Source organism: Pseudomonas sp. microsymbiont 2 (assembly GCF_054788395.1).
This window is the reverse complement of the sequence record NZ_CM139112.1, coordinates 2,197,177-2,253,249: the sequence shown is the minus strand read 5'-3', so window position 1 is coordinate 2,253,249 and position 56,073 is coordinate 2,197,177. Positions and strand designations below refer to the sequence as shown.

50 protein-coding genes (2 of these 50 cut by a window edge) are annotated in these 56,073 nt (G+C 65.5%); 33 read left to right on the top strand and 17 right to left on the bottom strand.

The window, feature by feature from the left end; genetic code table 11:
- Both ACYUME_RS10155 and ACYUME_RS10150 read left to right on the top strand, forming a co-directional pair.
- Positions 1 to 934, top strand: partial view of a glycosyl transferase family protein gene (locus tag ACYUME_RS10155; protein ID WP_279885535.1) — the 3' portion only. 68 nt of this gene lie to the left of the window's left edge; the window shows 934 of its 1,002 coding nt (coding positions 69-1,002); its start codon lies off the left edge, out of view; it ends in the stop codon at positions 932 to 934.
- A gap of 97 nt (positions 935 to 1,031) precedes the next feature.
- Positions 1,032 to 1,994, top strand: a complete 963-nt coding sequence (locus tag ACYUME_RS10150) for a glutathione S-transferase family protein (RefSeq protein WP_460418750.1) — start codon at positions 1,032 to 1,034, stop codon at positions 1,992 to 1,994.
- Between the two features lie 113 nt (positions 1,995 to 2,107).
- On the opposite strand, the gene cysG is transcribed toward ACYUME_RS10150, so the two are convergent.
- From cysG to ftsK, 6 genes are all read right to left on the bottom strand, one after another.
- Positions 2,108 to 3,499, bottom strand: a complete 1,392-nt coding sequence (cysG, locus tag ACYUME_RS10145; RefSeq protein ID WP_460418749.1) for a siroheme synthase CysG — start codon at positions 3,497 to 3,499, stop codon at positions 2,108 to 2,110.
- The gene (serS, locus tag ACYUME_RS10140) at positions 3,500 to 4,780 is read right to left on the bottom strand and encodes a serine--tRNA ligase (protein WP_460418748.1); all 1,281 of its coding nucleotides are present in this window, start codon (positions 4,778 to 4,780) and stop codon (positions 3,500 to 3,502) included.
- A gap of 30 nt (positions 4,781 to 4,810) precedes the next feature.
- Positions 4,811 to 5,185, bottom strand: coding sequence for a fluoride efflux transporter CrcB (gene crcB, locus ACYUME_RS10135; protein ID WP_028692383.1), 375 nt, complete (start codon positions 5,183 to 5,185; stop codon positions 4,811 to 4,813).
- Positions 5,182 to 6,507 carry a replication-associated recombination protein A gene (locus ACYUME_RS10130; protein ID WP_460418747.1) on the bottom strand — a complete coding sequence of 442 codons (1,326 nt, stop codon included), beginning with the start codon at positions 6,505 to 6,507 and terminating at the stop codon, positions 5,182 to 5,184. Before ACYUME_RS10130 ends, crcB begins: the two co-directional genes overlap by 4 nt.
- A 12-nt stretch (positions 6,508 to 6,519) precedes the next feature.
- Positions 6,520 to 7,143: an outer membrane lipoprotein chaperone LolA gene (gene lolA, locus ACYUME_RS10125; RefSeq protein ID WP_279885521.1), complete on the bottom strand. Its 624-nt coding sequence runs from the start codon at positions 7,141 to 7,143 to the stop codon at positions 6,520 to 6,522.
- Between the two features lie 62 nt (positions 7,144 to 7,205).
- Positions 7,206 to 9,623: a DNA translocase FtsK gene (ftsK, locus tag ACYUME_RS10120; protein ID WP_279885519.1), complete on the bottom strand. Its 2,418-nt coding sequence runs from the start codon at positions 9,621 to 9,623 to the stop codon at positions 7,206 to 7,208.
- Between the two features lie 470 nt (positions 9,624 to 10,093).
- Here ftsK and aat point away from each other — a divergent pair, with 470 nt between their 5' ends.
- The 3 genes from aat to infA all read left to right on the top strand — a co-directional run bounded on the left by aat (position 10,094) and on the right by infA (position 11,862).
- A complete protein-coding gene (gene aat, locus ACYUME_RS10115; RefSeq protein ID WP_460418746.1) occupies positions 10,094 to 10,774 on the top strand; it encodes a leucyl/phenylalanyl-tRNA--protein transferase in 681 nt (226 codons plus the stop codon).
- Between the two features lie 57 nt (positions 10,775 to 10,831).
- Positions 10,832 to 11,539, top strand: a complete 708-nt coding sequence (locus ACYUME_RS10110; protein WP_279885514.1) for an arginyltransferase — start codon at positions 10,832 to 10,834, stop codon at positions 11,537 to 11,539.
- Positions 11,540 to 11,643: 104 nt separating this feature from the next.
- Positions 11,644 to 11,862, top strand: a complete 219-nt coding sequence (infA, locus tag ACYUME_RS10105; RefSeq protein WP_002553999.1) for a translation initiation factor IF-1 — start codon at positions 11,644 to 11,646, stop codon at positions 11,860 to 11,862.
- Between the two features lie 113 nt (positions 11,863 to 11,975).
- Here the strand turns inward: infA and clpA are convergent, their stop codons facing one another.
- Together clpA and clpS are read right to left on the bottom strand one after the other, a co-directional pair.
- On the bottom strand, positions 11,976 to 14,246 hold the full coding sequence (gene clpA / locus ACYUME_RS10100; RefSeq protein WP_279885512.1) for an ATP-dependent Clp protease ATP-binding subunit ClpA: 2,271 nt from the start codon (positions 14,244 to 14,246) through the stop codon (positions 11,976 to 11,978).
- A gap of 30 nt (positions 14,247 to 14,276) precedes the next feature.
- Positions 14,277 to 14,651 (bottom strand): ATP-dependent Clp protease adapter ClpS, encoded by a 375-nt coding sequence (gene clpS, locus ACYUME_RS10095; RefSeq protein ID WP_023630410.1) that lies wholly within the window; start codon positions 14,649 to 14,651, stop codon positions 14,277 to 14,279.
- A gap of 231 nt (positions 14,652 to 14,882) precedes the next feature.
- Here clpS and cspD point away from each other — a divergent pair, with 231 nt between their 5' ends.
- On the top strand, positions 14,883 to 15,134 hold the full coding sequence (gene cspD, locus ACYUME_RS10090) for a cold shock domain-containing protein CspD (RefSeq protein ID WP_279911515.1): 252 nt from the start codon (positions 14,883 to 14,885) through the stop codon (positions 15,132 to 15,134).
- Between the two features lie 76 nt (positions 15,135 to 15,210).
- On the opposite strand, the gene icd is transcribed toward cspD, so the two are convergent.
- Complete coding sequence (gene icd / locus ACYUME_RS10085) at positions 15,211 to 16,467, bottom strand: NADP-dependent isocitrate dehydrogenase (protein ID WP_279885507.1); 1,257 nt, start codon at positions 16,465 to 16,467, stop codon at positions 15,211 to 15,213.
- A gap of 578 nt (positions 16,468 to 17,045) precedes the next feature.
- On the opposite strand from icd, the gene ACYUME_RS10080 reads away from it, so the two are divergent.
- The 7 genes from ACYUME_RS10080 (at position 17,046) to ACYUME_RS10050 (ending at position 24,966) form a co-directional block, all read left to right on the top strand.
- Positions 17,046 to 19,271, top strand: a complete 2,226-nt coding sequence (locus ACYUME_RS10080) for an NADP-dependent isocitrate dehydrogenase (RefSeq protein ID WP_279885505.1) — start codon at positions 17,046 to 17,048, stop codon at positions 19,269 to 19,271.
- Between the two features lie 169 nt (positions 19,272 to 19,440).
- Positions 19,441 to 19,881 (top strand): NUDIX hydrolase, encoded by a 441-nt coding sequence (locus tag ACYUME_RS10075; protein WP_460418745.1) that lies wholly within the window; start codon positions 19,441 to 19,443, stop codon positions 19,879 to 19,881.
- A gap of 59 nt (positions 19,882 to 19,940) precedes the next feature.
- Positions 19,941 to 21,065 (top strand): tRNA 2-thiouridine(34) synthase MnmA, encoded by a 1,125-nt coding sequence (gene mnmA, locus ACYUME_RS10070; RefSeq protein ID WP_279885500.1) that lies wholly within the window; start codon positions 19,941 to 19,943, stop codon positions 21,063 to 21,065.
- Positions 21,062 to 21,688 (top strand): high frequency lysogenization protein HflD, encoded by a 627-nt coding sequence (gene hflD, locus ACYUME_RS10065; protein ID WP_279885498.1) that lies wholly within the window; start codon positions 21,062 to 21,064, stop codon positions 21,686 to 21,688. Before mnmA ends, hflD begins: the two co-directional genes overlap by 4 nt.
- Before the next feature lie 241 nt (positions 21,689 to 21,929).
- Positions 21,930 to 23,300 carry an adenylosuccinate lyase gene (gene purB, locus ACYUME_RS10060; protein ID WP_279885496.1) on the top strand — a complete coding sequence of 457 codons (1,371 nt, stop codon included), beginning with the start codon at positions 21,930 to 21,932 and terminating at the stop codon, positions 23,298 to 23,300.
- 81 nt (positions 23,301 to 23,381) lie between these two features.
- Entirely contained in the window at positions 23,382 to 24,548 is a 1,167-nt protein-coding gene (locus ACYUME_RS10055) for a ribosomal protein uL16 3-hydroxylase (RefSeq protein ID WP_460418744.1), read from the top strand.
- Positions 24,541 to 24,966, top strand: coding sequence for a GNAT family N-acetyltransferase (locus ACYUME_RS10050; protein WP_460418743.1), 426 nt, complete (start codon positions 24,541 to 24,543; stop codon positions 24,964 to 24,966). The genes ACYUME_RS10055 and ACYUME_RS10050 overlap by 8 nt, the downstream gene beginning before the upstream one ends.
- Positions 24,967 to 25,125: 159 nt before the next feature.
- On the opposite strand, the gene ACYUME_RS10045 is transcribed toward ACYUME_RS10050, so the two are convergent.
- Positions 25,126 to 26,976, bottom strand: coding sequence for a polyurethane esterase (locus ACYUME_RS10045; RefSeq protein WP_460418742.1), 1,851 nt, complete (start codon positions 26,974 to 26,976; stop codon positions 25,126 to 25,128).
- Between the two features lie 236 nt (positions 26,977 to 27,212).
- Here ACYUME_RS10045 and ACYUME_RS10040 point away from each other — a divergent pair, with 236 nt between their 5' ends.
- The 5 genes from ACYUME_RS10040 to ACYUME_RS10020 all read left to right on the top strand — a co-directional run bounded on the left by ACYUME_RS10040 (position 27,213) and on the right by ACYUME_RS10020 (position 33,561).
- Positions 27,213 to 29,159 (top strand): DNA topoisomerase III, encoded by a 1,947-nt coding sequence (locus ACYUME_RS10040; protein WP_460418741.1) that lies wholly within the window; start codon positions 27,213 to 27,215, stop codon positions 29,157 to 29,159.
- Positions 29,160 to 29,315: 156 nt separating this feature from the next.
- Positions 29,316 to 30,605: an NAD(P)/FAD-dependent oxidoreductase gene (locus ACYUME_RS10035; protein ID WP_460418740.1), complete on the top strand. Its 1,290-nt coding sequence runs from the start codon at positions 29,316 to 29,318 to the stop codon at positions 30,603 to 30,605.
- Positions 30,598 to 31,158: a helix-turn-helix domain-containing protein gene (locus tag ACYUME_RS10030; protein ID WP_460418739.1), complete on the top strand. Its 561-nt coding sequence runs from the start codon at positions 30,598 to 30,600 to the stop codon at positions 31,156 to 31,158. The genes ACYUME_RS10035 and ACYUME_RS10030 overlap by 8 nt, the downstream gene beginning before the upstream one ends.
- 106 nt (positions 31,159 to 31,264) lie before the next feature.
- Positions 31,265 to 32,617 carry a glutamine synthetase family protein gene (locus ACYUME_RS10025; RefSeq protein ID WP_460418738.1) on the top strand — a complete coding sequence of 451 codons (1,353 nt, stop codon included), beginning with the start codon at positions 31,265 to 31,267 and terminating at the stop codon, positions 32,615 to 32,617.
- A gap of 170 nt (positions 32,618 to 32,787) precedes the next feature.
- A complete protein-coding gene (locus ACYUME_RS10020) occupies positions 32,788 to 33,561 on the top strand; it encodes a TSUP family transporter (RefSeq protein ID WP_279888703.1) in 774 nt (257 codons plus the stop codon).
- Between the two features lie 154 nt (positions 33,562 to 33,715).
- Here ACYUME_RS10020 and nudC read toward each other — a convergent pair whose 3' ends face one another.
- Positions 33,716 to 34,546, bottom strand: coding sequence for an NAD(+) diphosphatase (gene nudC / locus ACYUME_RS10015; protein ID WP_460418737.1), 831 nt, complete (start codon positions 34,544 to 34,546; stop codon positions 33,716 to 33,718).
- A gap of 36 nt (positions 34,547 to 34,582) precedes the next feature.
- On the bottom strand, positions 34,583 to 35,395 hold the full coding sequence (locus ACYUME_RS10010) for a crotonase/enoyl-CoA hydratase family protein (RefSeq protein ID WP_279887686.1): 813 nt from the start codon (positions 35,393 to 35,395) through the stop codon (positions 34,583 to 34,585).
- Between the two features lie 151 nt (positions 35,396 to 35,546).
- Here ACYUME_RS10010 and nhaB point away from each other — a divergent pair, with 151 nt between their 5' ends.
- The 4 genes from nhaB (at position 35,547) to ACYUME_RS09990 (ending at position 39,297) form a co-directional block, all read left to right on the top strand.
- Complete coding sequence (nhaB, locus tag ACYUME_RS10005) at positions 35,547 to 37,049, top strand: sodium/proton antiporter NhaB (protein ID WP_460418736.1); 1,503 nt, start codon at positions 35,547 to 35,549, stop codon at positions 37,047 to 37,049.
- A gap of 339 nt (positions 37,050 to 37,388) precedes the next feature.
- The gene (locus ACYUME_RS10000) at positions 37,389 to 38,003 is read left to right on the top strand and encodes a dihydrofolate reductase family protein (protein WP_279887688.1); all 615 of its coding nucleotides are present in this window, start codon (positions 37,389 to 37,391) and stop codon (positions 38,001 to 38,003) included.
- Between the two features lie 20 nt (positions 38,004 to 38,023).
- Positions 38,024 to 38,530 carry a GNAT family N-acetyltransferase gene (locus tag ACYUME_RS09995; protein ID WP_460418735.1) on the top strand — a complete coding sequence of 169 codons (507 nt, stop codon included), beginning with the start codon at positions 38,024 to 38,026 and terminating at the stop codon, positions 38,528 to 38,530.
- A gap of 65 nt (positions 38,531 to 38,595) precedes the next feature.
- Complete coding sequence (locus ACYUME_RS09990; protein ID WP_460418734.1) at positions 38,596 to 39,297, top strand: YoaK family protein; 702 nt, start codon at positions 38,596 to 38,598, stop codon at positions 39,295 to 39,297.
- Between the two features lie 6 nt (positions 39,298 to 39,303).
- Here the strand turns inward: ACYUME_RS09990 and ACYUME_RS09985 are convergent, their stop codons facing one another.
- Complete coding sequence (locus ACYUME_RS09985) at positions 39,304 to 39,759, bottom strand: hypothetical protein (RefSeq protein ID WP_460418733.1); 456 nt, start codon at positions 39,757 to 39,759, stop codon at positions 39,304 to 39,306.
- 169 nt (positions 39,760 to 39,928) lie between these two features.
- On the opposite strand from ACYUME_RS09985, the gene ACYUME_RS09980 reads away from it, so the two are divergent.
- The 3 genes from ACYUME_RS09980 to ACYUME_RS09970 all read left to right on the top strand — a co-directional run bounded on the left by ACYUME_RS09980 (position 39,929) and on the right by ACYUME_RS09970 (position 41,299).
- Complete coding sequence (locus ACYUME_RS09980; protein WP_460418732.1) at positions 39,929 to 40,180, top strand: hypothetical protein; 252 nt, start codon at positions 39,929 to 39,931, stop codon at positions 40,178 to 40,180.
- Between the two features lie 73 nt (positions 40,181 to 40,253).
- A complete protein-coding gene (locus ACYUME_RS09975; RefSeq protein WP_279887695.1) occupies positions 40,254 to 40,874 on the top strand; it encodes a TetR/AcrR family transcriptional regulator in 621 nt (206 codons plus the stop codon).
- 20 nt (positions 40,875 to 40,894) lie between these two features.
- Positions 40,895 to 41,299, top strand: coding sequence for a DUF4440 domain-containing protein (locus tag ACYUME_RS09970; protein ID WP_460418731.1), 405 nt, complete (start codon positions 40,895 to 40,897; stop codon positions 41,297 to 41,299).
- A gap of 82 nt (positions 41,300 to 41,381) precedes the next feature.
- Here ACYUME_RS09970 and preA read toward each other — a convergent pair whose 3' ends face one another.
- The 3 genes from preA to hydA all read right to left on the bottom strand — a co-directional run bounded on the left by preA (position 41,382) and on the right by hydA (position 45,669).
- Entirely contained in the window at positions 41,382 to 42,656 is a 1,275-nt protein-coding gene (gene preA / locus ACYUME_RS09965) for an NAD-dependent dihydropyrimidine dehydrogenase subunit PreA (RefSeq protein ID WP_279887697.1), read from the bottom strand.
- Positions 42,657 to 44,024, bottom strand: coding sequence for an NAD(P)-dependent oxidoreductase (locus ACYUME_RS09960; RefSeq protein ID WP_460418730.1), 1,368 nt, complete (start codon positions 44,022 to 44,024; stop codon positions 42,657 to 42,659).
- A 205-nt stretch (positions 44,025 to 44,229) separates the two neighbouring features.
- Complete coding sequence (hydA, locus tag ACYUME_RS09955) at positions 44,230 to 45,669, bottom strand: dihydropyrimidinase (RefSeq protein ID WP_460418729.1); 1,440 nt, start codon at positions 45,667 to 45,669, stop codon at positions 44,230 to 44,232.
- A gap of 616 nt (positions 45,670 to 46,285) precedes the next feature.
- Here hydA and ACYUME_RS09950 point away from each other — a divergent pair.
- The 3 genes from ACYUME_RS09950 to ACYUME_RS09940 all read left to right on the top strand — a co-directional run bounded on the left by ACYUME_RS09950 (position 46,286) and on the right by ACYUME_RS09940 (position 49,889).
- The gene (locus ACYUME_RS09950; protein ID WP_279887702.1) at positions 46,286 to 47,776 is read left to right on the top strand and encodes an NCS1 family nucleobase:cation symporter-1; all 1,491 of its coding nucleotides are present in this window, start codon (positions 46,286 to 46,288) and stop codon (positions 47,774 to 47,776) included.
- Positions 47,777 to 47,856: 80 nt separating this feature from the next.
- Positions 47,857 to 49,143: a Zn-dependent hydrolase gene (locus ACYUME_RS09945; protein ID WP_460418728.1), complete on the top strand. Its 1,287-nt coding sequence runs from the start codon at positions 47,857 to 47,859 to the stop codon at positions 49,141 to 49,143.
- A gap of 248 nt (positions 49,144 to 49,391) precedes the next feature.
- On the top strand, positions 49,392 to 49,889 hold the full coding sequence (locus ACYUME_RS09940) for a cysteine hydrolase family protein (RefSeq protein ID WP_279887705.1): 498 nt from the start codon (positions 49,392 to 49,394) through the stop codon (positions 49,887 to 49,889).
- On the opposite strand, the gene ACYUME_RS09935 is transcribed toward ACYUME_RS09940, so the two are convergent.
- Entirely contained in the window at positions 49,861 to 50,769 is a 909-nt protein-coding gene (locus tag ACYUME_RS09935; RefSeq protein ID WP_460418727.1) for a LysR family transcriptional regulator, read from the bottom strand. The genes ACYUME_RS09940 and ACYUME_RS09935 overlap by 29 nt on opposite strands.
- A gap of 110 nt (positions 50,770 to 50,879) precedes the next feature.
- Between ACYUME_RS09935 and ACYUME_RS09930 the strand changes: the two genes are divergently transcribed.
- The 5 genes from ACYUME_RS09930 to ACYUME_RS09910 form a co-directional block, all read left to right on the top strand.
- Complete coding sequence (locus ACYUME_RS09930) at positions 50,880 to 52,397, top strand: MFS transporter (protein WP_460418726.1); 1,518 nt, start codon at positions 50,880 to 50,882, stop codon at positions 52,395 to 52,397.
- 56 nt (positions 52,398 to 52,453) lie between these two features.
- Positions 52,454 to 53,143, top strand: a complete 690-nt coding sequence (locus ACYUME_RS09925) for a response regulator transcription factor (protein WP_279887713.1) — start codon at positions 52,454 to 52,456, stop codon at positions 53,141 to 53,143.
- Between the two features lie 5 nt (positions 53,144 to 53,148).
- Positions 53,149 to 54,321 carry an ATP-binding protein gene (locus tag ACYUME_RS09920; RefSeq protein WP_460418725.1) on the top strand — a complete coding sequence of 391 codons (1,173 nt, stop codon included), beginning with the start codon at positions 53,149 to 53,151 and terminating at the stop codon, positions 54,319 to 54,321.
- A gap of 367 nt (positions 54,322 to 54,688) precedes the next feature.
- Positions 54,689 to 55,204: a sigma-70 family RNA polymerase sigma factor gene (locus tag ACYUME_RS09915; RefSeq protein WP_279911668.1), complete on the top strand. Its 516-nt coding sequence runs from the start codon at positions 54,689 to 54,691 to the stop codon at positions 55,202 to 55,204.
- On the top strand, positions 55,204 to 56,073 hold the 5' portion of the coding sequence (locus ACYUME_RS09910; protein WP_460418724.1) for a FecR domain-containing protein. Its footprint extends 102 nt past the window's final position; the window shows 870 of its 972 coding nt (coding positions 1-870); the start codon lies at positions 55,204 to 55,206; its stop codon lies beyond the right edge, outside the window. The genes ACYUME_RS09915 and ACYUME_RS09910 overlap by 1 nt, the downstream gene beginning before the upstream one ends.

Below are 56,073 nucleotides of genomic sequence, written 5' to 3'. Positions count from 1 at the left end.
CCTCGGCAAAGGCAAGCGCGGCGCCCGTGGCCTGACCCGCGACGAAGCCCGCGCCGCCATGACCCTGCTGCTCGAAGGCAAGGTCGAGGATACCCAGCTGGGCGCCTTCCTGATGCTGCTGCGGCACAAGGAAGAAAGCGCCGAGGAACTGGCAGGCTTCACCGAAGCCCTTCGCGCCCATCTGCACGCGCCGAGCATTGCCGTCGATCTCGATTGGCCCAGCTACGCCGGCAAGAAGCGCCACCTGCCCTGGTACCTGCTGGCAGCCAAGTGCCTGGCCGGCAACGGGGTGCGCATCCTGATGCATGGCGGCGGAGCGCACACCGCCGGGCGCCTGTATACCGAGCAGTTGCTCGACTTGCTGGACATCCCGCTATGCCGCGACTGGGCCGCCGTGGAGCGGGCCCTGGACAGCCAGCACCTGGCGTTCATTCCGCTGCAGGACTGGGCGCCGCAGCTGCAGCGCATGATCGACCTGCGCAACACCCTGGGCCTGCGCTCGCCCATCCACTCCCTGGCCCGGGTCCTCAACCCGCTCGGCGCCCGCTGCGGGCTGCAGAGCATCTTCCACCCCGGTTACCAGGCGGTGCACCGCGAAGCCAGTCGCCTGCTCGGCGACCACGCCGTGGTCATCAAGGGCGACGGTGGCGAAATCGAGGTCAACCCGGATGTCATCAGTCACCTGTATGGCACAGCGTCAGGTGAAGCCTGGGACGAAGAATGGCCGGCACTCAGCACCCAGCGCCATGTGAAGCCGGCAACCCTGCAACCTCGGCATCTGCTCGCGGTATGGCACGGCGAAGCCGATGACAGCTACGGCGAAATGGCGGTGATCGCTACCATGGCCCTTGCCCTGCGCGGGCTGGGCAAGCCTCGCGAGGAAGCGTTCAGCACTGCTCGCGGCTACTGGGCAGCTCGGAAAAACATCAAGTAAGTAGATGAGAAAGGCGCATTCTTTGCGCTATTCATTCGAACGCCTTGCTCTAGACTGAGCTCCAACGACAAACGACTTTGTTCCGAGGAGCTCCGACATGGGCCTTTTGATCGATGGACGCTGGCATGACCAGTGGTACCAGACCAGCAAGGACGGCACCTTCCAACGCGAGAGTGCCCAGCGCCGCAATCAGTTGCCCGCCGCCGAGGCCGGTCGCTATCACCTGTATGTTTCGCTGGCTTGCCCCTGGGCTCACCGCACCCTGATCCTGCGCGCCATCAAAGGCCTGGAGCCGTTGATCGATGTCTCGGTGGTCAGCTGGCTGATGGGCGAGCACGGTTGGACCTTCGATCGCCAGGAGGGCTCCACCGGCGATCACCTGGACGCCTTGCAGTACCTGCACCAGCGCTATACCCAGGACGACCCTCACTACACCGGCCGCGTGACCGTACCGGTGCTGTGGGACAAGCACGAGAAGCGCATCGTCAACAACGAATCGGCCGAGATCATCCGCATCTTCAACAGCGCGTTCGACGATTTGACCGGCAATACACTGGACCTCTACCCCGAGCCACTGCGGGCGACCATCGATGCGCTCAACGAACGTATCTACCCGGCGGTGAACAACGGTGTGTACCGCGCCGGTTTCGCTACCACGCAGGACGCTTACGAGGCCGCCTTCGACGAAGTTTTCAACGAGCTGGACCATCTGGAGGCGCTACTGGGCCGCCAACGCTACCTGGCCGGCGAATACCTGACCGAGGCCGATGTGCGCCTGTTCACCACGCTGGTGCGCTTCGATGCGGTGTATCACGGCCACTTCAAGTGCAACCTGCGCCGCCTGAGCGACTACCCGAACCTGTCCAACTGGCTGCGCGAGCTGTACCAGTGGCCGGGGGTGGCGGGCACGGTGAACATGGAGCATATCCAGAAGCACTATTACATGAGCCACAAGACCATCAACCCGAACGGGATCGTGCCCAAGGGGCCGCTGCAGGACTTTGGCTTGCCGCATGATCGGGAGCGGTTGTCGGGCAGAGGGATCTGGCAGAGAGGATAAAGACCCCACGTGGGAGCGGGCTTGCCCCGCGATGGCGTCAGAGGCGGCAACATTGTTGCCTGATCTGGCGCCATCGCGGGGCAAGCCCGCTCCCACGTGGATCTACAACGTGCTCAGGCGTCCTGCGCCCCTTCAAACCAAGCCAGCTTCTCGCGCAGCTGCACCACTTCCCCAACGATCACCAGGGTCGGTGCATGCACTTCATGACGCGCCACCAGCTCCGGCAGGTCAGCCAGGGTACCGGTGAACACCCGCTGGTTGCGGGTGGTCCCCTGCTGCACCAGGGCTGCCGGCGTGCTCGCCGCGCGGCCATGGCGGATCAGCTCGGCACAGATGGTCGGCAACCCGACCAGCCCCATGTAGAACACCAGGGTCTGGGCCGGCGCCACCAGGTCATCCCAGGGCAGGTTGCTGGTGCCATCCTTCAGGTGACCGGTGACGAAACGCACCGACTGGGCATAGTCGCGGTGGGTCAGTGGAATCCCGCCATAGGCGGAACAGCCACTGGCCGCGGTGATGCCCGGCACCACCTGGAACGCAATACCCTCGTCGGCCAGCTCCTCGATCTCCTCGCCGCCACGGCCGAAGATGAACGGATCGCCGCCCTTGAGCCGCAGCACGCGCTTGCCCTGGCGGGCCAGGTCGACCAGCAGGCGGTTGATCTTGTCCTGCGGCACGGCGTGGTCGGCGCGGCGCTTGCCGACATAGATGCGCTCGGCATCGCGCCGGCACATCTCGATGATGGCCGGGGCCACCAGGCGGTCGTACAGCACCACGTCGGCCTGCTGCATCAGACGCAGGGCGCGGAAGGTCAGCAGGTCCGGATCGCCCGGCCCCGCGCCCACCAGATACACCTCGCCGCCCTGCTGCACCGGCGCGCCATCGACCATTGCCTGCAACAGGCGTTCGGCCTCCGCGCCCTGCCCGGCCAGCTGGCGCTCGGCGATCGGCCCCTGGAATACGTTTTCCCAGAATCCGCGACGCTGATTGACGTCCGGATACAAGGCTTTGACCTTGTCGCGAAAGCGTGCCGCCAACCCGGCCAGTTCGCCATAGGCGGACGGGATCCAGGCCTCCAGCTTGGCGCGGATCAGCCGCGCCAGCACCGGGGCGTCGCCACCGCTGGAAACCGCCACAACCAGGGGTGAGCGGTCGACGATGGCGGGGAAGATCACCGTGCACAGCGCCGGCGCGTCCACCACATTGACCGGCAGGCTGAACACCTGGGCGTCGGCCGAAACCTGGGCGTTGAGCCCGGGATCATCGGTCGCCGCGATCACCAGGCGGCAGCCGTCCAGGTCGGATGCCTGGTATCCGCGCACCAGGACCTCGCCGCCACCCTCGCGGGCCAGCGCGGCGAGCTGACCGTCGACCTCCGGCGCCACCACCCGCAGCGCGGCGCCGGCATCGGCCAGCAGGCGCGCCTTGCGCAAGGCGATCTCGCCACCGCCGACGACCAGCACCCGGCCGCCCTGCAGCTTATGGAAAAGCGGCAGGTAGTCCATTCAGCGAATGACCTCGACGCCACCCATGTACGGCTTGAGCACGTCCGGCACGCGGATCGAACCGTCGGCCTGCTGGTAGTTCTCCAGCACCGCCACCAGGGTCCGGCCAACGGCCAGGCCCGAACCGTTGAGGGTGTGCACCAGCTCTGGCTTGCCGGTTTCCGGGTTGCGCCAGCGGGCCTGCATGCGACGCGCCTGGAAATCACCGCAGTTGGAGCAGGAGCTGATCTCGCGGTACTTGTCCTGGCTCGGCACCCACACTTCCAGGTCGTAGGTCTTCACGGCGCCGAAGCCCATGTCGCCGGTGCACAGGGCCAGCACACGGTACGGCAGCTCCAGCAGCTGCAGCACGCGTTCGGCGTTGGCGGTCAGGCCTTCCAGGGCTTCCATGGATTTCGCCGGCTCGACAATCTGCACCATCTCGACCTTGTCGAACTGGTGCTGGCGGATCATGCCGCGGGTGTCGCGGCCCGAGGCGCCGGCTTCGCTGCGGAAGCACGGGGTGTGGGCGACCAGCTTCAACGGCAGTTGCTTGGCGTCGAGGATCTCGCCGGCCACCAGGTTGGTCAGCGACACTTCGGCAGTCGGGATCAGGTAGAAGTCAGCCTCGCCTTCGCGGCTGATCTTGAACAGGTCTTCCTCGAACTTCGGCAGCTGGCCGGTGCCCTGCAGGGCCGGAGCCTGCACCAGGTAGGGGGTGTAGTGTTCCTCGTAGCCGTGCTCGCCGGTGTGCAGGTTGATCATGAACTGTGCCAGGGCGCGGTGCAGGCGGGCGATCGGGCCGCGCAGCACGGCGAAGCGGGCGCCGGACAGCTTGGCCGCGGCTTCGAAGTCCAGGCCACCGCTGACTTCGCCCAGGGCGACATGATCCTTGATCTCGAAATCGAAGGTGGTCGGGGTGCCCCAGCGGCGCACTTCGACGTTGTCGTCTTCGCTGGCGCCGACCGGCACGCTGGCGTCCGGCAGGTTGGGAATGGTCAGCAGGATCGCGTCCAGCTCGGCCTGGATGCCGTCCAGCTCGGTCTTGCCAGCGGCCAGTTCATTGGCCATGCGCTCGACGTCGGCCATCAGCGGCGCGATGTCCTCGCCCTTGGCCTTGGCCTGGCCGATCGATTTGGAACGGGCGTTACGCTCGGCCTGCAGTTGCTCGGTGCGGGTCTGTACCGATTTGCGGCGCTCTTCCAGCGATTCGATGCGCGCGACATCCAGGCTGAAGCCACGGGTGGCCAGGCGGTCCGCCACTGCCTGAAGTTCAGTGCGTAACTGTTTGGAATCGAGCATGTCGTTCTCTCGTTATGTGTAAATGTTGGTTCAGAATCGGGTCAGGGACAGGCCGGCCCAGGTCGCGAGCAGGCCGCCTACCACGCTGATAATGGTATAGCCCAAGGCCAGCGGGACCTGCCCGCTTTCCATCAGGCGCACGGTATCGAGCGAGAAGGAGGAAAAAGTGGTCAGGCCGCCGAGAAAGCCGACGATCAGCCCGGCGCGCAGCTCGACCGGCGCCAGCGGCTTGTGCAGGAACAACCCGTAGAGCAGGCCGATCAACAGGCAGCCAACCAGGTTGACCGCCAGCGTACCGGCATAGAAGTGCCGTGGCCAGTGGGCCGCGACCCAGTTGGCGGTGGCGAAGCGCAGCAAGGTGCCGGCGATGCCTCCGGCACTGACCGCGGCGATGAGTGCGATCACGGTTTTCTCCGCTGCCGGGGGCTGGCCTGGTCGAGTTCGGCCAGGTGCTTGAGCTTCTCGCCGATCTTCAACTCCAGGCCTCGGGGAACGGGCTGATAGTAGTGGCGTGGATCGAGCTGCTCGGGGAAGTAGTCCTCGCCGGCGGCATAGGCATCCGGCTCGTCGTGAGCGTAGCGGTACTCCTCGCCATAACCCAGTTGCTTCATCAGCTTGGTCGGCGCGTTGCGCAGGTGCAGCGGCACTTCCAGCGAACCGTGTTCGGCGGCTTCGCGCATGGCGGCCTTGAAACCCATGTACACCGCGTTGCTCTTCGGTGCGCAGGCGATGTAGGTGATGGCCTGGGCCACCGCCAGCTCGCCTTCAGGGCTGCCCAGGCGCTCCTGCACGTCCCAGGCCGAGAGGCACAGGCTCAGGGCGCGGGGATCGGCGTTGCCGATATCCTCGCTGGCCATGCGCACCACGCGCCGGGCGATGTACAGTGGATCGCAACCGCCGTCGAGCATGCGTGCGTACCAGTACAGCGCGGCATCGGGGTTGGATCCGCGCACCGACTTGTGCAGCGCCGAGATCTGGTCGTAGAAGGCCTCGCCGCCCTTGTCGAAACGGCGACGGCTGTCGCCGAGCAGGCTCTGCAGCAGTTCGACGCCAATCTCGCCGCCATCGTCGGCCAGGTCAGAGGCATTTTCGAGGAAGTTGAGCATGCGCCGGCCATCGCCATCGGCGGCGGCCATGAGCATCTTGAACGCCTCGTCACCCACCCGCAGGTTGCGCTTGCCCAGGCCGCGTTCCTCGCTCAGGGCGCGATTGACCAGCTTGCGCAGCGCAGCCTCGTCCAGGCTCTTGAGCACATAGACCCGGGCTCGCGACAGCAGCGCGTTGTTCAGCTCGAAGGACGGGTTCTCCGTGGTGGCGCCGATGAAGATCAGCGTGCCGTCCTCGACAAAGGGCAGGAAAGCGTCCTGTTGCGACTTGTTGAAGCGGTGCACCTCGTCGACGAACAAGATCGTGCGCCGGCCATACTGGCCGGCCTGCTGCTTGGCCACCTCCACCGCCTGGCGGATCTCCTTGACCCCGGCCAGTACCGCCGACACGGTTTCGAAATGCGCGTCGCAGAACTGCGCCAGCAGCCGCGCAAGCGTGGTCTTGCCCACGCCCGGCGGCCCCCAGAAGATCATCGAATGCAGCGCGCCCTGCTCCAGGGCCTCGCGCAGCGGCTTGCCGCGCGCCAGCAGGTGCTCCTGGCCGACGTACTCGTCCAGGTTCGACGGCCGCAGGCGGGCGGCCAGGGGCTGGGCGACGGGTTCGCTTCGAAACAGGTCCATCACAGGCTCTGCTTACTCCTTGATGACATCAGCGCCCTTGGGGATGACGAACTGGAACTTGCTGTCCGGCACCGCCTGGTTGGCCTTGACACCATTGAACAGGATGTTGGTGCGCTGGCCGACGCTGTCGATCAGCTGCATGTCATTGATCAGGCCCCTGCGGAACGACACGCGCAGCGAGTCGAACAGGGTGTCCTTGGTCTTGGGCTTCAAGGTGAAATCCATGACCTCGCCTTGCTCCTTGGAGGTGATATCGAAGCTCTGGCTGATCTTCGACACGTCGCCGGACAGCAGCAGCGCCGGGGTCTGGTTCAGGCGCACGTCGAGCTTCTTGATGGTCGCCTGCTCGAGGTCCGGGTCCCACAGGGTGACGTTCTTGCCATCGGACACCACCACTTGTTCCTGGGGCGCGTCGGTGTGCCAGTAGAACAGGCCTGGGCGCTTGACGGTCATCTTGCCATTGGTTTCCTGCAGGCTGGTGCCGCTGGCATCCAGGGTCAGCTGGGAAAAATTGGCTTCGATGGTCTGCGACTTTTCCAGCAATTGCGTCAGGCGCTGGACGTCCTGTTCGCCGGCCTGGGCCGACAGGCTGGCCGCAGCCAGGGCAGAAACCAACAGCATGCGAATCGCGCGCATGGAAATCCTCATTGCACAGTGAAAGGGCCGGGCGTCATCAATGGCACCCGGCAGGTTGTTCGTCAGTCGCGCGGGCCGCCCGGGGCAATCACTTCCCGCGAGCCGTTGCTGTTCATCGGCGTGACCACGCCGGCCATCTCCATCGACTCGATCATCCGCGCGGCGCGGTTGTAGCCGATCTTGAGCTTGCGCTGCACCGCCGAGATCGACGCCCGCCGGCTTTCCAGCACGAATTGCACGGCTTCGTCGTAGAGCGCGTCGGCTTCCGGGTCGTCGCCATCGCCACCGCCACCGCCGCCTTCGAAGCCGCTGCCGGCCTCCTCGACGCCGTTGAGGATGTCATCGTTGTAGTCCGGCGCGCCGCGCAGTTTCCAGGCCTCGACCGTGCGATGCACCTCGTCGTCGGAAACGAACGCGCCATGCACGCGGATCGGCAGGCTGGTGCCCGGCGGCATGTAGAGCATGTCACCGTGACCGAGCAGCTGTTCGGCACCGCCCTGGTCGATGATGGTCCGCGAGTCGATCTTGCTCGACACCTGGAACGCCATGCGGGTCGGGATGTTGGCCTTGATCAGGCCGGTGATCACATCCACCGACGGGCGCTGGGTGGCCAGGATCAGGTGGATACCAGCGGCACGGGCCTTCTGGGCGATACGGGCGATCAGCTCTTCGACCTTCTTGCCGACGATCATCATCATGTCGGCGAATTCGTCGACCACCACCACGATGGTCGGCAGGGTCTTCAGGGTCGGCGGCTCATCATCCATGCTCTCGCGACGGTACAGCGGATCGTGGATGACTTCGCCGGCTTCCTGCGCATCCTTGATCTTGCGGTTGAAGCCCGCCAGGTTGCGCACGCCCATGGCCGCCATCAGCTTGTAGCGGCGCTCCATCTCGGCGACGCTCCAGCGCAGGGCGTTGGCGGCGTCCTTCATGTCGGTGACCACCGGGCAGAGCAGGTGCGGGATGCCTTCGTAGATCGACAGCTCGAGCATCTTCGGGTCGATCATGATCAGCCGCGCGTCTTCCGGGCCCGACTTGAACAGGATCGACAGGATCATCGCGTTCACACCCACCGACTTACCGGAACCGGTGGTACCGGCCACCAGCAGGTGCGGCATCTTCGCAAGGTCAGTGATCACCGGCTTGCCGCCGATGTCGTGGCCCAGGGCCAAGGTGACCGGCGACTTCTGCTCGTCGTATTGCGGCGAAGAGAGCACCTCGGAGAAACGCACCATCTGGCGGTTCTCGTTGGGGATCTCGATACCCACGGTGGTCTTGCCGGGAATGACCTCGACCACGCGCACGCTGGTCACCGCCAGCGAACGCGCCAGGTCCTTGGCCAGGTTGGCGATGCGGCTGACCTTCACGCCAGCGGCAGGCTGGATCTCGTAGCGGGTGATCACCGGGCCCGGGTGAATGGAGTCGACGGAAACCTCGACGCCGAACTCCTTCAGCTTGATTTCCAGCAGATGGCCGACACCCGCCAGCGACTCCGGCGAGTACTCGATCTTCTTCTGCTCGGCCGGGTCGAGGATGGAGATCGACGGCAGCGTGCCTTCCACGGCGCTGTCGACGAACAGCGGCGCCTGCTTTTCCTTCATGACCCGCTTGCTCGGCTCGGGCGCCTTGGCCACCGGAGCCGGCAGGTTGATCACCGGAGCCGGCTGCTGCTCGCGCTGGGCGACATGCTTGGTCAGCGCCTCGTCGCGCTCGATGATGCGCTCGCGGGCCTTGACCTGCTCGCGCTTGTCCACCACCACGGGGGCGACCACTTCATCGACCCGTTCATCCACTTCGCGCAATTGCGCCACCAGGCGCTTGCGCTCGTTGCGCGCCTCCCACCAGCGGTTGGCGGCATTCTGCACCAGTTCGAACAGGTCGAGGGTGATCTTGCCCGTGACGTCCATCACCTTGAACCAGGACAGGTCGGTGAACACGGTCAGGCCGAACAGGAACAGCGCGATGAACATCAGCGTGCTGCCCTGCACGTTCAGCAGATTGCGGGCCAGGTCGCCCAGGCTCTCGCCCAGCGCGCCGCCGGCGGAAAACGGCAGGCTCGCCGAGGGATGGAAATGGATATGCGCCAGGGCAGCGCCCGACAGCACCAGGAACACCAGGCCGATCAGCCGCCAGGAAAACAACCAACCGCTCCACTGCCAGGGCTGGTGGCGCTCCCGGAAGATCTGCCAGGTCTTGATCGCCAGCAGCAACGGGAAGATGTAGGCGAAATAGCCGAGCACCATGAACAGGATGTCGGCGAAGTAGGCGCCCGCGCGGCCAGCGGCGTTCTGCACCTGGTCGGCGTTGCTGGTATGGCTGAAGCCAGGATCGGACGTGTCGTAGGTGAGCAGTGCCATCCACAGGTACAGGCACAGGGCGCCAACGGCGATCAGCGCACCTTCCTTGAGGCGGTAGTGCAGCTGCTGCCGCCACAGAGGCACTGGCAAGGGGGCTGGAGTTGCGGTGGATTTCTTCAAAACGCGTCTATTCCTGCGCGTACTGCGCGTCCAATAGTGATTGGCCGTCCGCCGGCCAATGAGCCACTACTTTTAACATTACTGCCCGCCAGCCGCCATGGCGGCACGCTGTATGGCGCGTGAACGGGGGCTACTTTCATTTAGTTGCAATTTGAGCATGCATTTTCTTTTGTGACAAAGGCTTATGCTGTGTTTTTGCACAGGTGTGACAGCAAAAGTGGCAGATGGTGCCTGGAGCCACCGAAGCCGGGTGCAATTTGTGGACCCGCATAGAGAGCCTGTAGGAGCGGCCTTGTGTCGCGATGGGCTGCTCAGCAGCCCCAGGATTGCGGCATCATGCTGAGTAGTTGGGGCTGCTGCGCAGCCCATCGCGACACAAGGCCGCTCCTACAGGGATCGCGCAAGGCGTTGACCTCATTTCCAACGCACGCCATGCTGCCCTCTCCCCTCCCCCGCCGCTCAAGAACACCATGCTCACCTGGCTGACCCGCGACTCGCTGACCTTCCCGCCCCTGGAAAAGGCCCTGCACGACCCCAACGGCCTGCTCGCCGCCGGCGGCGACCTGACGCCTGATCGCCTGGTCGCGGCCTATCGCCATGGCTGCTTCCCCTGGTATCAGGATGGCCAGCCGATCCTCTGGTGGTCGCCCGATCCGCGCACGGTGCTGTTCCCGGACGAGCTGCATGTCTCGCGCTCGCTGGCCAAGCTGATCCGCCAGGGCCGCTACCAGGTGAGCTTCGACAGCGACTTCCCGGCGGTGATCGCCGCCTGCGCCGCGCCACGCGACTATGCCGACGGCACCTGGATCACCGACAACATGCGCGCCGCCTACTGCGAGCTGCACCGCCGCGGCATCGCCCATTCGGTGGAGGTGCGCCAGGACGGCGAGCTGGTCGGCGGCCTCTACGGCCTGGCCATCGGCCGACTGTTCTTCGGCGAATCGATGTTCAGCCGCGCCGACAACGCCTCCAAGGTAGGCTTCGTGACCTTGGTCGAGCACCTCCGGCAGGCCGGCTTCGTGCTGATCGACTGCCAGATGCCGACCAACCACCTGCACAGCCTGGGCGCCCGCGCCATCAGCCGAGCCGACTTCGCCAACCACCTGGCGCGACACCTGGATCAACCCAGCGGCGCCAGCTGGGTTGCCTAGTCGAGTTCCCGGAGCTGGCTTACACTTAGAGACAAAGTCTCACCTAAGGGGTTGATCATGACAGAGCTGGCGCGCTTGAAGTTCTATGCCACTCAACCCCACTCCTGCAGCTATCTGCCGGATGAGCAGGCAACCACGCTGTTTCTCGACCCAAGCCAGCCGATGGACGTGCATGTCTATGCCGACCTGTCGGAAATGGGCTTTCGCCGCAGCGGCGACCACCTCTATCGCCCGCATTGCCAACATTGCAACGCCTGCGTTCCAGCGCGCATCCCCGCAGCGCGCTTCATCCCCAACCGCCAGCAACGGCGTATCCTCAAGCGCAATGCCGACCTGACCGTCAGTGCCGCTCGCCCGTCCTTCAAGGAAGAATACTTCGACCTGTACCGACGCTATATCGAGCAGCGCCATGCCGACGGCGACATGTACCCACCGAGTCGCGACCAGTTTTCCACCTTCCTGGTCCGCGACCTGCCCTTCTGCTGGTTCTACGAGTTCCGCCTCGAAGGCCGGCTCCTGGCCGTGGCGGTGTGCGACCTGCTGCCCAATGGCCTGTCGGCGGTCTACACCTTCTATGAACCCGAAGAGGAACGCCGCAGCCTCGGACGCTACGCCATCTTGTGGCAGATCACCGAAGCGCTGCGCCAGGACCTCGAGGCGGTGTACCTCGGTTACTGGATCAAGAACTGCAAGAAGATGAACTACAAGACCCAGTACCGCCCCATCGAATTGCTGATCAACCAGCGCTGGGTCACCCTCAACTGAAAGGCATTGGCTTGAAACACAATTTTCGGGCATAATCCACGCCACTTTTTTTGCCCGGTGCAGTCGTGCGTCGGGCCATCACTGGATACCGAGGGCTTTACTGCATGTCGAAAGAAGACAGCTTCGAAATGGAAGGCACTGTCGTCGACACCCTGCCCAACACCATGTTCCGCGTGGAGTTGGAAAACGGGCACGTCGTTACCGCGCATATCTCCGGCAAGATGCGCAAGAACTACATCCGTATTCTCACTGGCGACAAGGTCCGCGTCGAACTGACGCCGTACGACCTGAGCAAGGGCCGCATCACCTACCGTGCGCGCTAAGCTCAAGCCATGAAAAAGCCCGGCCAGTGTGCCGGGCTTTTTTATGGGCGCTGAAAAGCATCGCGGGGCAAGTCGCATCGGCGCACCGATGCGACTTGCCCCGCGAATGGCCGTTACGCGACTTCAGCCGTGGTCTCGTAATCGAACACCAGCTCGCCATCGCGCAAGTCGATGTGCACCACGCCACCGTGCTCGGCCAGCTCGCCGAACAGGATCTCCTCGGCCAATGGCCGCTTGATCTTGTCCTGGATCAGCCGCGCCATCGGTCGCGCGCCCATCTGCACGTCGTAGCCCGACGCCGCCAGCCAGCCACGAGCGGCATCGCTGACCTCCAGCAACACACGCTTGTCTTCCAGCTGCGCCTGCAGTTCGATGAGGAACTTGTCGACGATGCTCTTGATCGTCTCGTGGGACAGGCGGCCGAACTGGATGATGGTATCCAGGCGGTTGCGGAACTCCGGCGTGAAGCTCTTGCGAATGACTTCCATGGCATCGGACGAGTGATCCTGATGGGTGAAGCCGATCGAGGCCCGCGCGGCGGTTTCGGCGCCGGCGTTGGTGGTCATGATCAGGATCACGTTGCGGAAGTCCGCCTTGCGCCCGTTGTTGTCAGTCAGGGTACCGTGGTCCATCACCTGCAGCAGCAGGTTGAAGACTTCCGGGTGGGCCTTCTCGATTTCGTCGAGCAGCAGCACGCAGTGCGGTTGCTTGGTGATGGCCTCGGTCAGCAGGCCACCCTGGTCGAACCCGACATAGCCGGGCGGCGCACCGATCAGGCGCGATACGGTATGCCGCTCCATATACTCGGACATGTCGAAGCGCACCAACTCGACCCCCAGCGCCTTGGCCAACTGGCGAGCGGCCTCGGTCTTGCCCACCCCGGTGGGGCCGGCGAACAGGAACGAACCGACCGGTTTGTCCGGGGCCTTCAATCCGGCACGGGACAGCTTGATGGCGGTGGCCAGCGAGTCGATCGCCGCATCCTGGCCGAACACGGTCAGCTTGAGGTCACGCTCGAGGTTGCGCAGCAGCTCTTTGTCCGAGCTGGTGACATGCTTCGGCGGAATCCGCGCGATCTTGGCGACGATGTCCTCGACCTGAGGCACGTCGATGCGCTTGACCCGGTTGGCCTCTGGCTGCAGGCGCTGGTAGGCGCCCGCCTCGTCGATCACATCGATGGCCTTGTCCGGCATGTGCCGGTCATTGATGTAGCGCGAGGCGAGTTCGGCGGCGGCGCGCAGGGCTTCGTCGCTGTACTCGATGTTGTGGTGGCTTTCGAAGCGCCCCTTGAGGCCACGCAGGATGCCCACGGTGTCTTCCACCGACGGCTCGGTGACATCGACCTTCTGGAAGCGCCGCGCCAGCGCCCGGTCCTTCTCGAAGATGCCGCGGAACTCCTGGAAGGTGGTCGAACCGATGCAGCGGATCTCACCGGAGGACAGCAGCGGCTTGAGCAGGTTGGACGCATCCATCACGCCACCGGATGCCGCGCCGGCGCCGATGATGGTGTGGATCTCGTCGATGAACAGGATCGCCTGCGGCCGCTTGCGCAGCTCGCCGAGCAGCGCCTTGAAGCGCTTCTCGAAGTCGCCGCGGTACTTGGTGCCGGCCAGCAGCGCGCCCAGGTCGAGCGAGTAGACCACGCTCTGGGCCAGCAGGTCGGGCACCTGGCCGTCGACGATGCGCTTGGCCAGGCCCTCGGCGATGGCGGTCTTGCCGACACCGGCCTCGCCCACCAGCAGTGGGTTGTTCTTGCGCCGACGGGCAAGGATCTGCGCGACGCGCTCGACCTCCTGCTCGCGCCCGACCAAAGGGTCGATGCGCCCGGCACGCGCCAGTTCGTTCAGGTTGCTGGCATAGGCATCCAGCGGGTTGCTGGAAGACGACGTTTCGCCACCCTCCTCGTCCTGCATGTCCTGATCGCTTTCGCTGTGCGAACCATGTCCTGGCACCTTGCTGATGCCATGGGCGATGTAGTTGACGACGTCGATGCGGGCCACGCTCTGCTGCTTGAGCAGGAACACCGCCTGGCTTTCCTGTTCGCTGAAGATCGCCACCAGCACGTTGGCGCCGGTGACTTCACGCTTGCCGGAGCTCTGCACGTGGAACACGGCACGCTGCAGCACGCGCTGGAAGCCCAGGGTCGGTTGCGTTTCGCGATCCTCGTCATGCACGGGAATCAGCGGCGTGGTCGAATCGATGAACTCTTGCAGGTCGTGCTTGAGCTTGTCGAGATTGGCGCCACAGGCGCGCAGAACGGTCGCGGCGGCTTCATTGTCAAGGAGTGCCAGCAACAGGTGTTCGACGGTCATGAACTCATGACGCTTCGAACGGGCCTCCTTGAAGGCCAGATTGAGGGTGACTTCGAGCTCGCGGTTTAACATAGCTTCACCTCATACCCAAGTGGTCGGCGATTAACCGTCCTTCTCGATTTCACAGAGTAGCGGATGCTGGCTTTCCCTGGCGTATTGGTTGACCTGCATGGCCTTCGTTTCGGCGATGTCACGGGTAAACAATCCGCATACTGCCCGCCCTTCGGTATGGACGGTCAGCATGATCTTCGTTGCCAGCTCGCGGTTCAGATTGAAGAACGTCTCGAGCACTTCGACGACGAAATCCATCGGCGTGTAGTCATCGTTGAACAAAACCACCTTGTACATCGGTGGCGCCTGCAGGATCGGCTTGGCCTCCTGAACCGCGAGGCCCGCGCCATCGTCCTCATGCCCGTCCTCATGCGACTGGGGGCGATCCTGATTGAATGTTAGTCGAATCTCACTGAGTACATGCATGGAAAGAATTTCATCATGATCGACAGGTTAAGGTTGTGGGTTGACCGCGCAGGCCGCGCTCGGCGCGGGCGCCGGCTGACCTTGACTATCGGCAAAACGGTGTTACAACCAATAGGAACCCACCGTGGTCGATAAAGATCCGCGCAGTCAACCAGATTTTCTCGCAAGGTTCGTATGCGGATGAAGTGGATGATACTCCAGTGATGGAGTCCTTTGCAGAGGGACATAGGGATGGCAAGCGGTAAAGTCAAGTGGTTCAACAATGCCAAGGGCTACGGATTCATCAACGAGGACGGTAAGACCGACGACCTGTTCGCCCACTACTCGGCGATCAAGATGGACGGCTACAAGACCCTCAAGGCCGGCCAATCAGTGACTTTCGAGATCGTCCAGGGCCCCAAGGGGCTGCATGCGACCGAGATCGCCAGTGCCAATGCCAGCGTCTCGACGGGAGCACCGCACTCGACGACCGCCGAAGTCTGACCTCCATCCCCTGTCCATATACGAAAAAACCGGCCGCTTCTTCAATCAATGAGGCGGCCGGTTTTTTTCGCATCGATTACATGTGCTTGATCAGCGCATCGCCAAAGCCCGAACTGCTCACCAAAGTCGCGCCCTCCATCAGACGCTCGAAGTCATAGGTGACGGTCTTGGCGGCGATCGCCCCGTTGGTCCCCTTGATGATCAGGTCGGCCGCCTCGGTCCAGCCCATGTGGCGCAGCATCATCTCGGCCGAGAGGATCACCGAGCCTGGGTTGACCTGGTCTTTCCCGGCGTACTTGGGCGCGGTGCCATGGGTCGCCTCGAACATGGCCACGGTGTCCGACAGGTTGGCCCCGGGCGCGATGCCGATCCCGCCCACTTCCGCCGCCAGGGCGTCGGACAGATAGTCACCGTTGAGGTTCAGGGTGGCGATCACGTCATATTCGGCAGGGCGCAGCAGGATCTGCTGGAGCATGGCATCGGCGATGGCGTCCTTGACGATCACCTCGCGGCCGGTCTTCGGATTCTTGAACTTCATCCAAGGGCCGCCGTCGAGCAGTTCGGCGCCAAATTCATCGCGCGCCACCTCGTAGCCCCAATCCTTGAAGGCCCCTTCGGTGAACTTCATGATGTTGCCCTTGTGCACCAGGGTCAGCGACTTGCGGTCGTTGTCCACCACATACTGCAGGGCCTTGCGCACCAGACGCTTGGTGCCCTCCTTGGAGACCGGCTTGACGCCGATGCCACAGTCCTGGTCGAAGCGGATCTTGGTGACGCCCATTTCCTCCTTGAGGAACTTGATCACCTTGTTCGCCTCGGGCGAGCCGGCCTTCCACTCGATGCCGGCATAGATGTCCTCGGAGTTCTCGCGGAAGATCACCATGTCGACGTCACCGGGCTTTTTCACCGGGCTCGGCACGCCCTGGAACCAGACCACCGGACGCAGGCACACATACAGGTCGAGCTGCTGGCGCAAGGCCACGTTGAGCGAACGGATGCCGCCGCCGACCGGGGTGGTCAGCGGCCCCTTGATCGACACCACATAATCCTTCACCGCATCCAGGGTCTCCTGGGGCAGCCAGGTGTCCTGGTCGTACACCTGGGTGGCCTTCTCGCCGGCGTACACCTCCATCCAGGCGATCTTGCGCTTGCCGCCATAAGCCTTCTGCACGGCGGCATCCACTACCTTGATCATCACCGGCGAAACATCCACGCCGATACCGTCGCCCTCGATGTAGGGAATGATGGGGTTGTCGGGAACATTGAGCGAATGGTCTGCATTGACGGTGATCTTGGCACCATCGGCCGGAACCTTGATTTTCTGGTATCCCATGCTGCACTACTCCGCTTTTCCTGGTGTGATTGGAAATCGTGCGATCCACTGAGCCTAAACCACATCTGCCGACCTGCAAGGTACGCTGCCCCACCTGGATCACCATCCCTGCAAGCACTGCGTGGGAGCGGGCTTGCCCCGCGAACACCGGCATAGCCGGTGCCACGCACCGCGGCGCACGCATCGCGGGTCAAGCCCGCTCCCACGTCGACCACCAAAGAACTGGGTGTGTTTCACCGCCCAAGCCTGCGGCAACACGCCACATTGCCCCTACGTCTTTGGTCTTATAAATGGCGCGATCGCACTTGACCTTGCTGATTAGCCCAAAGGGTTTGATATACTGCGCCGCGACCATAGGGTCATCGGGGCGAACCCTTGGAAAATGCGGCTCGCCCTTGGTCAAGAATGACCACGAAGCCTGGGTTGTTACCGCGGCCCAGCACTTGACGCTCGACTGATGCATCCACCATCACCGCTCGCAGCCTCTCGACTTTCCGCTCATGGCGTCGCCAGGGCGAAGCGCCTACCCTGCGCACCTCGAGACTCGAGTACGCTCAGCACATAGAGAGTTAACCCGCATGCCCACCCGTTCCAAGATCATCTACACCTTCACCGACGAAGCCCCCGCCCTCGCCACCTACTCGCTGCTGCCGATCGTCGAGGCCTTCACCGCTTCGGCCGATATCGCCGTCGAAACCCGCGACATCTCCCTGGCCGGCCGTATCCTTGCGGCTTTCCCGGAGCGCCTGGGCGCCGAGAAGCAGGTAGGCGATCACCTGGCGGAACTGGGCCAACTGGCTACCACCCCGGAAGCCAACATCATCAAGCTGCCGAACATCTCCGCCTCGGTTCCACAGCTGAAGGCCGCGATCAAGGAGCTGCAAGCCAAGGGCTTCGACATCCCTGACTACGCCGACGAGCCAGCCAGCGCCGAGGAAAAAGAATCCCGCGCCCGCTACGACCGCATCAAGGGCAGCGCCGTGAACCCGGTCCTGCGCGAAGGCAACTCCGATCGCCGCGCCCCGCTGTCGGTCAAGAACTACGCACGCAAGCACCCGCACAAGATGGGCGCCTGGGCCGCCGACTCCAAGTCGCACGTTGCCCACATGACCCAGGGCGACTTCTACGGCAGCGAAAAAGCCGCGCTGATCGAGGCTGACGACAGCCTGCGCATCGAGTTGGTCGGCAAGGATGGCAACACCACCGTCCTGAAAGAAAAGACCGCCGTCAAGGCCGCCGAAGTCATCGACTGCGCCACCATGAGCCGCAAGGCCCTGAAAGCCTTCATCGCCGAGCAGATCGCCGATGCCAAGGCCTCCGGCGTGCTGCTGTCGGTACACCTGAAAGCCACCATGATGAAGGTCTCCGACCCGATCATGTTCGGCGTGATCGTCGAAGCGTTCTACAACGACGTGCTGGCCAAGCACGCCGCAGCCCTGGCCGAAGTAGGCTTCAACGCCAACAACGGCATCGGCGACCTGTACGCCCGCATCAAGGATCTGCCTGCCGACAAGCAGGCCGAGATCGAAGCCGACATCCAGGCCCTGTACGCCGTTCGCCCGGCCCTGGCCATGGTCAACTCGGACAAGGGCATCACCAACCTGCACGTGCCGAGCGACGTCATCGTCGATGCCTCGATGCCTGCGATGATCCGCGACTCGGGCAAGATGTGGAACACCGCCGGTGAACTGCAGGATGCCAAGGCGATCATCCCGGATCGCTGCTACGCCGGCATCTACCAGGCCACCATCGAAGACTGCAAGGCCAACGGCGCCTTCGACCCGACCACCATGGGCAGCGTGCCGAACGTTGGCCTGATGGCGCAAAAAGCCGAAGAGTACGGCTCCCACGACAAGACCTTCCAGATCAAGGCCGACGGCGTCGTGCGCGTGGTCGATGGCAAGGGCAAGGTCGTTCTGGAGCAGAACGTCGAAGCCGGTGACATCTTCCGCATGTGCCAGACCAAGGACGCGCCGATCCAGGACTGGGTCAAGCTGGCCGTCAACCGCGCCCGCCTGAGCAACACCCCGGCGGTGTTCTGGCTGGACCCGGCCCGCGCCCACGACGGCGTGATGATCGAGAAGGTACAGACCTACCTGAAGGATCACGACACTTCCGGCCTGGACATCCGCATCCTGGCCCCGGTCGATGCCATCAAGTTCTCCCTGGCCCGCATCCGCGAAGGCAAGGACACCATCTCGGTGACCGGCAACGTGCTGCGCGACTACCTGACCGACCTGTTCCCGATCATGGAGCTGGGCACCAGCGCCAAGATGCTGTCGATCGTGCCACTGATGAACGGCGGTGGCCTGTTCGAAACCGGCGCCGGCGGTTCGGCTCCGAAGCACGTGCAGCAGCTGGTGGAAGAGAACTTCCTGCGTTGGGACTCGCTGGGTGAGTTCCTGGCCCTGGCCGCTTCCCTGGAGCACCTGGGCAACACCTACGACAACCCGCGCGCCAAGGTCCTGGCCAACACCCTGGACCAGGCCACCGGCAAGTTCCTCGACACCAACAAGTCGCCTTCGCGCAAGGTCGGCGGTATCGATAACCGTGGCAGCCACTTCTACCTGACCCTGTACTGGGCAGAAGCCCTGGCCGCCCAGACCGACGACGCTGCCCTGCAGGCGCGCTTCGCCCCGCTGGCCAAGACCCTGAGCGAGAACGAAGCGACCATCGTCGCCGAGCTCAACGCCGTCCAGGGCAAGCCGGCCGACATCGGTGGCTACTACGCACCGGATGCCGAGCTGACCGCCAAGGTAATGCGCCCAAGCCAGACCCTGAACAGCGCCATCGCCGCACTGTAAGGCTCGCTTGAAGTAACCGCACAGACCCCGGCCACGCACCGGGGTTTGTGCTTTTTGAAGTTTGTGAAATCTCCCGTGGGAGCGGGCTTGCCCCGCGATTGCGCTGAACCTGTATGGGCGCAATCGCGGGGCAAGCCCGCTCCCACGCCCCCGCCATGGAGCCCACTGCATGACCTGGCAACCCCACATCACCGTCGCCACCGTCGTCGAACACGACGGCAAGTTCCTTTTCGTCGAGGAGTTCAAGGCCGGCCGGCACGTGTTCAACCAGCCCGCCGGCCACCTCGAAGCCAACGAAACCATCACCCAGGCCGCCCTGCGCGAAACCCTCGAGGAAACCGCCTGGGAAGTCGAACTCACCGGCGTGGTCGGCATCTACCTCTATACCGCCCCGAGCAACGGCGTCACCTACCAGCGCATCTGCTTCGCCGCCCGGCCGCTGCGCCACCACGCCGAGCTGGCCCTGGACAGCGACATCGTCCGCGCGGTGTGGCTGAGCCGCGACGAGTTGCTGGCCGAGCCGTCACGCTGGCGCAGCGAACTGGTGCCGCGCTGCCTCGACGACTACCTGAAAGGCCCGCTGCACAGCCTCGATCTGCTGCGCGACTGACGCCAGGGCGCGGGTTTGATAGAATCGGCGTTTTTCCCCTCTGATACACACCGGTAGCCATGACCAGCCCAGCACTCAAAGACCCCGCCAAGACCCGCGTCATCGTCGGCATGTCCGGCGGCGTGGACTCTTCCGTCTCCGCCCTTCTGCTCATGGAGCAGGGCTACCAGGTGGAAGGTCTGTTCATGAAGAACTGGGAAGAGGACGACGGTACCGAATACTGCACCGCCCGCGAAGACCTGGCCGACGCCCAGGCCGTGTGCGACCGCATCGGCATCAAGCTGCACACCGCCAACTTCGCCGCCGAGTACTGGGACAATGTATTCGAGCACTTCCTCGAGGAATACAAGGCCGGGCGCACGCCCAACCCGGACATCCTCTGCAACCGCGAAATCAAGTTCAAGGCGTTCCTCGACTACGCCCTGTCGCTTGGCGCCGACCTGATCGCCACCGGCCACTACGTGCGCCGCCGCGATACTGGCGAGCTGACCGAGCTGCTCAAGGGCCTGGACCCGAACAAGGACCAGAGCTACTTCCTGCACGCCGTGGGCGGCGCGGAGATCGCCCGCACCCTGTTCCCGGTCGGCGAACTGGAAAAGCCCGAGGTGCGCGCCATCGCCGAGAAACACGGCCTGGCCACCGCCAAGAAGAAGGACTCCACCGGTATCTGCTTCATTGGCGAGCGCCGCTTCAGCGACTTCCTCAAGCAGTACCTGCCGGCCCAGCCGGGCGACATCGAGACCACCGACGGCGAGGTGATCGGCCGCCACCACGGCCTGATGTACCACACCATCGGCCAGCGCCAGGGCCTGGGCATCGGCGGCCTGAAGGACGCCGGCGACGAGCCGTGGTACGTGCTGCACAAGGACCTGACCCGCAACGTGCTGGTGGTCGGCCAGGGTAACGAACACCCGTGGCTGTTCTCCCGCGCCCTGTTGGCTTCGGAAATCTTCTGGGTCAACCCGATCGACCTCTCCAGCCCGCGCCGCCTGACCGCCAAGGTGCGCTACCGCCAGGGCGACCAGCAGTGCACCCTGGAACGCACCGAGAGCGGCTATCGCGCCGTGTTCGACGAGCCGCAGCGCGCCGTGACCCCTGGCCAGTCCGTGGTGTTCTATGACGGTGAAGTGTGCCTGGGCGGCGGCGTGATCGAAATCGCCGAGCCGTGGAGCCCGCGCGCATGAGCAACCTGCAGGAGCAACTGATCGCCCTGGGCGGCGTGTTCCAGGCCGCGGTGCTGGTGGACCGCATCGCCCGCACCGGCCAAGCCAGCGAAGCCAATATCGGCTGCATGCTCGGCAGCCTGCTGGTACGCGACCCGAAGGACACCCTGGAGGTGTTCGGTGGCGACGACCTCAACCTGCGCGACGGCTACCGCGCGCTGGTCGGCGCCCTGGAACGCGACCCCAGCAGCCTGCAGCGCGAGCCGCTGCGCTATGCCCTGTCGATGCTGGGCCTGGAGCGCCAGCTGAACAAGCGCGGCGACCTGCTCGACACCATCGGCAACCGTCTGCCGCAGATCCAGTCCCAAGCTGAACATTTCGGCCTGGTTCACGAAAACGTCATCGCTTCCAGCGGAGCCTTGTACCAGGACACCCTGAGCACCCTGCGCCAGCGCATCCAGGTACACGGCGACATGCGCTTCCTGCAACAGGCCAGCAACGCCTCGAAGATCCGTGCCCTGCTGCTGGCCGGCATTCGCGCCGCGCGCCTGTGGCGCCAGCTGGGCGGGCACCGCTGGCAACTGGTGTTCAGCCGGCGCAAGCTGCTCAACGAGCTGTACGGGATGATGCGTACTGCCGACTGACACAGAAACCTGTGTAGGAGCGGCCTTGTGTCGCGATAGGGCCGCAGCGCGGCCCCAGGATCTCGAGCCCGGCTCAAGATTGCCGGGGCTGCTGCGCAGCCCTTTCGCGACACAAGGCCGCTCCTACACAGGGATTGCGACATGATTTACAGGCCCGACCTTTGGTCAGCCACCCGACTCGGGCGCGTTTTTCATGTATGATATGCGCCCTTCCAAAAGCCTGACTGTCCGAGAACACCCCATGCAGCTCTCTTCGCTCACTGCGGTTTCCCCTGTAGACGGCCGTTACGCCGGCAAAACCCAGGCCTTGCGCCCCATCTTCAGCGAATTCGGCCTGATCCGATTCCGCGCCCTGGTCGAAGTGCGCTGGCTGCAGCGCCTGGCCGCCCACCCGCAGATCGGCGAAGTGCCGGCGTTCTCCGCCGAAGCCAACGCCCTGCTGGACAGCCTGGCCACCGATTTCAAGCTCGAGCACGCCGAACGCGTCAAGGAAATCGAGCGCACCACCAACCACGACGTCAAGGCCATCGAGTACCTGCTCAAGGAACAGGCCGCCCAGTTGCCTGAACTGGCCAAGGTCAGCGAGTTCATCCACTTCGCCTGCACCAGCGAGGACATCAACAACCTGTCCCACGCCCTGATGCTGCGCGCTGGCCGTGACGACGTGCTGCTGCCGCTGATGCGCCAGATCGCCGAGGCCATCCGCGCCCTGGCCCACGCCCACGCCGACGTGCCGATGCTGTCGCGCACCCACGGCCAGCCGGCTTCGCCGACCACCCTGGGCAAGGAACTGGCCAACGTCGTCTACCGCCTGGAGCGCCAGATCGCGCAAGTGGCCGCCGTGCCGCTGCTGGGCAAGATCAACGGCGCCGTGGGCAACTACAACGCCCACCTGTCGGCTTACTCGCAGATCGACTGGGAAGCCAACGCCCGCGCCTTCATCGAGGACGAGCTGGGCCTGGTGTTCAACCCCTACACCACCCAGATCGAGCCGCACGACTACATCGCCGAGCTGTTCGACGCCATCGCCCGCTTCAACACCATCCTCATCGACTTCGACCGCGACGTCTGGGGCTACATCTCGCTGGGCTACTTCAAGCAGAAGACCGTCGCCGGCGAAATCGGCTCCTCGACCATGCCGCACAAGGTCAACCCGATCGACTTCGAGAACTCCGAAGGCAATCTGGGCATCGCCAACGCGCTGTTCCAGCACCTGGCCAGCAAGCTGCCGATCTCGCGCTGGCAGCGCGACCTGACCGACTCCACCGTGCTGCGCAACCTGGGCGTGGGCTTCGCCCACAGCGTCATCGCCTATGAAGCCAGCCTCAAGGGCATCGGCAAGCTCGAAGTCAACGCCGCCCGCATCGCCGCCGACCTGGACGCTTGCTGGGAAGTCCTCGCCGAGCCGATCCAGACCGTGATGCGCCGCTTCAACATCGAGAACCCCTACGAGAAGCTCAAGGAGCTGACCCGTGGCAAGGGTATCACCCCTGAAGCGCTGCTGACCTTCATCGACGGCCTGGACATGCCGGCCGAAGCCAAGGCCGAACTCAAGCAGCTGACCCCGGCGTCCTACATCGGCAACGCGGTGGCTCAGGCAAAACGCATCTAAGCTGACCGCCGCGTTCAACGCCCGGCCTGGCCGGGCGTTTTTATTCCCGTACGAAAACTAAGTTTTTTCAATAGGTTGAACATGAATTCTGATACTCCACTGCAACTGTTGGGCGGCCTCACGGCCCGTGAATTCCTGCGCGACTACTGGCAGAAGAAGCCACTGCTGGTGCGTCAGGCCTTCCCCGACTTCGTCAGCCCCATCGATGGCGACGAGCTGGCCGGCCTGGCATTGGAAGAAGAAGTCGAGTCGCGCCTGGTGCTGGAACACGGCGAGCGTCCGTGGGAGCTGCGCCGCGGCCCGTTCGCCGAGGACGCCTTCGCCGACCTGCCCGAGCGCGACTGGACCCTGCTGGTGCAGGCCGTCGACCAGTTCGTGCCAGAGGTCGCCGAGCTGCTGGAAGAGTTCCGCTTCCTGCCCAGCTGGCGTATCGACGACGTGATGATCAGCTACGCCGCGCCCGGTGGCAGCGTCGGCCCGCATTTCGACAACTACGACGTGTTCCTGCTGCAGGGCGAGGGCAAGCGCAACTGGAAAGTCGGCCAGATGTGCAACAGCGACAGCCCGCTGATCGACCACACCGACCTGCGCATCCTCGCCGATTTCGAGCAGAGCGACGAGTGGACCCTGGAGCCGGGCGACATGCTCTACCTGCCTCCGCGCCTGGCCCACTACGGCGTTGCCGAGAACGAGTGCCTGACCTACTCGGTCGGCTTCCGCGCCCCGAGCGCGGCCGAAGTGCTGACCCACTTCACCGACTTCCTCGGCCAGTTCCTGCCGGAAGAAGAGCGCTACAGCGACGCCGACGCCCAGCCGGTCAGCGATCCGCACCAGATCCAGCATGACGCCCTCGACCGCCTCAAGGCGCTGATCGACAAGCACATGGCCGACAAGGACCTGCTGCTGACCTGGTTCGGCCAGTTCATGACCGAGCCGCGTTATCCCGAGCAGGTGGTCGGCGAAGAGCTGAGCGAGCAGGAGCTGCTCGACTATCTCGGCCAGGGCGCCATCCTGATCCGCAACCCGAGCGCACGCTTGGCCTGGTCGGAGTTCGGCGACGATCTGCTGCTGTTCGCCAGCGGTCGCAGCTGCCCGCTGCCTGGGAAACTGCGCGAACTGCTGAAGCTGATCTGTTCCGCCGACGCCCTGCACAGCGAGAACCTCGGACAGTGGCTGCAGGACGAAGACGGCCTGATGCTGGTACAACAGCTGGTCATGCAAGGCAGCCTGGGATTCGCCGATGAATAAGATCAGTGTTCGACTGGCCGACTGGCACAAGGACAACGCCGACATCCACCGCATTCGCAGCGCCGTGTTCGTCGCCGAGCAGCACGTGCCGCCGGAGCTGGAGTTCGATGCCGAGGACCCGACCGCGGTGCATTTCCTGGCGCTGGAAGGCGACTACCCGATCGGTACCGCGCGTCTGCTGCCCGATGGCACCATCGGCCGGGTCTCGGTGCTCAAGGACTGGCGCGGCCTGAACGTGGGCGATGCGCTGATGCGCGCGGTGATCCTCGAAGCGCAGAATCGCGACCTCAGCCAGCAGATGCTCAGCGCCCAGGTGCATGCCACCCCGTTCTACGAGCGCCTGGGTTTTCGCGTGGTCAGCGAGGAGTTCCTCGAGGCCGGCATCCCGCACGTGGACATGGTCCGCGACTCGCGCTGAGCCATCAGATTGGCGGCCTGCTCCTTGTAGGAGCGGCCTTGTGTCGCGAAAGGGCTGCGTAGCAGCCCCAGGATTTCAGCGTTGGCGCAAAGATCGCCGGGGCCGCTATGCGGCCCTTTCGCGACACAAGGCCGCTCCTACAGGGTTACGCCCGCCCCCTCAGGCAATCACGACCTGACCATCCCCCAGTGACTGCGCCGCGATCCCCACCAGCGTCACGCTGTCCCCGCCGAACTTCAGCACCAGGTCATCGCCTACCTGGCTGGCATGTTCGCGCCAGTCCGGCGCCGTCGTGCCGCCGTCCACGCCAATGAACACCAGCCGGTCCTGCCCGGTGAAGTCCAGCACCCGATCCTGGCCGAAATGCTCGCTGAACAGGAAGGTGTCGCGCCCGCCGCCGCCAATGAGCACATCGTTGCCCGCGCCGCCAACCAGCACATCATTGCCGGCGCCGCCCTGCAGTCGGTCGTCACCGCCCAGACCGAACAGCCACTGGCCCTGGTTGCCCGCCACCAGCTGGTCGCCGGTCTGGGTGCCGTTGAGCGAGGACGCATAGGGCGTGATCTTGCCGCTCTCGAACAGCCCCTGCGCCGCCACCCCGTGGCTGACTTCCTTGCTGAAGATCAGCAGGCTCGATTCCTTGCTCACCAGGCTCTCGACATTGCGTACCAGGCTGATGCCGCCCTGGGTGTCGCGCACGTACAGCGTGCCCTCGCCGTCCCGGGCGATGCTCAGGTTGGCCAGGGCGTCCTGCAGCTTCAGGGTGTCATGGCCGGCGCCGCCGTCGATCAGGTTGAAGCCGCCGTCGTCGCGGAAGGTGTCGTTGCCGGCCCGGCCTTCGAGATAGTCGTTGCCACGCCCGCCATGGATCAGGTCATCCTTGTCCGAGCCGATGATGAAGGTGCTGCCCTTGTGCGGTTCAGCGTTGCGGTTGAGATCCTCGACCCAGGTCGAGCCACGGGTCACGTCGGACAGGTTGCTGACCACGATGGTCGAGTCACGACCGGTCCACTGATAGAAGGACGAGTCCAGCACCCTGCCCAGGCCATCGGCATAGGCCGAGGGCAAGTGCGACAGCCAGGTGGCGATGTTGCCGATGGAGAACGGCAGCAGGTTCCAGGCATCGGAGGCGTAATGATCGTTGAAGTTGACGATGTTGTCGGTGGCGGATGCCTTGGCGCCGTCATGCACGCCGAGGGTGCCCCAGGTCGCCGAGGTGCCGTCGAGCACGCGGAACACCGGGTCGTTCTCGTAGCCGATGTTCAGCACCTTGTCGGCGTCGGCGGCCTGGGTCGGCGAGGCGAAGGCGACGTAGCGCGCGTCCTGGTAGAAGCCACCCCAGCGCGAGGCGCTCAGGTCGGCCAGGCTGTTGACCGCAAGGCCGCCCAGGCTGTGGCCGCTGACCGTCACGTCGGCGCCGCTCAGGCCATTGGCCTTGGCGAAGGCCGCGACATCGGCCAGCAACTGGCCAAAGGCGTTGCCGGCATAGTCGCGGGCATAGCCGGCCGGGCCGAGCGCCGCCAGCAGGTCGTTGATGGCGTCGCCGATGGTGTCGCCCAGCAGGTTTTCACGCGGGCCGCTGGTGCCGCGGAAGGCGATGCCGATACCACTGAGCTGGCCGGCGGCGTCATAGCGTCCGAGGATTTCCACCTGCGCCGAGGTATAGCCCGGCGCTTCGCCGTGAAAGGTGCCGCGAGCGTCGGTCTTGCCCTGATAGCCCAGTTGCGCCGCGCTGATCGGCGTCCAGCCGGCGGCCTTGACCTGGGCCAGGGCCTTGGCCTCGGAATCGGGGTTCCACGGAATCCCAGGGATCACGCCCTGGCTGTCGGTGCCGCCGATCAAGGCCTTGACCAGGGTGGCCGGCAGGCCGAGGCCGAAGCCGTGCTTCTGGTAACCGGCACTGAAGCCGTCATCGATGCCATGGTAGGCGTAGGTCGCCAAGGCCATGGCGTCCTTGTAGAGCGCGGAAGAGGCAGTACTGTCGAGCTGTCGATAATCGAATACGGGCATGGATCACGTCCCTGTTCTAGGTAGGAAAAGCGCCCGCAGCGACATCGTCCTTGCTGACACGACTGACGGGCGAAAGGCAAAGCTGGCACGGAAGTACCACTTCGTCCACTGCCAAACGGGGGCTACCCTGCCAAAGATGCGCACATAAAAGCTGTACATGCATACAGATAAAACTTGCCTGCGCGGCCTGCCTTGCGCATCCTAGTGCGCAACTTTCACGATGAAGCGTTTCGGCCATGCGCCTCTTTCTCTGCGAAAAACCCTCCCAGGCAAAAGACATCGCCAAGGTACTGGGCGCCCAGCGCCGTGGCGACGGCTGCTGGCAAGGCAGCGACGTCTGCGTGACCTGGTGCATCGGCCACCTGCTGGAAACCGCCCCGCCCGACAGCTACGACGAACGCTACAAGCGCTGGACCCTCGAGGACCTGCCGATCATCCCGGAAAAATGGAAGATGACGGTCAAGCCCAAGACCGCCAGCCAGTTCAAGGCAGTCAAGCGCCTGCTTGGCGAGGCCCGCGAGCTGGTGATCGCCACCGACGCCGACCGTGAAGGCGAGATGATCGCCCGCGAACTGGTCGAGCATTGCCGCTACCGGGGGCCGATCCAGCGCCTGTGGCTGTCGGCGCTGGACGATGCCTCGATCCGCAAGGCGCTTGCTCGCCTGCTGCCGGGCCAGGAAACCTTCAGCCTCTACCATTCGGCCCTGGGCCGCTCGCGGGCCGACTGGCTGATCGGCATGAACATGAGTCGCCTGTTCACCCTGCTCGGCCGCCAGTCCGGCTACCAGGGCGTGCTGCCGGTGGGCCGGGTGCAGACGCCCACGCTGCGCCTGGTGGTGGACCGCGACCGCAGCATCGCCGACTTCGTGCCGGTACCCTACTGGGCCATCGAGGTGCAGTTGCAAAGCGCCGGCAGCGTGTTCAACGCCCAGTGGCGCGCCCCGGAGGATGCCTGCGACGACCAGGGCCGTTGCCTCAAGCAGGAGCTGGCGCGACAGGCCGCCGCCGACATGCAGGCCGCCGGCAGCGCGCGGGTACTGAAGATCGCCACCGAACGCGTGCGTGAAGCCGCGCCCCTGCCCTTCGACCTCGGCACCCTGCAGGAGCTGTGCTCGAAAAAGCTCGGCCTCGGCGCCCAGGAGACCCTGGACATCGCCCAGGCCCTGTACGAGACCCACAAGCTCATCACCTACCCGCGCAGCGACAGCGGCTACCTGCCCCTCAGCCAGCACGCCGAGGCAGCCGGTATCCTCGCCGCCCTGCAGCGCGCCGACGCCAGCCTCGCCCCACTGCAGGCCTACCTCGATCCACAGCGCCGCTCGCGCGCCTGGAACGACCAGAAGGTCAGCGCCCACCATGGCATCATCCCCACCGCCGCCGCGAGCGACCCGGCGCGCCTGCCGCCCAAGCACAAGGCGGTGTACACCCTGATTCGCGCCCGCTACCTGGCGCAGTTCCTGCCCAACCACGAATACGACCGCACCCAGGCCGAATTCGACTGCGCCGGCCAGGCATTGCGGGCGGTGGGCAAGCAGATCGTCGAACCGGGCTGGCGCCGGGCGCTGCCCGAAGCACTGACCCCGGCCAAAGGTCGCGAGGCGTCACCGGCCCAAGTGCTGCCGGCGCTGCGCGAAGGCCAGGATTGCCAGGTGCAGGGCCTGCAACTCAAAGACCTGTGGACCCAGCCACCCAAGCCCTTCACCGAAGGCGACCTGATCAAGGCGATGAAGAACGTCGCCAAGCTGGTGGACGACCCGCGACTCAAACAGAAGCTCAAGGAAACCACCGGCATCGGCACCGAAGCGACCCGTGCCAGCATCATCCAGGGCCTGCTCGACCGCGGCTACCTGGTCAAGAACGGCAAGGCACTGTCCGCCACGCCCGCGGCCTTCAGCCTGATCGACGCCGTGCCCCGCGCCATCGCCGACCCCGGCACCACCGCCATCTGGGAGCAGGCGCTGGACATGGTGCAGAGCGGCGAAATGAGCCTGGACGAGTTCGTCACCCGCCAGTCGGCCTGGATGGGCAAGCTGGTGCAGCGTTGCAGCGGCATGCGCCTGACCATCAGCGGACCGGCGGCGGGCAAGGCGGCGGCGCCGTGGAAGAAGAAGCGCAAGGGTGCCGCCAAGGGCAAGACAGCAGCCGGCAAGCCCCGGCAGCCGCGACGCAAGGCAGCGACCTAGCGCGTTCCGATCGCGGGGCAAGCCCGCTCCCACGCCTGTTCGTATTCGACGCGTGGGAGCGGGCTTGCCCCGCGATGGTGCCATCTACTGGCGCAATGAAAATCCTCTGCTATTTTTTCATGAAAATAATCAGAAAAAATTTCACGAGGCCTCGACATGTTCAAGCAATCCGCCCAGCACGTCGCCAGCTACTACGCCCAGACCTACCCGGCCGCGCTCCCCCTGCGCCCGACACTGCAAGGTAGCCATGAGACCGATGTCCTGATCGTCGGCGCCGGGTTCAGCGGCCTGCACACCGCCTTGCGCCTGGCCCTGGCCGGTAAGCGTGTCATCCTGCTGGAGGCCAGCCGGGTGGCTTGGGCCGCTTCCGGACGCAATGGCGGCCAGGCGTTGCTGGGCTGGTCCTGCGACATGCCACCGCTGGAGAAAGCCCTGGGCCTGGAGCGCACCCGTCGCCTGTGGGACAGCATGTGCTGGGCGGCCGAGGAAATGCGCGACCTGCCCCAGCGCCACGGCTTCGAGGTGGACTACCGCCTCGGCAGCCTGTGGACTGCCGTGCTACCACGCCGGGTGAAGCTGCTGGAGCAAGCCCGGGACGAAGCCGCCAACAAGTTCGGCTACGACTGCCTGCGCCTGATCGGGCGCGACGAGCTGCCCGCGTGGATCGACAGCCCGCGCTACCAGGCCGCGCTCTACGACCCCAATGGCGCCCACCTCAACCCGCTGAAGCTCGCCCAGGGCCTGGCCGGCGTCATCGAACAGGCCGGGGGCCGAATCTTCGAGCAGAGCCAGGTGCTCGACTACCGCGAGCAGGACGACGGTTTCGTGATTCGCACCGCCCAGGGCGAAGTACGTAGCGATGTTCTGGTACTGGCGTGCAATGCCTATATCGACGGCCTCGACCGCACACTGTCGCGCCGCCTGCTGCCGGTGGGCTCCTACCAGGTGGCCACGGCACCGCTGGGCGCCGAGCTCGCAGCGTCCCTGCTGCCGCACAACAGCTGCGTGATCGACAATCAGTTCGTCCCCGACTATTTCCGCCTCACCCCAGACCATCGCCTGCTGTTCGGTGGTGGCTGCACTTACCTGGGCGGTATCCCGAAAGATATCGCCGGTGCCACCAGGCCCTACCTGGAACGGGTCTTCCCGCAGCTGCGCGGGGTAGCCATCGAACACGCCTGGGGAGGTCATATCGATTGCAGCATCCTGCGCACCCCGGACATCGGCCGCCAGGGCCAACGCTACTGGCTGCAGGGCTTTTCCGGCCATGGCGTGCTGCCGACCCTGGCCGGGGCGCGGGCGGTCAGTGACGCGATCCTCGGCGACGACGACCTGCTGGCGTTGTACCAAGGCATCGACAATGGCCGCTTCCCCGGCGGCGACCTGCTGGCCGCGCCGCTGGAAGCGGCGGCCAAGGCCTGGTACAGGATGCGCGACCATGTCTGAGCCGCTCGACGACAGCCAGGTCCTGGCACGACTGGTACGCGACCTGCGCAAGCACCGCGGGCTGACCCTGGACGAGCTGGCCGGACGGGTCAAGCGTTCGCTGGGCTTTCTCTCCCAGGTCGAACGCGGCCTGTCGCGCCCGACCGTGGCCGACCTCACGGCCATCAGCGAAGCATTGCAGGTGCCCACCACCTACTTCTACCAGGCTGTGCCGCCACGGCAGATCGACTGGATCACCCGCCCTGATGAGCGCCGCACGCTGTACTACGCCGCCGGAGTCACCGACGTGCTGGTCTCGCCCACTCTCACCGGCCGCTTCGCCATGCTCGAAAGTCACCTGGCGCCCGGCGCCAGCAGTGGCGAGGGGCATCTGGACGACAGCTCGGAGCAAGGTGGTTTCGTGCTAGAGGGCGAGCTGACCCTGTGGCTGGAAGGTGAAGGCACCGCCATCACCCTGTACCCCAACGACAGTTTCCAGCTGCCACCGCATAGCAAATTCCGCTACGCCAACCTGACCGACCGAACGACCCGGGTGCTCTGGGTCTTCCGATGAACGCACGGCTATGAGCCCCTGCAAGCAGCCGCCTCTGTGGGAGCAGGTTCACCCGCTCCCACAGGAGGATCGACAATCTCATGTGTTGTTCCAATGGAGCAGAGCAATGACCAGCGACATCCGCTTTCCCGACCTGCCAAGCGAAGTACGCGCCTTTCGTGCCGCACACCCGGACGTGCGCTACGTCGACCTGATCAGCCTGGACATCCCCGGCCACTTCTACGGCAAGCGCTACCCCATCGACATGCTGGAAAAGGTGGCCGCCGGCAGCCCGCTGAAACTGCCGCAGAACTGCGTGCTGCTCGGCACCCAGGGCGGCTTGTTCCCGATTGGCGACTACTGCTTCAACGACGGCGACCCGGATGCCCCACGCCGCCTGGTACCCGGCACGCTCAAGCCGGTGACCTGGGAGGGTGAGCCACTTGGGCAGATGCTGATCAGCTCCGACGGCACAGCGGCGCCCATCGAGTTCGAACCTCGCGAAGTGCTCAGCCGCGTCCTGCGACGCTTCGAACGCCGCGGCATCCGCCCGGTGGTGGCGTTCGAGCTGGAGTTCTACCTGTTCGACCAGACACTCAAAGGTGGCCTGCCGCAATTTCCCCGCGACCCGCTCAGCGGCGATGCCGACGATCAGCCGAACATGCACATCGATCGCCTGTCGCGTTTCTCCGGTGTGCTGCACGAGATGGTCGAGACGGCCAATGCCCAGGGTGTGGACGCCAATGTCATCACCGCCGAACTGGGGCCGGGGCAGTTCGAGATCAATTTCGGCCATTGCGACGACGGCCTGCGTGCCGCCGACTGGGCGGCGCTGTTCTGCCGCAGCACCCGTGGCGTGGCGCTCAAGCATGGGCTGCGCGCCTCGTTCATGAGCAAGCCCTACCTGCACGCGCCCGGCAACGGCATGCATGTGCATGTCAGCCTCTACGACCAGGACGGCAACAACCTGCTGGCCGCCGACGCCCAGCGCCCGCTGCGCCACGCCGTCGCCGGCTGCCTGGCCTTGCTGCCGCACTGCATGCCGATCTTCGCCGCCAACCACAACGCGTTTCGCCGCCATGGCGCCATGGTCAACACCGCCAGCCGCGCCAGCTGGGGCTTCGAGGACCGCGACGCCTGCCTTCGCATTCCCGAGTCGGATGCGCGCAACCTGCGTATCGAGCACCGGCTGGCCGGGGCGGACGCCAATCCGTACCTGGTGCTGGCGGCGATCCTCTGCGGCATGGAGCATGGGCTCGATGCCAGGCAGGAGCCGATCGCGCCGTTGAACGAGGATCGCGGCAGCGGGATCGACTTTCCCAAGGACATGCTCGGCGCAGTGGCGGCGATGCGCGGGCATCCGGCGGTCAATGAGGGACTGGGTCAGGAGTTCGTGATGGTCTATTGCGAGAACAAGCGCCAGGACCATCTGGCGTTCATGCAGGAAGTCAGTGCGCGGGAGTATCGCTGGTTCCTTTGACATCCATCGCGGGGCAAGCCCGCTCCCACGCAACGATCCCGAACTGGCGTGGGAGCGGGCTTGCCCCGCGATGAGACCGGCACTGGCACCCGCTATCTCCTGGTATTACCATGCACCATCTCTAGCGCGGCCTTTTGCCGCACCTCGCCTTCCAGCCTGCGCACGCCCTCATGCCCTTCGAACTCACCGTAGAACCGCTCACCCTGCTGATCCTCGCCCTGGTCGCCTTCGTCGCCGGATTCATCGATGCCATCGCCGGCGGCGGCGGGCTGCTGACCACCCCGGCGCTGCTCACCGCCGGCATGCCGCCGCACCTGGTACTGGGCACCAACAAGCTCAGTTCCACCTTCGGCTCGGCCACCGCCAGCTTCACCTACTACCGACGCAAGCTGTTCCACCCGGCGCAGTGGCGCCTGGCGATCGTCGGCACCCTGGTGGGCGCGTTGATCGGCGCGGTGATCGCCCACTACATGCCGGCCGAGTGGCTGAACAAGATGCTCCCGGTGATCGTCTTCGCCTGTGGCGTGTACCTGCTGTTCGGCGGCACGCCCCCGGCGCCACTGGATGCCGATGCGCCGATCAAGAAGAAATGGCAGTTCCCGCAGGGCTTCACCCTCGGCTTCTACGACGGCGTCGCCGGGCCTGGCACCGGCGCATTCTGGACCGTGAGCACGCTGCTGCTCTACCCCATCGACCTCGTTCGCGCCAGCGGTGTGGCGCGCAGCATGAACTTCGTCAGCAACATCGCGGCGCTGACGGTATTCATTATTTCCGGGCAGGTGGATTACATCGTTGGGCTGTGCATGGGGGTGTCGGTGATGGTCGGGGCGTTCTTCGGCGCACGCACGGCGATCAGCGGGGGCAGCAAGTTTATTCGCCCGGTGTTCATCACCGTGGTGTTGGCGTTGACCGTGAGGTTGGCTTGGCAGCATTGGTTTGGGTAGGGGGCTGGGGCTGGGGCTGGGGCTGGGATGATTGTTTTGATCTTGCGTGCGCATTCGTAGGCGATGGTGACTATGCGTCAACATCGCAAATGAATGCGCATACAACTATCAAAACCAACAACCAACCAACTAACCAACCAGAACCAAATAAAAATCAGCCAGGTAGAACGGGCTCGGGCATCCCCAACCGCCGCGCCACATACAAGTCAATGAGATACCGCGCAATCGACCGCCCCGCCGGCAAAGGCGGCAACTCATGCACATTGAACCATCGCGCATCCTCGATCTCGTCCGGTTGCATGACGATCTCCCCGCCCGCGTATTCGGCATGAAACCCCAGCATCATCGAATGCGGAAACGGCCAGCACTGGCTGCCAACGTACTGGATGTTCTTCACCTCCACCGCCACCTCCTCACGCACCTCGCGCACCAGGCAGTCCTCAGCCGACTCGCCCGGCTCGGCAAAACCGGCCAGGGTGCTGTAGACGCCGGTGACGAAGCGCGGCGAGCGGGCCAGCAACACCTCGTCGCCGCGGGTGACCAGCACGATCATGCTCGGCGAGATCCGCGGGTAGCTGCGCAGGTCGCAAGGCTGGCAATACATCGCCCGCTCCCAGCGAATCTGCGTCATCGGTTGGCCGCAGCTGCCGCAGAAGCGGTGCTCGCGGGCCCAGGTGCCGATCTGCGCGGCATAGCCGAGCACCTTGTAGGTGTCGAAGTCACCTTCGAGCATGAAACGGCGCAGACCCTGCCAGTGACAGCCCGGCACGTCGCCAGCGGCGCGCAGCTCCAGCAGAAACACCGGTTGGCCATCGAAGTGGCCGATGCCGTGCTCGCACAGCACGTCGAGGTCCTGGCGCTTGAGCCAGTCGCGGGGGAACAGCGCGCCGTTGGCGTCCACCAGGAACCCCTCCGGGCTGCGGGCGACAGCCAGCCCCCCGGAGATCTGCGGGTCGAGTACTGCGGTTGTCCAGCGTGCTGACATGGTTCGGGTCCCTAGAATAGGCGCCCGCCAACCCGGTCAGTCGGCGAACGTCGGTGGCTGTTTGCTCATGTGCGCGGCCACGGCCACGCGCAGGTCTTCGGACTGCAGCATGGCGGCGTTCCAGGTGGCGATGTACTCCAGGCCATCGTCGATGCGATGGTCGCGCATGTAGCTGATCATCTCCTTGGTGCCGGCCACGGCAACCGGCGATTTTGCGGCAATCTCGCGGGCGATGGCAAAGACCCCGTCGAGCAGCGCCGCCTGGTCATCATAGACACGGTTGACCAGGCCGATGCGCAGCGCCTCCTGGGCATCGACCTGGCGCCCGGTATAGGCCAGCTCGCGCATGATGCCGTCACCGATGATACGCGGCAAACGTTGCAACGTGCCGACATCGGCGGCCATGCCCATGTCGATCTCCTTGATCGAGAATTGCGCGTCACTGGCGCAGTAGCGCATGTCGCAGGCCGAGACCAGGTCGATGGCGCCGCCGATGCAGTAGCCCTGGATCGCCGCCAGCACCGGCTTGCGGCAGCTGTCGACGACGGTGAACGAACGTTGCAGGCGTTGGATGGTGCGCCGCAGCAGGCGCGCGTTGCGACCGACGTCCTTGCCCATCTGCTGGGCCAGCGAGGCCAGCATCATCAGGTCGATGCCCGAGGAGAAATGCTTGCCGGCACCGCTGATCACCACCGCGCGCACCGCGTCGGTGTCGTCGATCCACTGGAAGATGTCGACGATTTCCTCCCAGAAGGCGGCGTTCATCGCGTTGATCTTTTCCGGGCGGTTGATCTGCACGTGGGCGATGTTATCGGTCAGTTCGACCTTGAACGCGGTGTAGTCGGTCACGGACGGCACTCCATTGGGGAAAGGGTTCACAACGCAGGATCTTAGCGCACCCGCAAGGCCGCACATGTGCCAAAAGCGGGACTGGATAACTTGCACCGCGCGCGACGATGGGGCACCGTGCGCCACTGCTGAATCAAAAGGATACAAATTCATGTCCCGTTCCCTGACCGGCGCCCTCGCCCACGGCTTCCTGGGCCAGTCGCCGCGTTGGTACAAGGCCGTCATCTGCCTGTTCCTGCTCCTCAACCCGTTGCTGCTGGCGACCCTTGGCCCAGTGGTCACCGGCTGGGTGCTGGTGATCCAGTTCATCTTCACCCTGGGCATGGCGCTCAAGTGCTACCCACTGATGCCTGGTGGCCTGCTGCTGGTCGAGGCGTTGCTGCTGCGCATGACCACCCCTGAAGCGCTGTATGAAGAGCTGCTGCACAATTTCCCGGTGATCCTGCTGCTGATGTTCATGGTCGCGGGCATCCACTTCATGAAAGAGCTGCTGCTGTTCCTGTTCTCACGGATCCTGCTGGGCGTGCGCTCCAAGGCCGTGCTGAGCCTGCTGTTCTGTGTGCTCTCGGCCTTCCTCTCGGCGTTCCTCGACGCCCTGACCGTGACGGCAGTGATCATCAGCGCGGCCGTGGGCTTCTATGCCGTCTACCACCGAGTCGCCTCGGGCGCCAACCCCCGCGAAGAGTCGGCACTGGACAGCGACCATCAGCTCGAACAACTGCACCGCGATGACCTCGACCAGTTCCGCGCCTTCCTGCGCAGCCTGCTGATGCATGGCGCGGTCGGCACCGCCCTAGGCGGTGTATGCACCCTGGTGGGCGAGCCGCAGAACCTGCTGATCGGCCATGAAATGGACTGGCATTTCGTCGATTTCTTCGCCAAGGTCGCGCCCGTGTCGCTGCCGGTTCTCGCAGCCGGCCTGGTGACCTGCGTGCTGCTGGAAAAGCTGCGGCTGTTCGGTTACGGCACGCTGATGCCCGAACGCGTGCGCCAGGTGCTGGCCACCTATGCCGCCGAGGACGATGCCGCGCGCACCTCGGCGCAGCGTGTCGCCCTGCTGGTACAAGGCCTGGCCGCGCTGATCCTGATCGTCTGCCTGGGCCTGCACCTCGCCGAGGTGGGCCTGATCGGCCTGCTGGTGATCGTGCTGATCACCGCCTTCACCGGCATCACCGACGAGCACCGCCTGGGCCGCGCATTCCAGGACGCCATGCCGTTCACCGCCTTGCTGGTGGTGTTCTTCGCCGTGGTCGCGGTGATCCACGAGCAGCAGCTGTTCAGCCCGCTGATCGCCTGGGTGCTGGCCCTGCCGAGCGAGCAGCAGCCGGGCATGCTCTACCTGGCCAACGGCCTGTTGTCGGCGATCAGCGACAACGTGTTCGTCGCCACCATCTATATCACCGAGGTCAAGCAGGCCTTCCTCGACGGGGCGATGAGCCGCGAGCACTTCGAGACCCTGGCGGTGGCGATCAACACTGGCACCAACCTGCCCAGCGTGGCCACGCCCAACGGCCAGGCGGCGTTCCTGTTCCTGCTGACCTCGGCGATCGCGCCGCTGATCCGCCTTTCCTACGGGCGCATGGTGTGGATGGCGCTGCCCTATACCGTGGTCATGGGGGGCCTGGGCTGGTGGGCGGTGACCTACTGGCTGTAGCAGGGGCAGTTGCGCAAGGCTCGGGATCAGTGCGGTCCCTGTGGGAGCGGCTTTAGCCGCGAACACCGGCGTAGCCGGTGCCAGGCACCGCGTCGCTTGCTTCGCGGGTGAACCCGCTCCCACAGGAGTCGCGCAAGGCTGAGGTCAGTGCGGTCCTTGTGGGAGCGGGCTTGTCGGGGCGCCGAACCGCCGCGAACACCGGCAAAGCCGGTGCCATCCACCGCGGCTGTCTCTCCTCAGGTGCGCACACCCGTCGAACCCTGACTATCGTTCAGCACTGCTGTCGATTTTCCCCGGCCTCAGTCGACTATCCAGCACACCCACCCGAGGAGGTTCCCCATGCGCAAGCTCATCGTCGCCGCCTTCATCACCCTCGACGGCGTCATGCAGGCCCCCGGCGGCCCCGAGGAAGACACCAGCGGCGGCTTCACCCATGGCGGCTGGATTCCGCCGTTGGCCGACGAGGCCTTCGGCCAGGCCATGCAGACATTGTTCAGCCAGCCGTTCGAATTGCTGCTGGGACGGCGTACCTACGACATTTTCGCTGGGTTCTGGCCAAACGTCGGTCCCGAGGCAGCGGATCGCCCACTGGCCGACCTGTTCAACGGTGTGGCCAAGCATGTCGCCACCCACCGCCCCGAATCCATCGACTGGCAAAACAGCCACCCCTTGAGTGCCGATGTGACAGGTGCGGTGCGCGCCCTCAAGCAACAGGACGGCCCGGCGCTGCTGACCCAGGGCAGCGGTGAACTGGTACGCCAGTTGCTGGCCGCCGGGCTGGTGGACGAGCTGCGCCTGCTGATCCACCCCTTGCTGCTGGGGCGCGGCAAGCGCCTGTTCGGTGACGATGCGCAGGCGGCGACGTTCGAGCTGGTGGAGTCGGCCGCCACCCCCAAAGGCGTGTTGCTGGCGCACTATGTGCGCAGTGGCCAGGTGCTGACAGGGTCATTTTGAACGACGTCAGGAACTCAGACATGATTCAGCCACACCCGATCAGGGCCCAGGACTGGCCCCTTTACCGCGACTTGCGTCTGCAGGCATTGCTGGACACCCCCGACGCGTTCGGCAGTACCCATGCGGCGGAAGCGACCCGCTCCGACCAAGCCTGGCAGACACGCGTCGAGGCGGTACTGGCGTCAGCCAACGACCAACTGTGGCTGGCACGCGAAGGGCGGACACCCTGCGGCCTGATATGGTGCCGACTGTCCGCCGTCGAACCTGGCGTGGCCGAGCTCTACCAAATGTGGGTCTCCCCGCAGGCGCGCGGTCGTGGCGCGGGCCGTGCGCTGCTGCGGGCGGCGCTGGCATGGGCCGGTGAGCGCCGGGCGCGCGAGGTGAGCCTGGGCGTCACGCTGGCCGACAGCCCGGCAATGGGCTTGTACCGATCGGTGGGGTTCCGCGCCTTCGGACCACCTGGGCCCCTGCGTGAAGGGAGCACGTTGCAGGTTCAAGAGATGCGCCTGCTGCTGGCTCGGGAATAGACCTGGCGAGCGCAGGGCCATGGTCCGGGTATAAGATCGAGGCCCCTGTGCCAGAGATCCCCGCCATGCTGCCAACCGCCGCCTCCCAACACAGTGCTCGACGCGCCAAGCTGCAAGCCCGGCGTGGCCGCGTCGGCCTCGGGCTGGTGGCCGGGCTGTCGGTGCTGGCCGGCATGACCGACGCCATCGGCCTGCTGGCCCTGGGCGATTTCGTCTCGTTCATGAGCGGCAACACCACGCGCCTTGCAGTGGCGATCAGCCAGGTCGACCTGGCGCTGATCCTGCGCCTGGCCGTGGCGATTTTCAGCTTCGTCCTCGGCAATGCCCTGGGCGTGCTGCTGGCCCGACTGTCGCGCCGCCGCGCCGCGCCATTGCTGCTGATCGTCGCCGCCCTGCTCGCCTTCGCCGCTGGCGGGCCCACGGGCGCCACGTTCCCCGCGCTGATCGCGGCGACGCTCGCCATGGGCATGCTCAACGCCGTGGTCGAGCAGGTGAACGGCCTGCCCATCGGCTTGACCTACGTCACCGGCGCGCTATCGCGCTTCGGTCGTGGTCTGGGACGCTGGCTGCTGGGGGAGCGACGGCATGGCTGGCGGGTCCAGCTGGTGCCTTGGACGGGCATGCTGCTGGGCGCGGCGCTGGGGGCCTGGCTGCAGCAACGGTTCGGTCTGCTGGCGCTGTCGGCCAGTTGTGCCCTGGCTTGTGCCTTGGCGCTGCTGACGCGGTTCATCCCGCGGGCCTGGCAACTGGGCTACATGCCGCGCTGAGCCCGTTCAGCGCGGCAGCGGCCCGCAATGCATCACACTGTTGCACACCAGCAGCTGGGCAAGCGCAAACCCCACCAGGCTACCGCAAAAGCCCAGCACGGCGACCTTCCATGGCCGGCTGCCCCTGACCCGCCGACGTATCAGCCAGGCTGTCGCCGCCAAGCCTGCCAGCAGCCCAGGGGCGGAAAAAACATGCCCCAGCCCCAGCAACCCATCGGGATGCAAGCGCCCGGCTTGCAGGCGCAGGTAGGCCAGCAGCGTCGCCGCCAGCGCCGCCGTGGCGCCGGTGATGAACAAGGCTGGAGCACGCAGCGCCAGGCTGGCCATCAGCACCATCGCGTACAAGCCCATCACATACCAAGCGCCGAGGTACAGCGGATAGCCCAGCGTGGCACCCGACAGCCAAAGCGCCACCATGATCAAAGCGGAGAACACCAGGTCTTCCCTGAGCCCCATCGACATGTCCACTCCCTGCCTCCAGACCTGACGCTGATCAGTCTAGCCAGTGACACGCCAACGGCCGCCTCGATAGTCACTATCGAGAACGACAATTTCTAATGCCCGGCCACGCCCAATAACCTTGGTCCATCGATTCGATGCCGACGAATCCCCGAATCATGGACCGCCCACGATGAACACCACCAGCCGCCTGCTGTTCGCTGCCCTGACCGCCTTGGCCATTGCCGTGCTGAGCGGTTGTGCCAATCATCCCGAACTGCGTCCTTACAGCGCCGCAGAAACCCGCCAGCTGCAACTCGAAGCACTGCAACGCCAAGGACTGAGCCAGGCGGAGTATGAACGGCGCAAACTGGCCGTGCTGCGCGCCGGCCAGGAGCAAGTGGTGACGGACGCCGCCGCCAGCACCGGCAGCACCCGCGGCTGATCGCGGCAAAGGCTTTACCCCGCCCGTTGCAAAGCTGTTAGCCTTGCCCTGTTCAGGTCACCACGGACAGCCCATGGCCAACCACAAGATCGAGATCCGCCGGCGCAACGTCGAGAAGATCCTCCACGCCGCCGAGCAGGTGTTCGCCGAGAAAGGCTACGGCGCCACCTCCATGGGCGATATCGCCGAACTGGCGCAACTGCCGCGCTCCAACCTGCATTACTACTTCAGCACCAAGGACGACCTGTATCGCGCGGTGCTGCAGGACCTGCTGGACGTGTGGAAACAGGACGCCCTGTGCTTCGAGCGCTTCGACGACCCGCGGGTAGTGCTGACCAGCTACATCCGCGCCAAGATGGGCCACTCGCGCTCACGCCCCCTGGGCTCGAAGATCTGGGCCGAAGAGATGCTGCACGGCGCGCCGCTGCTCGGCGCGAGCCTGGATGACAGCCTGGTGCCCTGGGCACAGCTCAAGCAAGCGAAGATCCGCAGCTGGGTCGAGGACCAGCGCATCCTGCCGGTGGAGCCTTCGGCGCTGCTGTACATGATCTGGGCGGCGACCCAGCACTACGCCGACTTCGGCTACCAGGTGACGCTGCTCAACGACGGCCAACCACTGTCGGACCTGGCCTTCGAAAGTGCCGTGCAGACGGTGACCAGTGTCATCCTGCGCGGGATCGGCCTCGAACCCTGACCTCCCTTCAAGGACTTGCCATGCCCCACACCCCTGCCGAGCGCGCCGAGCGTAGCGTTCATCATGTCCATGAACTGATTCACGCCGTGTTCACCCGGCCTGCGAGCGATACGGTGCGACAACTGGATGAACTGCTCGCCGCGTTCGCCGACGACTTCAGCATGGTCGGCACGGCGGGCAAGGTCGTCGATCGTGCGCAAGTGGAGCAGTTGTTCAGAGCGGTCGCGGGAACGCGTTCCGGACTTGAGATCGTCGTCGACCAGATACGCGTGATATGGCAGGTCGGGCCGCATGTGGCGGTGCGCTACCAGGAGACTCACCGCCTGGCGGGCCAGCAGACCCGGCGCTGGTCGCTGGCGATCGTCGAATGCACAGGCACCGGGGTGATCTGGCGCTGCCTGCAGGAGACGCCGATCGGCGACTGAGCCTCGCGTGGCAAGCCCGCTCCCACGTGCATTCCTGCTGCTGGACTGCACGTGGGAGCGGGCTTGCCCCGCGATGATTGCCTCAGCCGGCCTCGCGATAGGGATTGCGTGGATCCTGCGTCCAGTTCAGGTACGGCTTGCCGGTGTCCTGGGCGACCATGTCGATGCAGCCCTCCACCGGGCAGGTGATCTGGCACAGGTTGCAGCCCACGCACTCGGCCTCGATCACGTTGTAGCCGTGGGTGCCATCGGCCTTCGACGTGCTGGCGATGGCCTGGTGCGAAGTGTCCTCGCAGGCGATGTGGCAGCGCCCGCAACCGATGCAGGCATCCTGGTCGATATGCGCCACCGACTTGTAGTTGATGTCCAGGTACTTCCAGTCGGTGGTGTGCGCCACGGCCTGGCCACGGAACGCTTCGAGGCTGCGATGGCCATGCTGGTCCATCCAGCGTGCCAGGCCATCCTGCATGTCCTCGACGATGCGAAAACCGTGCAGCATCGCCGCCGTGCATACCTGCACCGCGCCACTGCCCAGGGCGATGAACTCGGCGGCGTCGCGCCAGGTGCCGATGCCACCAATGCCGCAGATCGGCAGGCCACGGGTCTCAGGGTCGCGAGCAATCTCCGCGACCATGTTCAGGGCGATGGGCTTGACCGCCGAGCCGCAGTAGCCGCCATGGGTGCTCTGGTCGCCGACGATGGGGTGGGCGACCATGCGGTCCAGGTCGACGCTGGTGATCGAGTTGATGGTGTTGATCAGCGAAACCGCATCGGCGCCGCCGCGATGGGCCGCCCGCGCCGACTGGCGGATATCGGTGATGTTGGGGGTGAGCTTGACGATCACCGGCAGCGAACAGTGGGTCTTGCACCAGCGGGTGACCATCTCCACGTACTCCGGCACCTGGCCGACCGCCGCGCCCATGCCGCGCTCGGGCATGCCGTGGGGGCAGCCGAAGTTGAGCTCGATACCGTCGGCGCCGGTGGCCTCCACCAGCGGCAGGATGAACTTCCAGGACTCTTCGATGCACGGCACCATCAGCGACACGACCAACGCCCGGTCGGGCCAGTCCTTCTTCACCTGGGTGATCTCGCGCAGGTTGATTTCCAGCGAGCGGTCGGTGATCAGCTCGATGTTGTTGATGCCCTGCACCTGGCGGTTGGCGCCGTAGTGCGCCGAGTAACGCGACGATACGTTGACCGCCGCCGGGTCCTCGCCCAAGGTCTTCCACACCACCCCTCCCCAGCCGGCCTCGAAGGCGCGGACCACGTTGTAGGCCTTGTCGGTGGGCGGCGCGGAGGCCAGCCAGAACGGATTGGGGGCCTTGATGCCGGCGAATTCGATGGACAAGTCGGCCATTTACGCAGCCTCCACGTTGAGCATGAGTTGGGCATGGATGGCTTCGGCGGCCAGCTTGCCGTGTTGCACCGCCTGGACGGTCAGGTCCTGGCCCAGGGCGGTGCAGTCGCCGCCGGCGTAGATGCCGGGGATGGAGGTCTGCATATGTGCGTCCACCTGGATGCGCTCGCCGTCGCGGGCCAGTTGCGCCGCCAGCGGGTCGACCAGGCTTGCGTCGTCGAAGCGCTGGCCGATGGCCTTGAAGATGGCGTCGGCGGCCAGTTCGAAGGTCTCGCCGGTATCGCCCAGGCGTCCTTCGACCAGTTGCGTGCGTGCGAACCGCATGCCGCGCACGCGCCCGGCATCATCCAGCAGCACGGCATCGGGCCGGGCCCAAGTGTGCAGGCGTACCTGGTTGTGCTTGGCGATCTCCTGTTCGTGACCGGTGGCGCCCATGTCGGACACGCCGCGGCGGTACACGAGGTTGACGTCGCGGGCGCCCAGGCAACTCATCTGCACGGCCATGTCGATGGCGGTGTTGCCGGCGCCGAGCACCAGGCAGCGCTCGGCCAGCGGCAGCTGGGTGAGGTCTTCGGCCTGGCGCAGCTCACGGATGTACTCGGTGGCGGCCAGCAGGCCCGGCGCGTCTTCGTCCGCCAGCCCCAGTTGGCGCACGGCATCCAAACCCAGGCCGAGGAACACCGCGTCGTACTGGGCATGCAGCTCGCCCAGCGACAGGTTGCCGCCCAGGCGCTGGCCATGGCGGATCTCGATACCGCCGATGCCCAGCAGGAACTCCACTTCGCGCTGGGCATAGTCGTCCACCAGCTTGTAGCGGGCGATGCCGTACTCGTTGAGGCCACCGGCTTTGTCCCGTGCCTCGAAGATCACCACGTCATGGCCGTGCATGGCCAGACGGTGCGCGCAGGACAGCCCGGCGGGGCCGGCGCCGACCACGGCGATGCGCTTGCCGCTGGCCGGCGAGCGCTGGAACGGATGCTCGGTGAAGCCGGCGTGGTCCAGGGCATAGCGCTGCAACTGGCCGATCAGCACCGGCGCGCATTCCTGGGCGTTGTTGCGCACGCAGGCCTGCTGGCAGAGGATCTCGGTCGGGCACACCCGGGCGCAGCTGCCGCCGAGGATGTTGGCCGAGAGAATGCGTTCGGCGGCGCCTTGCAGGTTCTCGTCGCTGATGCGGTGAATGAACGAAGGGATGTCGATTTCGCTGGGGCAGGCATTGACGCAGGGCGCGTCGTAGCAGTACAGGCAGCGCGCGCTTTCGACGGCGGCCTGGCGGGCGGTGAGCGGGGGCGCGAGGTCGCTGAAGGCCTCGGCCAGCTGGTCGGCGCCGGCCCGGGGGCGCGGCAAGTGGTTCAGGGCGTCGATCACGGTTGTAGCCTCTCTTTTTTTATTGAACACGATGCTGGTCAGGCATCGGTCCGTTCTGGGGATGGCAGTCAACAGGTGCATGTGTGTTGTTATCAGGGGGCGCGTTGCGCCCCTTTCGCGACACAAGGCCGCTCCTACAGCCACAGCGCCGATCCCTGTGGGAGCGGCCTTGCGTCGCGATGGGCTGCAAAGCAGCCCCAAGGCCTCAGCGCGGAACCGGTGTCGGCCTCGATTGCTCGGCCCGACGCTCCAGCACCTCGTACACCGACGGATACGCCGGCCGCTCCACATAACGACCCGCCCCAGGCTCCGCGCGCAGGTCGCCATCGGCCCAGAGCACCTTGCCCTGGCTGATGGTGTGGCTGGGAATGCCGCGCACGGTGCGGCCTTCGAAGATGTTGAAATCCACCCGCTGGTGATGGGTCTGGGCGCTGATCGTGCGCGTGCCCTGCGGGTCCCACAGCACCAGGTCGGCGTCGGCACCGACACGGATGGCCCCCTTGCGCGGGAACAGGTTGAAGATCTTCGCGGTGTTGGTGGAAGTCAGCGCAACGAACTCGTGCATCGACAGGCGCCCGCTGTTCACCCCGGCGTCCCACAGCACCGCCATGCGGTCCTCGATACCGGCGGTGCCGTTGGGGATGCGGCTGAAGTCGTTGCGGCCCATGGCCTTCTGTTCGGCGCAGAAGCAGCAGTGGTCGGTGGCCGTGGTGTGCAGGTTGCCCGACTGCAGGCCGCGCCACAGCGCCTCCTGGTGCTCGCGCGGGCGGAACGGCGGGCTCATCACGTAGCCGGCGGCGGTGGCCCAGTCCGGGTCGCGGTAGACGCTGTCGTCGAGCAGCAGGTGGCCCGGCAGCACCTCGCCGTATACCGGCTGGCCCTTGGCCCGGGCATAGGTGATCTCGTCCAGCGCTTCGCGGCTGGAAATGTGTACCAGGTACAGCGGCGTGCCCAGCGTCTCGGCGATGCGAATGGCGCGGCTGGCGGCCTCGCCCTCGACCTGCGACGGGCGCGACAGCGGATGCGCCTCGGGCCCGGTCAGGCCCTGGGCCAACAGCTTCTTCTGCAGGTGATAGACGAGCTCGCCGTTCTCGGCGTGCACCGTCGGCACCGCGCCCAGTTGCAGGCAGCGTTCGAAGCTGGCCACCAGGGTGTCGTCGGCGGCCATGATCGCGTTCTTGTACGCCATGAAGTGCTTGAAGCTATTGACCCCATGCTTGGCTACCAGCTCGCCCATCTCCTCGGCGACCTGCTCGCTCCACCAGGTGATGGCGACATGGAAGCCGTAGTCAGACGCGCTCTTCTGTGCCCAGCCACGCCAGGTGTGAAAGGCCTCGAGCAGCGACTGCTGCGGATTGGGAATGACGAAGTCGATGATCGAGGTGGTGCCCCCGGCCAGGCCCGCCGCGGTACCGCTGAAAAAGTCCTCGCTGGCCACGGTGCCCATGAACGGCAACTGCATGTGCGTGTGCGGGTCGATGCCGCCCGGCATCAGGTACTGGCCGCTGCCATCGAGGATTTCACAATCGCTGGGGGTTTCGAGGTTGCTGCCGATGGCGCGGATCAGGCCATCGACACACAGGACATCTGCACGGTAGCTCTCTTCATGGGTAACCACGGTGGCGCCACGGATCAACAGGGACATGCCGTTTTCCTCGCAGGCTGACCGGTCTTCAGGCCGGTTCTTGGAATTGTGCTTGGCCGGGCCTGGAGGGATATTTTCCAATCCTGTCAGACCTGACAAGAATCGAGGCTAGTATCTGTTCGGATATTGATCAAGAAAAAATATAAGCAAATATCTGAATTTATAACTTATTGATTAAAAACAATTTTTAAGTGAAATCACCAAAATGTGACACCCCTTCACCATTTTGACGCACTTGACAGGAAGCCAAATTGGTCAAGATTTTCTACGCAAAATCAGCTGTTTGAATCCAGGCAGGATGGCGCAGGCCGCGCCGGTGACTTTCCGGGCTGCACCCGTTTGAACCACAAGGGGTGCCGGACCTGCCGGACAAGCGGTACGCCACAGGGTTGACCGTGCCCTGTCGTGAACATGACGAATGCGTTTGCAAGTCAGTGAGTTACCTCCGGTCGGCGGCGGCCCGCCGGGACGGCCCAGGCCCTCCCGGCACGTTTGTTGAAAACGCAGGCCACAACCGCCTGGCCGGACCGGAGGTGCAGTACTGGTGGTGTGTGTACTCCGGCCATCGCGTCAGCCCGATGAGCGACAACGACAAGAAAAAGACCTGGAGAACCCCATGCAACAGAGCAGATCGCAAGTGGTCGAGCAGCATGGCCTGTTCGAGCTCGACGCTGGCAGCGACGTCCTCGACAGCCCCCGCTACAACCACGACATCGCCCCGACCAAGGTGCACCAGCGCACCTGGAACAAGTGGCACATCACCGCGCTGTGGGTGGGCATGTCCATCTGCGTGCCCACCTACACCCTCGGCGGCGTGCTCACTGCCTACTTCGGCCTGAGCGTGGGCGAGGCGCTGCTGGCGATCCTGCTGGCCAACCTCATCGTGCTGATTCCGCTGACGCTCAACGCCTTCCCCGGCACCAAGTACGGCATTCCCTTCCCGGTGTTGCTGCGCGCCTCGTTCGGCATCTTCGGCTCCAACGTGCCGTGCCTGATCCGCGCCGTGGTGGCCTGCGGCTGGTTCGGTATCCAGACGATGTTCGGCGGACTGGCCATCCACCTGTTCCTCGGCTCGCTGTTCCCCGAGTGGAAGGCACTGGGCGGCACCGGCGAGGTGATCGGCTTCCTGCTGTTCTGGTCGCTGAACCTGTGGGTGGTGCTGCGCGGCGCCGAATCGATCAAGTGGCTGGAGACGCTGTCGGCGCCGCTGCTGGTGGCGGTGGGTGTCGGCCTGCTGTTCTGGGCGCTGCCGCACATGTCGATGAGCGAGCTGCTGGCGCAGCCGCCCAAGCGTCCGGAGGGCGCCAGCGTGGTCGGTTACTTCTGCGCCGGGCTCACCGCCATGGTCGGTTTCTGGGCCACGTTGTCGTTGAACATTCCCGATTTCAGCCGCTATGCAAAAAGCCAGAAGGACCAGATCCTCGGGCAGATCTTCGGCCTGCCGCTGACCATGTTCCTGTTCGCCTCGCTGGGCGTGATCATGACCGCCGCATCCGCCTCGCTGGTGGGCCAGACGGTGTCCGACCCGGTGAGCCTGATCGGCCATATCCAGAGCCCCGGCTGGGTGGCCCTGGCCATGGCGCTGATCATCATCGCCACGCTGTCGACCAACACCGCGGCCAACATCGTCTCGCCCACCAACGACTTCCAGAACATCGCTCCGCGCCTGATCGGCCGCAGCCGCGCGGTGTGGCTGACCGGCTTCATCGGCCTGGCGCTGATGAGCCACGAACTGCTCAAGAAACTTGGCTGGATCGTCTCCGACCTGAGCCTGGAGAGCGTCTACTCCAACTGGTTGCTCGGTTACTCCAGCCTACTCGGGCCGATCGCCGGGATCATGGTGGTGGACTACTTCCTGGTCCGCCGCCAGCACCTGGACCTGGCCGGGCTGTACCGCGACGACGTGTACCCGGCCTGGAACTGGGCCGGGTTCGTCGCCTTCGGCGTGCCGGTGGCGCTGACCGTGATGGCCATTGGCAACAGCAGTTTCAGCTGGTTCTACGACTATGGCTGGTTCACCGGCTCGCTGCTCGGCGGCGGGCTCTACTACGCCCTCGGCGGCCTCGCGGTGCGCGGGCCGGCGCGGCTGGCGAAACCTTTGCCGTGATGTAGCGCATCGCGGGGCAAGCCCGCTCCCACGTGATGCTCCGACATGCCATGGAAAAACAACAGCCTGAGGAGACACCCATGACCACCCTCGCCAAGGAAGTCCTGCAATCGAGCAAGCACCACATCGACAGCGCCCGCCTGTGGCAATCACTGATGGACCTCGCCCGCCTCGGCGCCACGCCCAAGGGCGGCGTCTGCCGCCTGGCGCTGACCGACCTCGATCGCCAGGCCCGCGACCTGTTCGTGCAGTGGTGCCAGGCGGCCGGTTGCACGGTGAGCATCGACGCGGTCGGCAACATCTTCGCCCGCCGCCCCGGGCGCAACGCCAAGCTGCCGCCGGTGATGACCGGCAGCCATATCGACACCCAGCCCACCGGCGGCAAGTTCGACGGCTGCTTCGGCGTGATGGCCGGCCTCGAGGTGATCCGCACCCTCAACGACCTGGGCGTGGAAACCGAGGCCCCGCTGGAGGTGGTGGTGTGGACCAACGAGGAAGGCTCGCGCTTCGCCCCGTGCATGATGGGTTCGGGGGTGTTCGCCAACAAGTTCACCCTCGAAGAGACCTTGGCCAAGCGCGACGCCCAGGGCGTGAGCGTCGGCGAGGCACTGAACGCCATCGGCTACGCCGGCAGCCGCGTCGTGACCGGCCACCCGGTGGGCGCCTATTTCGAGGCGCACATCGAACAGGGCCCGATCCTCGAGGACCAGCGCAAGACCATCGGCGTGGTGCTCGGTGCCCTCGGCCAGAAATGGTTCGACCTGATCCTGCGCGGCGTCGAGGCCCACGCCGGTCCCACGCCGATGCACCTGCGCAAGGACGCCCTGGTCGGCGCCGCCGCCGTGGTCGAGGCGGTCAACCGCACCGCCCTCGCCCACCAGCCCCATGCCTGCGGCACGGTCGGCTGCCTGCAGGCCTATCCCGGCTCACGCAACGTGATCCCCGGCGAGGTGCGCATGACCCTGGATTTCCGTCACCTCGAAGGCGAGCAGTTGGATGCGATGATCGCCGAAGTCCGCCAGGTGATCGAGGCCACCGTGGCCAAGCACGGGCTGAGCTACGAGCTGATCCCCACCGCCGACTTCCCAGCCCTGTACTTCGACAAGGGCTGTGTCGAGGCGGTGCGCGACTCGGCGCGCAACCTGGGCCTGGCGCACATGGATATCGTCAGCGGCGCCGGACACGACGCGATCTTCCTCGCCGAGCTGGGCCCTGCCGGGATGATCTTCGTACCCTGCGAAGGCGGCATCAGCCACAACGAAATCGAGAACGCCGCCCCCGAGGACCTCGCGGCCGGCTGCGCGGTGCTGTTGCGGGCGATGCTGGCGGCCTCGGAGGCGATCGCCAGCGGGCGGCTGGCGGCCTGACAGCTTGTGGGAGCCCTTGCGATGGAAGGGCTGCGTGGGAGCGGGCTTGCCCCGCGATGCAGGCGACCCGACGCATGGCACCGGCGCAGCCGGTGTTCCGGGCGGTGCGGCGTTCCGACAAGCCCGCTCCCACGTTGCACATGCTCCCTCCGTGAACCGTGGCAGGGCCCGGTGCAGGCCCCTTGGCGCAAAATTCCCGCGCGCGGCGGTATACTCGCCAGCCTTCGAACCTCGCCTGGGAAACCGCCATGCAGCAAGTCCTGCTCATCGTCGATGTGCAATCCACCTTCAGCCCCTCCGAGAAACTGGTGGATGGCATCCGCGTGCTGTCGGCGCATCTGCCCACCGTCGCCTCGATCGAGCTGCACGATGAGCAGGTCACCCCATTCCAGCGTCAGCTCGGCTGGCACCCCGCCAGCGAAGACATGGCCCTGGTCGAGGCCGACAAGGTGTTCGTCAAGCATGGCTATGGCCAGACCGCCGAAACCCTCGACTACCTCAAGAGCCTCGGTGCCGAGCGGGTGCTGGTCTGCGGGCTGCAGACCGAAACCTGTGTGCTGGCCGCAGGCTTCGCCCTGTTCGACGCCGGGCTCACGCCGACGCTGGTCAGCGACCTGACCATGGGTTCCTCGCTGGACCGCTCCGGACAACTGGGCATCGACCTGTGGAAACATCACTTCGGCCACGTCACCACCGCCGCCGAGGTACTCGCCGGGCTCAAGGGCCAAGGTCACCCTGCCCCTTGAACATCCGCTCGGCGATGAAGTCGACGAATACCCGGATCTTCGGCGACAGGTGCCGGCTCGACGGCCACAGCGCCCAGAACTGCCCCTGGTCCTGCATGTGTTCGTCGAGCAATGTTTCCAGCGCTCCCGAAGCCAGGCCGTCACGGGCGAGAAAGTCCGGCATGTAGCCGATGCCATGGCCATCGAGGGTGGCCATGAGCAGGGCCTCCATGTTGTTCAGGACCAGCGCCGCCGGTAGCCGCAGCCGGGTAATGGCAGAATCGGCGCTCAAGCTCCAGTCCATGATCTTGCCGGTGGTCACCCAGCGGTAGCGTAGGCAATCGTGGGTTTCCAGCGCCTCCAGGGTACGTGGCCGACCCTTGCGCTGCAGGTAGTCCGGCGCGGCGCACAGCACGAAGCGGAAGGGACCGAGGCGACGCGACATCAACCGTGAATCCGCCAAGCCACCGCTGCGGATCACCACATCGAAGCCTTCCTCGATCAGGTCGACCAACTGGTCGTTGAAGTCCAGTTCCAGTTCGATCTCCGGATAGGCCTGGCGAAACGCCGGCAGCAACGGCAGCAGGAAGCGGTAGCCGATGGTCGGCAGGCTGACCCGCAGGCGGCCACGGGGCGCCTGTCGAGCGTGAGAAAGCATGGCCTCGGCGTCCTGCAGGTCGTCGAGGACGCGCCGGCAGCGCTCGTAGAACAGTTCACCCTCGGCCGTCAGGCTGACCTTGCGCGTGCTGCGCTGAAACAGTCGCACGTCCAGCGACGCCTCCAGCCGCGCCACGGCCTTGCCCACCGCCGAGGCGGAGAGGCCCAGGACGCGACCGGCGCCGACGAAGCTCAGGCAGTCGGCGGTCCTGACGAAGGCGAGCAAACCGTTGAGGTTGTCCATCGCATTAGATCCTTTTTGTCCGTTGTGATCGGAATTCTGGCCTGTTTATCCAGAATTAAGGCCGATCTAGATTCAGCGCTTCACAGTGCAACAAGCGGAAGGACCGCGCAATGGAGCAAATCACCCCCTCTGCACCCCGCCATCGCCCTGCGCTCGCGGCCATCTGCCTGGCCGCCCTGGTGCTGCCCCTGAGCTTCACCGGCGGCGCCGTGGCCACCCCGGCCATCGGCCAGGCCTTCGCCGCCAGCCCCACGGCACTGGCCTGGATCACCAACGCCTTCATGCTCGGCTTCGGCGGCCTGCTGATGGCCGCCGGCGCGCTGGCCGACCGCCATGGCCGCAAGCGCCTGTTCATTCTCGGCCTGCAGGCCTTCGTGTTGCTCGGTGTACTGCTGGCCTGCGCCGGCGACATACTCTGGCTCGACCTGCTGCGAGCCTTGCAAGGCATCGCCGCCGCCGCTGCCCTGGCCAGCGGCAGCGCGGCCCTGGCCCAGGCCTTCGAAGGCCAGGCCAGGACCCGCGCCTTCAGCCTGCTGGGCACCACCTTCGGCGTCGGCCTGGCATTCGGCCCGCTGGTCTGCGGGCTGCTGGTCGAACACTTCGGCTGGCGAGCGATCTTCCTTGCCGGCGCGGCGCTGGCCGCAGTGGCCTGGTGGATCGCCCACGACCACCTGGACGAGAGCCTCAACCCGGATGCCCAGGACCTGGACATCCCAGGCGTGGCCAGCTTCACCGGCATGCTGGTGCTGTTCACCTGCGCCGTCATTCTCGGCCCGCAGCAGGGATGGCGCTCGCCGCTGATCCTCGGGCTGCTGGCCGGATCACTGCTGCTGTTGCCGACCTTCATCCTCCTCGAGCTGCGCAGCAGGCAACCGATGCTCGACTTGCGACTGTTCAGGCACGGGCGTTTCATCGGTGTGCAGAGCCTGCCCATCGGCACCTGCTACTGCTACATCGTGCTGATCGTGCTGCTGCCACTGCGCCTGATCGGCATCGAAGGGCTGACGCCGCTGCACGGCGGCCTGCTGCTGCTGGCGCTGTCGGCGCCGATGCTGGTGGTACCGCTGCTGGCGGCCTGGCTGAACCGCTGGATCAGCGCCGGCACGCTCTGCGCCGTGGGCTTCCTGCTGGCCGCGCTGGGCCTGTACACGCTGACGCGGGCCGGCGACGGCGAGCACCTGCGGCTGTGCCTGGCCCTGCTGCTGATCGGCACCGGCAGTGGCCTGCCCTGGGGGCTGATGGACGGGCTGGCGTTGAGTGTCGTGCCCAGGGAGCAGGCCGGCATGGCCGCCGGTATCTTCAACACCACGCGTGTCGCCGGCGAAGGGGTGGCGCTAGCCCTGACCCTGGCCGTGCTCACGGCGCTGGTCGATCACAGGCTGCAACAGCTGGCCTCGCCAGGCCTCGCAGCCGAGCTGGCGCAGCGGCTGGCGCTGGGTGACCTCGGCCATCTCCAGGGGCTGGACCCAGCCCTGCTGCGCGCGGCTTACCTGCAAGGCTTCAACGGCCTGCTATGGATCCTCATCGGCATCACCCTGGCGGCGGCGGCCACAGCCCTCCTGCTGCTGCGCAGGCCTGCGGACGCCGCGTTGCCGGCAGCGGCCAGGCCAGACACTTCGCAGGCCTGAATCCCATGCTAAGCTGCGCCGCCATCCGGCCCAGCAGCGAGATCGTCGAGGAATCCATGACCCCCAAGCGCGTATTGATCGTCGAGGACGACGCCGATGGTGCAAGCATCCTGGAGGCGTACCTGAAGCGCGACGGCTTCGAGGTGGACATCGCCGAGGACGGTGCCCGCGGGCTTGCCCTGTTCCGCCAGCGCACGCCGGCGATCGTGCTGCTGGACATGATGCTGCCGAAACTCTCCGGACCGGAGCTGCTGAGCGAGATCCGCCGCGGCGCCGACACCCCGGTGATCATGGTCACCGCCATCGGCGACGAGCCAGACAAGATCGGCGCCCTGCGCTACGGCGCCGACGACTACGTGGTCAAACCCTGCAACCCCAAGGAAGTGGTGGCCCGGGTACACGCGGTGCTGCGCCGTTACGGCGCGCCGACTGACAGTCGCCAGCGCCTGGAGTGCCAGGGCGTCTGGGTCGATGCCGAGCGCTTCGTGGCCGGGGTGCGGGCCGGCGATGGCGAGGAGCAGGTGCTCGACCTGACCCGTTCGGAACTGCTTCTGCTCGCCGCGCTGCTGCGCACCCCGACCAAGGCCTTCAGCCGCGAGGAACTGCTCGAATTGTGCATGCCCGAGAGCGATGCCCTGGTGCGCATCATCGACACCCATGTGCACAACCTGCGGCGCAAGCTCGAGGCCCTGGGCGTCAGCGGCGTGCTGGTGACCGTGCGCTCCGTGGGCTACCGGTTCCGCTGACCGCCATGCGCAAACGTCCGCTGTGGCTGTGGGTCGGCCTGAGAATGACCCTGCTCGCCGTCGGCGCGGTGATCACCATCACCGTGTGCATGTACCTGTACTTCTGGATCAGCGACTTCCTGGTGCTGCAGTCGATGCGGCCCGAGGACCGCGCCGCGATGCTGGCCGGCCTGGCCGATGTGCCGCGCCACGAAACCAGGCTGTGGCAGTTGCTGCAGACCTACTACGACATCCATGACTTTCTCCCCGGCCCCGGCAACAGCATCGACTGGCTGGTGCTGTACGGTTTCGTCATCGTGGTCATCCCGTTCACCCTGATGGTCGGCCTGTACCTGTCCAGGCCGCTGTCCCGGCAGTTCCGCCAGATCGCCGAAGGGGCGCGGCGGGTGGCCGAGGGCGATCTCGGCGTGCGGGTCAGCCAGCACCCGCGCCAGCCCAAGGAAATGCAGCGTCTTTGCACCGACTTCAACAAACTGGTCGAACGCCTGGCGTTGTACGAAAGCGAAGTGGCCGAGTCCAGCTCCAACCTCGCCCATGAACTGCGCACGCCACTCAACGCCGCCCTCGGCCGGGTACAGGGCATGCTCGACGAGGTGTTCCCGCTGAGCCCGGAGCAACTGCGCCTGGTGCAGAACCAGCTGTACAACCTCAACACCCTGGTGGGCGACCTGCACCTGCTGTCCCTGGCCCATGCCGGGCAGTTGCCCCTGCATATCAGCTTGTTCTCCCCGGCCCGGCTGGTCGAGGAGCGCCTGGCCTGGTTCGCGCCGCAGTTCGAGGCCGCCGCGATGCAGTTGCACACGGCGCTTGCCGATGACGTGGTGATCGAGGCCGATCCGGCACGGGTCGGCCAGCTGATCAACATCCTGATCGAGAATGCGCTCAAGTATGCCTCCGACGGTCGCGAGCTCAGCGTCGCCGTACGCCAGGCCAAAGACTGCGTGCAGCTGGAATTCCTCGATCGGGGCCAGGCGGTCGAGCAAAAGGACCTGGGCAACATGTTCGTGCGCTTCTGGCGCGCGGAGCAGTCCCGGGCGCGGGTCAGCGGCGGGGGCGGCCTGGGTCTGTCGATCGCCCAGGCCATCTGCGAGGCCCATGGCGGCCACATCACCGCGCAGCGCCGGAGCGAGGGCGGGCTGGCACTGCAGGTGACATTGCCTCTGGTCACAACAGCCTGAAGGCTTCACGCGCTACCCTGTAGGAGCGGCCTTGTGTCGCGAAAGGGCTGCGCAGCAGCCCCGGCGATATCAGCTTGATGCACAAATCCTGGGGCCGCTACGCGCCCCTTTCGCGACACAAGGCCGCTCCTACAGGGAAACACAAGCGCGGCCCCTGCCCTGACCGAGTTTCAGGGACACTCGAATGCCGGGCCCGCAACAGCAAAGACCAAGCCCGTCGATTGCCCCAGTGCGACCTGTGGCTCATACGCTAAGTCGGCCCTTTGTGCCTGCGAGACAGGAAGGCATTGCTGGCACCGCTACCGCTGCACTACCATTGCGAAAAATTCTCATATGAGACTTTATCGCACAGCGGACGGACGCCTCGATGCCGAGCCTCGACAAACCCTTCGACCAGCAGGTCCAGGCCTACTACAGCGCTCACCATGGCTGGATCCGCAGCTGGCTGTACAAGCGCGTGGGCAACGCCAGCGATGCCGCCGACCTGGCCCACGACGTGTTCGTGCGCCTGCTGAGCAAACCACGCCAGTTCGACAGCGATCAGCATGCCCGGGCCTACCTGGGCACCATGACGCGCCACCTGTGCATCGATTTCTGGCGCCGCCAGCACCTGCAACAGGCTTGGCTGGAGGCGCTGGCGGCGCTGCCCGAGCCCCTGGCACCCAGCGAGGAGGAGCGCGCCCTGGTGTTCGAGGCGCTGGAGCAGGTGCAGCGGATGCTCGCCCGCCTGCCCGAGAAGGTCTGCCAGGCGTTTCTCATGGCCCAGGTGCAGGGCCTGGGCTACCGCGAGATCGCCAATCGCCTGCAGGTGTCCGAGCGCAGCGTGACCAAGTACATGTCCCAGGCCATGTACCAGTGCCTGCTGCTTGAACTGGACCTCTGATGAACCAGTCTCAGCCTCCCGACCACGCCACCTTGCAAGCGGCCGCGCACTGGTACGCGCGCCTGCTCGCCGCCCCCGCCGACCCGCAGCTGCGCCTACGCTGGCAGCAGTGGCTGGAGGCCGACGAGGCCCACCAAGTGGCCTGGACCCATGTCGAACGCATCAGTCAGCGTTTCGCCCCCCTGCAGTCGCAGGCCGATGTCTCGCTCCGGGCGCTGGACAACGTGCGCCGTGGCGAGCTCAGCCGTCGCCGTGCCCTGGGCATGCTGTCGCTGCTGTGCGGCGGCGGCGTGCTGGCCTGGGCGGGCTGGCGGGTCCCGGCAGCGCAGCAGCAGCTGCTGGCCCTGGGCGCTGACCAACACACCGCCACCGGAGAAATACGGGCGCTGCGCCTGCCCGACGGCGGCCAGTTGTGGCTCAACGCCGGCACCGCGCTGAACATCGACTACCGCGCCGACCTGCGCCGCCTGGAGCTGCTCGCCGGCGAGGTGCTGGTCGCGACGGCCACGGATCCCCGACCATTCGTGATCGACACCCGCCAGGGCCGGCTGCAAGCGCTGGGTACCCGCTTCAGCGTCTGGCAGCGCGATGCCGATGCGCGCCTGAGCGTGTTCGACGGCGCGGTTCGCCTGCAGCCCAGCGACGGCACCCGCGACCTGGTGGTGCAAGCCGGTTGGCAGACAGACTTCGACCGCCATCGCGCCCAAACCCCGCAACCGGTCGACGAAGCTCGCCAGGCCTGGCGCGATGGACGCCTGTTGGCCAACGACATCACCCTCGAGGCCTTTGCCGAACAACTGCGCGCCAACCTGCCCGGCTACCTGGGCCTCGCCCCGGAGGTGAAACAGCTGCGGGTCGTGGGCAGCTTC

Excerpts from the sequence above, each read along its gene's own strand:
- ACYUME_RS10150 (WP_460418750.1), top strand. The coding sequence starts at position 1,032 with ATGGGCCTTTTGATCGATGGACGCTGGCATGACCAGTGGTACCAGACC.
- cysG (WP_460418749.1), bottom strand. The coding sequence starts at position 3,499 with ATGGACTACCTGCCGCTTTTCCATAAGCTGCAGGGCGGCCGGGTGCTG.
- serS (WP_460418748.1), bottom strand. The coding sequence starts at position 4,780 with ATGCTCGATTCCAAACAGTTACGCACTGAACTTCAGGCAGTGGCGGAC.
- ACYUME_RS10130 (WP_460418747.1), bottom strand. The coding sequence starts at position 6,507 with ATGGACCTGTTTCGAAGCGAACCCGTCGCCCAGCCCCTGGCCGCCCGC.
- lolA (WP_279885521.1), bottom strand. The coding sequence starts at position 7,143 with ATGCGCGCGATTCGCATGCTGTTGGTTTCTGCCCTGGCTGCGGCCAGC.
- aat (WP_460418746.1), top strand. The coding sequence starts at position 10,094 with ATGCTCACCTGGCTGACCCGCGACTCGCTGACCTTCCCGCCCCTGGAA.
- ACYUME_RS10110 (WP_279885514.1), top strand. The coding sequence starts at position 10,832 with ATGACAGAGCTGGCGCGCTTGAAGTTCTATGCCACTCAACCCCACTCC.
- infA (WP_002553999.1), top strand. The coding sequence starts at position 11,644 with ATGTCGAAAGAAGACAGCTTCGAAATGGAAGGCACTGTCGTCGACACC.
- clpA (WP_279885512.1), bottom strand. The coding sequence starts at position 14,246 with ATGTTAAACCGCGAGCTCGAAGTCACCCTCAATCTGGCCTTCAAGGAG.
- clpS (WP_023630410.1), bottom strand. The coding sequence starts at position 14,651 with ATGCATGTACTCAGTGAGATTCGACTAACATTCAATCAGGATCGCCCC.
- cspD (WP_279911515.1), top strand. The coding sequence starts at position 14,883 with ATGGCAAGCGGTAAAGTCAAGTGGTTCAACAATGCCAAGGGCTACGGA.
- icd (WP_279885507.1), bottom strand. The coding sequence starts at position 16,467 with ATGGGATACCAGAAAATCAAGGTTCCGGCCGATGGTGCCAAGATCACC.
- ACYUME_RS10080 (WP_279885505.1), top strand. The coding sequence starts at position 17,046 with ATGCCCACCCGTTCCAAGATCATCTACACCTTCACCGACGAAGCCCCC.
- ACYUME_RS10075 (WP_460418745.1), top strand. The coding sequence starts at position 19,441 with ATGACCTGGCAACCCCACATCACCGTCGCCACCGTCGTCGAACACGAC.
- mnmA (WP_279885500.1), top strand. The coding sequence starts at position 19,941 with ATGACCAGCCCAGCACTCAAAGACCCCGCCAAGACCCGCGTCATCGTC.
- hflD (WP_279885498.1), top strand. The coding sequence starts at position 21,062 with ATGAGCAACCTGCAGGAGCAACTGATCGCCCTGGGCGGCGTGTTCCAG.
- purB (WP_279885496.1), top strand. The coding sequence starts at position 21,930 with ATGCAGCTCTCTTCGCTCACTGCGGTTTCCCCTGTAGACGGCCGTTAC.
- ACYUME_RS10055 (WP_460418744.1), top strand. The coding sequence starts at position 23,382 with ATGAATTCTGATACTCCACTGCAACTGTTGGGCGGCCTCACGGCCCGT.
- ACYUME_RS10050 (WP_460418743.1), top strand. The coding sequence starts at position 24,541 with ATGAATAAGATCAGTGTTCGACTGGCCGACTGGCACAAGGACAACGCC.
- ACYUME_RS10045 (WP_460418742.1), bottom strand. The coding sequence starts at position 26,976 with ATGCCCGTATTCGATTATCGACAGCTCGACAGTACTGCCTCTTCCGCG.
- ACYUME_RS10040 (WP_460418741.1), top strand. The coding sequence starts at position 27,213 with ATGCGCCTCTTTCTCTGCGAAAAACCCTCCCAGGCAAAAGACATCGCC.
- ACYUME_RS10035 (WP_460418740.1), top strand. The coding sequence starts at position 29,316 with ATGTTCAAGCAATCCGCCCAGCACGTCGCCAGCTACTACGCCCAGACC.
- ACYUME_RS10030 (WP_460418739.1), top strand. The coding sequence starts at position 30,598 with ATGTCTGAGCCGCTCGACGACAGCCAGGTCCTGGCACGACTGGTACGC.
- ACYUME_RS10025 (WP_460418738.1), top strand. The coding sequence starts at position 31,265 with ATGACCAGCGACATCCGCTTTCCCGACCTGCCAAGCGAAGTACGCGCC.
- ACYUME_RS10020 (WP_279888703.1), top strand. The coding sequence starts at position 32,788 with ATGCCCTTCGAACTCACCGTAGAACCGCTCACCCTGCTGATCCTCGCC.
- nudC (WP_460418737.1), bottom strand. The coding sequence starts at position 34,546 with ATGTCAGCACGCTGGACAACCGCAGTACTCGACCCGCAGATCTCCGGG.
- nhaB (WP_460418736.1), top strand. The coding sequence starts at position 35,547 with ATGTCCCGTTCCCTGACCGGCGCCCTCGCCCACGGCTTCCTGGGCCAG.
- ACYUME_RS10000 (WP_279887688.1), top strand. The coding sequence starts at position 37,389 with ATGCGCAAGCTCATCGTCGCCGCCTTCATCACCCTCGACGGCGTCATG.
- ACYUME_RS09995 (WP_460418735.1), top strand. The coding sequence starts at position 38,024 with ATGATTCAGCCACACCCGATCAGGGCCCAGGACTGGCCCCTTTACCGC.
- ACYUME_RS09990 (WP_460418734.1), top strand. The coding sequence starts at position 38,596 with ATGCTGCCAACCGCCGCCTCCCAACACAGTGCTCGACGCGCCAAGCTG.
- ACYUME_RS09985 (WP_460418733.1), bottom strand. The coding sequence starts at position 39,759 with ATGTCGATGGGGCTCAGGGAAGACCTGGTGTTCTCCGCTTTGATCATG.
- ACYUME_RS09980 (WP_460418732.1), top strand. The coding sequence starts at position 39,929 with ATGAACACCACCAGCCGCCTGCTGTTCGCTGCCCTGACCGCCTTGGCC.
- ACYUME_RS09975 (WP_279887695.1), top strand. The coding sequence starts at position 40,254 with ATGGCCAACCACAAGATCGAGATCCGCCGGCGCAACGTCGAGAAGATC.
- ACYUME_RS09970 (WP_460418731.1), top strand. The coding sequence starts at position 40,895 with ATGCCCCACACCCCTGCCGAGCGCGCCGAGCGTAGCGTTCATCATGTC.
- preA (WP_279887697.1), bottom strand. The coding sequence starts at position 42,656 with ATGGCCGACTTGTCCATCGAATTCGCCGGCATCAAGGCCCCCAATCCG.
- hydA (WP_460418729.1), bottom strand. The coding sequence starts at position 45,669 with ATGTCCCTGTTGATCCGTGGCGCCACCGTGGTTACCCATGAAGAGAGC.
- ACYUME_RS09950 (WP_279887702.1), top strand. The coding sequence starts at position 46,286 with ATGCAACAGAGCAGATCGCAAGTGGTCGAGCAGCATGGCCTGTTCGAG.
- ACYUME_RS09945 (WP_460418728.1), top strand. The coding sequence starts at position 47,857 with ATGACCACCCTCGCCAAGGAAGTCCTGCAATCGAGCAAGCACCACATC.
- ACYUME_RS09940 (WP_279887705.1), top strand. The coding sequence starts at position 49,392 with ATGCAGCAAGTCCTGCTCATCGTCGATGTGCAATCCACCTTCAGCCCC.
- ACYUME_RS09935 (WP_460418727.1), bottom strand. The coding sequence starts at position 50,769 with ATGGACAACCTCAACGGTTTGCTCGCCTTCGTCAGGACCGCCGACTGC.
- ACYUME_RS09930 (WP_460418726.1), top strand. The coding sequence starts at position 50,880 with ATGGAGCAAATCACCCCCTCTGCACCCCGCCATCGCCCTGCGCTCGCG.
- ACYUME_RS09925 (WP_279887713.1), top strand. The coding sequence starts at position 52,454 with ATGACCCCCAAGCGCGTATTGATCGTCGAGGACGACGCCGATGGTGCA.
- ACYUME_RS09920 (WP_460418725.1), top strand. The coding sequence starts at position 53,149 with ATGCGCAAACGTCCGCTGTGGCTGTGGGTCGGCCTGAGAATGACCCTG.
- ACYUME_RS09915 (WP_279911668.1), top strand. The coding sequence starts at position 54,689 with ATGCCGAGCCTCGACAAACCCTTCGACCAGCAGGTCCAGGCCTACTAC.